Origin of the sequence: Novosphingobium sp. SG707, assembly GCF_012275515.1 — a bacterium.
Lineage (GTDB): Bacteria > Pseudomonadota > Alphaproteobacteria > Sphingomonadales > Sphingomonadaceae > Novosphingobium.
In genome coordinates this window covers 56503-113297 of record NZ_JAAZQL010000005.1, presented here as the reverse complement: position 1 = coordinate 113297, position 56795 = coordinate 56503, and the positions used below count along the sequence as shown (strand labels likewise).

General features: G+C 64.2%; 50 protein-coding genes (2 of these 50 only partly in view). 30 read left to right on the top strand and 20 right to left on the bottom strand.

Features of this window, described 5'->3' with window-relative positions; genetic code table 11:
- The 4 genes in view from FHW92_RS15680 to FHW92_RS15665 are tightly spaced (at most 21 nt apart) and all read left to right on the top strand, a layout consistent with a single transcriptional unit that may run on beyond the window.
- Positions 1–1282, top strand: the 3' portion of a protein-coding gene (locus tag FHW92_RS15680) for an efflux RND transporter permease subunit (RefSeq protein WP_282599772.1). The gene continues 1859 nt to the left of window position 1, outside the view; 1282 of the gene's 3141 nt are visible here — the last part of the coding sequence; the start codon falls outside the window, past its left edge; its stop codon occupies positions 1280–1282.
- Positions 1279–4482 carry an efflux RND transporter permease subunit gene (locus tag FHW92_RS15675; RefSeq protein WP_168604221.1) on the top strand — a complete coding sequence of 1068 codons (3204 nt, stop codon included), beginning with the start codon at positions 1279–1281 and terminating at the stop codon, positions 4480–4482. The genes FHW92_RS15680 and FHW92_RS15675 overlap by 4 nt, the downstream gene beginning before the upstream one ends.
- Positions 4433–5932: an efflux transporter outer membrane subunit gene (locus tag FHW92_RS15670; protein ID WP_246870193.1), complete on the top strand. Its 1500-nt coding sequence runs from the start codon at positions 4433–4435 to the stop codon at positions 5930–5932. Before FHW92_RS15675 ends, FHW92_RS15670 begins: the two co-directional genes overlap by 50 nt.
- A 21-nt stretch (positions 5933–5953) precedes the next feature.
- Complete coding sequence (locus FHW92_RS15665; RefSeq protein WP_168604220.1) at positions 5954–6934, top strand: polysaccharide deacetylase family protein; 981 nt, start codon at positions 5954–5956, stop codon at positions 6932–6934.
- Positions 6935–6972: 38 nt separating this feature from the next.
- On the opposite strand, the gene FHW92_RS15660 is transcribed toward FHW92_RS15665, so the two are convergent.
- Genes FHW92_RS15660 through FHW92_RS15645 form a run of 4 tightly spaced genes read right to left on the bottom strand, consistent with a single transcriptional unit; the run spans position 6973 to position 12514 of the window.
- Positions 6973–7272: a polyhydroxyalkanoic acid system family protein gene (locus FHW92_RS15660; protein ID WP_168604219.1), complete on the bottom strand. Its 300-nt coding sequence runs from the start codon at positions 7270–7272 to the stop codon at positions 6973–6975.
- Positions 7272–9062 (bottom strand): acyl-CoA dehydrogenase C-terminal domain-containing protein, encoded by a 1791-nt coding sequence (locus tag FHW92_RS15655; RefSeq protein WP_168604218.1) that lies wholly within the window; start codon positions 9060–9062, stop codon positions 7272–7274. Before FHW92_RS15655 ends, FHW92_RS15660 begins: the two co-directional genes overlap by 1 nt.
- A gap of 24 nt (positions 9063–9086) precedes the next feature.
- Positions 9087–11393 (bottom strand): 3-hydroxyacyl-CoA dehydrogenase/enoyl-CoA hydratase family protein, encoded by a 2307-nt coding sequence (locus FHW92_RS15650; protein ID WP_168604217.1) that lies wholly within the window; start codon positions 11391–11393, stop codon positions 9087–9089.
- The gene (locus FHW92_RS15645) at positions 11393–12514 is read right to left on the bottom strand and encodes a thiolase family protein (RefSeq protein ID WP_168604216.1); all 1122 of its coding nucleotides are present in this window, start codon (positions 12512–12514) and stop codon (positions 11393–11395) included. The genes FHW92_RS15650 and FHW92_RS15645 overlap by 1 nt, the downstream gene beginning before the upstream one ends.
- A 227-nt stretch (positions 12515–12741) precedes the next feature.
- On the opposite strand from FHW92_RS15645, the gene FHW92_RS15640 reads away from it, so the two are divergent.
- The 6 genes from FHW92_RS15640 (at position 12742) to FHW92_RS15615 (ending at position 17735) form a co-directional block, all read left to right on the top strand.
- Positions 12742–13146, top strand: coding sequence for a DUF2147 domain-containing protein (locus FHW92_RS15640; RefSeq protein WP_168604215.1), 405 nt, complete (start codon positions 12742–12744; stop codon positions 13144–13146).
- 31 nt (positions 13147–13177) lie between these two features.
- Positions 13178–14479 (top strand): porin, encoded by a 1302-nt coding sequence (locus FHW92_RS15635; protein WP_168604214.1) that lies wholly within the window; start codon positions 13178–13180, stop codon positions 14477–14479.
- Positions 14480–14516: 37 nt separating this feature from the next.
- Positions 14517–16187, top strand: coding sequence for a long-chain fatty acid--CoA ligase (locus FHW92_RS15630; RefSeq protein ID WP_246870192.1), 1671 nt, complete (start codon positions 14517–14519; stop codon positions 16185–16187).
- Between the two features lie 72 nt (positions 16188–16259).
- Entirely contained in the window at positions 16260–16685 is a 426-nt protein-coding gene (locus FHW92_RS15625; protein WP_172249313.1) for a MerR family transcriptional regulator, read from the top strand.
- Positions 16686–16752: 67 nt separating this feature from the next.
- Entirely contained in the window at positions 16753–17529 is a 777-nt protein-coding gene (locus tag FHW92_RS15620) for an SDR family NAD(P)-dependent oxidoreductase (protein WP_168604212.1), read from the top strand.
- Positions 17529–17735 carry a hypothetical protein gene (locus FHW92_RS15615; protein WP_168604211.1) on the top strand — a complete coding sequence of 69 codons (207 nt, stop codon included), beginning with the start codon at positions 17529–17531 and terminating at the stop codon, positions 17733–17735. The genes FHW92_RS15620 and FHW92_RS15615 overlap by 1 nt, the downstream gene beginning before the upstream one ends.
- Here the strand turns inward: FHW92_RS15615 and FHW92_RS15610 are convergent.
- A complete protein-coding gene (locus tag FHW92_RS15610; RefSeq protein WP_168604210.1) occupies positions 17732–18391 on the bottom strand; it encodes a glutathione S-transferase N-terminal domain-containing protein in 660 nt (219 codons plus the stop codon). The two genes, FHW92_RS15615 and FHW92_RS15610, sit on opposite strands and share 4 nt — an antisense overlap.
- Before the next feature lie 250 nt (positions 18392–18641).
- On the opposite strand from FHW92_RS15610, the gene FHW92_RS15605 reads away from it, so the two are divergent.
- The 3 genes from FHW92_RS15605 to FHW92_RS15595 are packed head-to-tail and all read left to right on the top strand — an operon-like array spanning position 18642 to position 21777.
- Positions 18642–19493, top strand: coding sequence for a beta-etherase (locus tag FHW92_RS15605; protein ID WP_168604209.1), 852 nt, complete (start codon positions 18642–18644; stop codon positions 19491–19493).
- Complete coding sequence (locus tag FHW92_RS15600) at positions 19490–20320, top strand: glutathione S-transferase family protein (protein ID WP_246870191.1); 831 nt, start codon at positions 19490–19492, stop codon at positions 20318–20320. The genes FHW92_RS15605 and FHW92_RS15600 overlap by 4 nt, the downstream gene beginning before the upstream one ends.
- Before the next feature lie 29 nt (positions 20321–20349).
- On the top strand, positions 20350–21777 hold the full coding sequence (locus FHW92_RS15595) for an aldehyde dehydrogenase family protein (protein ID WP_168604208.1): 1428 nt from the start codon (positions 20350–20352) through the stop codon (positions 21775–21777).
- 37 nt (positions 21778–21814) lie between these two features.
- Here FHW92_RS15595 and FHW92_RS15590 read toward each other — a convergent pair whose 3' ends face one another.
- Entirely contained in the window at positions 21815–22636 is an 822-nt protein-coding gene (locus FHW92_RS15590; protein ID WP_168604207.1) for a helix-turn-helix transcriptional regulator, read from the bottom strand.
- A gap of 187 nt (positions 22637–22823) precedes the next feature.
- On the opposite strand from FHW92_RS15590, the gene FHW92_RS15585 reads away from it, so the two are divergent.
- Positions 22824–23702, top strand: coding sequence for a 3-keto-5-aminohexanoate cleavage protein (locus tag FHW92_RS15585; RefSeq protein ID WP_168604206.1), 879 nt, complete (start codon positions 22824–22826; stop codon positions 23700–23702).
- 26 nt (positions 23703–23728) lie between these two features.
- On the top strand, positions 23729–24682 hold the full coding sequence (locus FHW92_RS15580) for an SDR family NAD(P)-dependent oxidoreductase (RefSeq protein WP_168604205.1): 954 nt from the start codon (positions 23729–23731) through the stop codon (positions 24680–24682).
- A gap of 142 nt (positions 24683–24824) precedes the next feature.
- Here the strand turns inward: FHW92_RS15580 and FHW92_RS15575 are convergent, their stop codons facing one another.
- Positions 24825–25796, bottom strand: a complete 972-nt coding sequence (locus FHW92_RS15575) for a bile acid:sodium symporter family protein (protein ID WP_168604204.1) — start codon at positions 25794–25796, stop codon at positions 24825–24827.
- Positions 25797–26058: 262 nt separating this feature from the next.
- Between FHW92_RS15575 and FHW92_RS15570 the strand changes: the two genes are divergently transcribed.
- From FHW92_RS15570 to FHW92_RS15560, 3 genes are all read left to right on the top strand, one after another.
- Positions 26059–27327 (top strand): MFS transporter, encoded by a 1269-nt coding sequence (locus FHW92_RS15570; RefSeq protein ID WP_168604409.1) that lies wholly within the window; start codon positions 26059–26061, stop codon positions 27325–27327.
- A 36-nt stretch (positions 27328–27363) separates the two neighbouring features.
- Positions 27364–28506 carry an aminotransferase class I/II-fold pyridoxal phosphate-dependent enzyme gene (locus FHW92_RS15565; RefSeq protein WP_168604203.1) on the top strand — a complete coding sequence of 381 codons (1143 nt, stop codon included), beginning with the start codon at positions 27364–27366 and terminating at the stop codon, positions 28504–28506.
- Positions 28507–28691: 185 nt separating this feature from the next.
- Positions 28692–29063 carry a c-type cytochrome gene (locus tag FHW92_RS15560; RefSeq protein WP_168604202.1) on the top strand — a complete coding sequence of 124 codons (372 nt, stop codon included), beginning with the start codon at positions 28692–28694 and terminating at the stop codon, positions 29061–29063.
- 176 nt (positions 29064–29239) lie between these two features.
- Here FHW92_RS15560 and FHW92_RS15555 read toward each other — a convergent pair whose 3' ends face one another.
- Positions 29240–30619 (bottom strand): porin, encoded by a 1380-nt coding sequence (locus tag FHW92_RS15555; protein ID WP_168604201.1) that lies wholly within the window; start codon positions 30617–30619, stop codon positions 29240–29242.
- Between the two features lie 139 nt (positions 30620–30758).
- Entirely contained in the window at positions 30759–31751 is a 993-nt protein-coding gene (locus FHW92_RS15550; protein ID WP_168604200.1) for a PQQ-dependent catabolism-associated beta-propeller protein, read from the bottom strand.
- A 159-nt stretch (positions 31752–31910) separates the two neighbouring features.
- Between FHW92_RS15550 and pedF the strand changes: the two genes are divergently transcribed.
- From pedF to FHW92_RS15530, 4 genes are all read left to right on the top strand, one after another.
- Entirely contained in the window at positions 31911–32360 is a 450-nt protein-coding gene (pedF, locus tag FHW92_RS15545) for a cytochrome c-550 PedF (RefSeq protein ID WP_168604199.1), read from the top strand.
- A 48-nt stretch (positions 32361–32408) separates the two neighbouring features.
- Positions 32409–33284 (top strand): transporter substrate-binding domain-containing protein, encoded by an 876-nt coding sequence (locus tag FHW92_RS15540; RefSeq protein ID WP_168604198.1) that lies wholly within the window; start codon positions 32409–32411, stop codon positions 33282–33284.
- Between the two features lie 157 nt (positions 33285–33441).
- Positions 33442–35187, top strand: coding sequence for a methanol/ethanol family PQQ-dependent dehydrogenase (locus tag FHW92_RS15535; protein ID WP_168604197.1), 1746 nt, complete (start codon positions 33442–33444; stop codon positions 35185–35187).
- 77 nt (positions 35188–35264) lie between these two features.
- Positions 35265–35921 carry a response regulator transcription factor gene (locus tag FHW92_RS15530; protein WP_246870190.1) on the top strand — a complete coding sequence of 219 codons (657 nt, stop codon included), beginning with the start codon at positions 35265–35267 and terminating at the stop codon, positions 35919–35921.
- 37 nt (positions 35922–35958) lie between these two features.
- Here FHW92_RS15530 and FHW92_RS15525 read toward each other — a convergent pair whose 3' ends face one another.
- Entirely contained in the window at positions 35959–38181 is a 2223-nt protein-coding gene (locus tag FHW92_RS15525) for a NahK/ErcS family hybrid sensor histidine kinase/response regulator (protein ID WP_168604196.1), read from the bottom strand.
- Between the two features lie 2 nt (positions 38182–38183).
- Positions 38184–39329 (bottom strand): FIST N-terminal domain-containing protein, encoded by a 1146-nt coding sequence (locus FHW92_RS15520; protein WP_168604195.1) that lies wholly within the window; start codon positions 39327–39329, stop codon positions 38184–38186.
- 225 nt (positions 39330–39554) lie between these two features.
- Here FHW92_RS15520 and FHW92_RS15515 point away from each other — a divergent pair, with 225 nt between their 5' ends.
- From FHW92_RS15515 to FHW92_RS15500, 4 genes are all read left to right on the top strand, one after another.
- Positions 39555–40562, top strand: coding sequence for an efflux RND transporter periplasmic adaptor subunit (locus FHW92_RS15515; RefSeq protein WP_168604194.1), 1008 nt, complete (start codon positions 39555–39557; stop codon positions 40560–40562).
- Positions 40562–41812, top strand: coding sequence for an ABC transporter permease (locus FHW92_RS15510; RefSeq protein WP_168604193.1), 1251 nt, complete (start codon positions 40562–40564; stop codon positions 41810–41812). Before FHW92_RS15515 ends, FHW92_RS15510 begins: the two co-directional genes overlap by 1 nt.
- Complete coding sequence (locus tag FHW92_RS15505; RefSeq protein WP_168604192.1) at positions 41809–42510, top strand: ABC transporter ATP-binding protein; 702 nt, start codon at positions 41809–41811, stop codon at positions 42508–42510. Before FHW92_RS15510 ends, FHW92_RS15505 begins: the two co-directional genes overlap by 4 nt.
- Positions 42511–42593: 83 nt before the next feature.
- Positions 42594–43991 carry a hypothetical protein gene (locus FHW92_RS15500; protein ID WP_168604191.1) on the top strand — a complete coding sequence of 466 codons (1398 nt, stop codon included), beginning with the start codon at positions 42594–42596 and terminating at the stop codon, positions 43989–43991.
- Here the strand turns inward: FHW92_RS15500 and FHW92_RS15495 are convergent.
- The 4 genes from FHW92_RS15495 to cysK form a co-directional block, all read right to left on the bottom strand.
- A complete protein-coding gene (locus FHW92_RS15495) occupies positions 43969–44805 on the bottom strand; it encodes a transcriptional regulator (protein ID WP_168604190.1) in 837 nt (278 codons plus the stop codon). The two genes, FHW92_RS15500 and FHW92_RS15495, sit on opposite strands and share 23 nt — an antisense overlap.
- A gap of 71 nt (positions 44806–44876) precedes the next feature.
- Positions 44877–45992, bottom strand: a complete 1116-nt coding sequence (gene ald, locus FHW92_RS15490) for an alanine dehydrogenase (protein WP_168604189.1) — start codon at positions 45990–45992, stop codon at positions 44877–44879.
- A 290-nt stretch (positions 45993–46282) separates the two neighbouring features.
- A complete protein-coding gene (locus FHW92_RS15485; RefSeq protein WP_168604188.1) occupies positions 46283–46975 on the bottom strand; it encodes a glutamine amidotransferase in 693 nt (230 codons plus the stop codon).
- Positions 46976–46982: 7 nt separating this feature from the next.
- The gene (cysK, locus tag FHW92_RS15480; protein WP_168604187.1) at positions 46983–47903 is read right to left on the bottom strand and encodes a cysteine synthase A; all 921 of its coding nucleotides are present in this window, start codon (positions 47901–47903) and stop codon (positions 46983–46985) included.
- A 216-nt stretch (positions 47904–48119) separates the two neighbouring features.
- On the opposite strand from cysK, the gene FHW92_RS15475 reads away from it, so the two are divergent.
- Positions 48120–49163, top strand: a complete 1044-nt coding sequence (locus FHW92_RS15475; protein ID WP_168604186.1) for an aldo/keto reductase — start codon at positions 48120–48122, stop codon at positions 49161–49163.
- A gap of 9 nt (positions 49164–49172) precedes the next feature.
- On the opposite strand, the gene FHW92_RS15470 is transcribed toward FHW92_RS15475, so the two are convergent.
- The 4 genes from FHW92_RS15470 to FHW92_RS15455 all read right to left on the bottom strand — a co-directional run bounded on the left by FHW92_RS15470 (position 49173) and on the right by FHW92_RS15455 (position 52174).
- Positions 49173–49883 carry a cytochrome b/b6 domain-containing protein gene (locus FHW92_RS15470; RefSeq protein WP_168604185.1) on the bottom strand — a complete coding sequence of 237 codons (711 nt, stop codon included), beginning with the start codon at positions 49881–49883 and terminating at the stop codon, positions 49173–49175.
- 72 nt (positions 49884–49955) lie between these two features.
- Entirely contained in the window at positions 49956–50408 is a 453-nt protein-coding gene (locus FHW92_RS15465) for a cytochrome c (RefSeq protein ID WP_168604184.1), read from the bottom strand.
- A 123-nt stretch (positions 50409–50531) separates the two neighbouring features.
- Positions 50532–51449, bottom strand: coding sequence for a pirin family protein (locus tag FHW92_RS15460; RefSeq protein ID WP_168604183.1), 918 nt, complete (start codon positions 51447–51449; stop codon positions 50532–50534).
- Between the two features lie 26 nt (positions 51450–51475).
- Entirely contained in the window at positions 51476–52174 is a 699-nt protein-coding gene (locus FHW92_RS15455) for a pirin family protein (protein ID WP_168604182.1), read from the bottom strand.
- Positions 52175–52288: 114 nt separating this feature from the next.
- On the opposite strand from FHW92_RS15455, the gene FHW92_RS15450 reads away from it, so the two are divergent.
- Positions 52289–53200 (top strand): LysR family transcriptional regulator, encoded by a 912-nt coding sequence (locus FHW92_RS15450; RefSeq protein ID WP_168604181.1) that lies wholly within the window; start codon positions 52289–52291, stop codon positions 53198–53200.
- A 230-nt stretch (positions 53201–53430) separates the two neighbouring features.
- On the opposite strand, the gene FHW92_RS15445 is transcribed toward FHW92_RS15450, so the two are convergent.
- Positions 53431–54828: a helix-turn-helix transcriptional regulator gene (locus FHW92_RS15445; RefSeq protein ID WP_168604180.1), complete on the bottom strand. Its 1398-nt coding sequence runs from the start codon at positions 54826–54828 to the stop codon at positions 53431–53433.
- A 180-nt stretch (positions 54829–55008) separates the two neighbouring features.
- On the opposite strand from FHW92_RS15445, the gene FHW92_RS15440 reads away from it, so the two are divergent.
- Together FHW92_RS15440 and FHW92_RS15435 are read left to right on the top strand one after the other, a co-directional pair.
- Positions 55009–56604, top strand: coding sequence for an isocitrate lyase (locus tag FHW92_RS15440; protein ID WP_168604179.1), 1596 nt, complete (start codon positions 55009–55011; stop codon positions 56602–56604).
- Between the two features lie 138 nt (positions 56605–56742).
- Positions 56743–56795, top strand: partial view of a hypothetical protein gene (locus tag FHW92_RS15435; RefSeq protein ID WP_168604178.1) — the 5' end (the start) only. The gene runs 118 nt beyond the window's last position; 53 of the gene's 171 nt are visible here — the first part of the coding sequence; its start codon is at positions 56743–56745; its stop codon lies off the right edge, out of view.

Below are 56795 nucleotides of genomic sequence, written 5' to 3'. Positions count from 1 at the left end.
GGATGGTACGAACACGACCGTCAATCAGGGGCGGATGGTCATCAACCTCAAACCCATCAATGCGCGCGAGGATCAGGAAGCGATCATGACCCGCCTGCGCGACAGCGCGGCCGGGGTGCCGGGGGTCCAGCTTTACTTCCAGCCGGTGCAGGATCTGACCATCGACACCGAAACGGGCCTGACGCCCTATCGCTTTGCGCTGCATGGTGCGGATCAGGATACGGTCAACACATGGGGGCAAAAGCTGGCGCAGGCGCTCAAATCCGAGACCTCGCTGCGCGATGCCAATGCGCCTGCTCTGGGCCAAGGGCGCAGCGTGATCGTGGACGTCAACCGCGATGCGGCGGCGCGTCTGGGCCTCTCTGTGCTCAGCGTCGACAATGCGCTCTATGATGCCTTTGGCCAGCGGATCATCTCGACCATCTATACCCAGTCGAGCCAGAACCGCGTGATCCTCTCGGCCAGCCCGCAGATGCTGTCCGATCCGCAAAGCCTTGGACAGCTCTATATCCCGCTGTCATCCGGCACGCAGGTGCCGCTGGGCACCATCGCCACGATCCGCGAAGGGATCAGCCCGCTGGTTCTGGCGCGCGAGGGACAATTCCCCTCGGCCACCATCGGTTTCGATGTGACGCCGGGCGTGTCGCTGGGCCATGCGGTGTCCTCCATCGAACAGGCGGCCAAGGATCTGGGGATGCCCTCCTCTTTGACGATGGATTTCTCCGGCTCGGCCTCGGCCTTCCGCTCGGCGCTGGCCAATGAGGCGGTGCTGGTGCTGGCCGCGATCATCACGGTCTATATCGTGCTGGGCGTGCTGTATGAAAGCTTCATCCATCCCGTCACAATCCTCTCCACCCTGCCCTCGGCGGGCGTGGGGGCGCTGATCGCGCTGGCGCTGACCTCCTACGGGCTGGGGGTGATCGGGATTATCGGCATCGTGCTGCTGATCGGCATTGTGAAGAAAAACGCGATCATGATGATCGACTTTGCCATTGCCGCCATGCGCGAGGAAGGGATGGCGGCGGATGAGGCGATCAAACGCGCCGCCCATCTGCGTTTCCGGCCGATCATGATGACCACCTTTGCCGCGCTGTTTGCCGCGATCCCGATGATCTTCGGGTCGGGCATGGGCCATGAATTGCGCCAGCCTCTGGGCCTGTCCATCGCGGGGGGCCTGATCCTGTCTCAGGTGCTGACGCTGTTCACCACGCCGGTGATCTTCCTCGCCTTTGAAAACTGGCGCGAACGGCGGCAGGCCAAGCGCGTGGAGCAGGCGGCGTGAATATTTCCGCCCCCTTTATCCGGCGGCCGGTCGGCACGATATTGCTCACCATCGGGGTGGCGCTGGCGGGCATTGCGGCGTTTTTCCAGCTTCCCGTCGCGCCCCTGCCCCGCGTCGACATCCCCACGGTGATGGTGCAGGCCAGCCTGCCCGGCGCCAGCCCCTCGACCATGGCCAGTACTGTGGCCAGCCCGCTGGAGCGCCGCCTCGGCACGATTGCGGGCGTGACGGAGATGACCTCGCGCTCCTCGCTGGGTTCGACACAGGTGGTGCTGCAATTCGACCTGAACCGCAACATTGACGGGGCGGCCCGCGATGTTCAGGCCGCGATTGCCGCCGCGCGGGCCGATCTGCCCAGCACGCTCAAAACCAACCCCACCTATCGCAAGATGAACCCGGCCGATGCGCCGATCCTGATCCTTGCCCTGACCAGCCCGACCCGCACGCCCGAACAGATCTATGATGCGGTGTCGAACATCGTGCAGCAAAAGCTGCTTCAGGTGAATGGCGTGGGCAATGTCGAGCTGGGCGGTGCGGCTTTGCCCGGTGTGCGGATCGAGATCAACCCGATGCAGTTGGCCCGCGCGGGGATCGGGCTGGAGGATGTGCGCACTGCCCTGCAATCGGCCAGCACGAACCGGCCCAGAGGTGTTCTCGAAGGGATCGACATTTCCAAGGGCGGTCTGTCCTGGCAGATTTTCTCCAATGCCGCGGCGCTAAAGGCGGCAGACTTTGCCCCCATGGTCATCGCCTGGCGCAATGGCGCGCCGGTGCGCCTGTCCGACATCGCCCGCGTGGTCGATGGGCCCGAAGAATTGCACACGATGGGCCTGTTCAACGGCAAGAAGTCGGTGCCGATCATCATCACCCGCCAGCCTGACGCCAATATCGTGCAGACGGTCGACGCGCTACGCGCGCAGGTGCCGGGGCTGCAGGCCTTGCTGCCCGCCGATATCAAGCTCAACATCGCCACCGACCGCACGATCACCATCCGCTCCTCGCTGCATGAGGTGGAGATTGCGCTGCTCGTCTCCACGCTGCTGGTGGTGATCGTGGTCAGCGTGTTTCTGCAAAGCTGGCGCGCGACCCTTATCCCGGCGGCTGCGGTGATCGTCTCGCTGCTGGGCACGCTGGGGGTGATGTATATGTCGGGCTTCCTGCTCGACAATCTGTCGCTGATGGCCCTGACCGTGGCGACCGGCTTTGTGGTCGATGACGCGATTGTGGTGGTCGAAAACATTGCCCGCCATGTCGAGGAAGGGATGCCCCCCTTTACCGCCGCCCTGCGCGGCGCGCGCGAGGTGGGCTTTACCGTGCTGTCCATTTCGCTGTCCCTTGTCGCGGTCTTTGTGCCGCTGATCTTCATGGGCGGGGTGATGGGGCGGTTGATGCGCGAATTTGCGCTGACCATGACGGCGGCGGTGGGCATCAGCCTGATTGCCAGCCTGACGGTCACGCCCATGCTGGCCAGCCGGGCGCTGGTGGCGCCGGGGGTGGAAAAGGACAATGCCCTGTTCCGCACCTCGCGCCGGTTTTTCGATGGGCTGCACGCGCGCTATGCACGGCGACTGGATTGGGCGCTGAACCATCGCGGGCCGGTGCTGCTGCTGCTGCTGGGCGCGGTGATTTTGAACGTGTTCCTGATCGTGGTCGCGCCCAAGGGACTCTTGCCGCAACAGGATACAGGCGCGATGACGGGCGGCCTGCGCGTCGATCAATCCATGTCCTTTGCCGCCACATCCGACAAGCTGACGCAGGCGGCCAATATCATCCGCGCCGATCCGGCCGTCGCCACGCTGGTGGCCTTTACCGGGGGCGGGCGTGCGGGTTCGGGCTTTATGTTCGTCAATCTGAAACCGCGCGGAGAGCGTCCGCCGATCAATGACGTTATCGCCCGCCTGCGCCCCAAACTGGCGCGGGTGCGCGGGGTCAGCGTGTTTCTCAACCCGGTGCAGGATCTGCAGGCGGGCGGGCGCCAGACCAGCGCGACCTATCAATATGTCCTCCACGCCGAAAGCGCGCAGATGCTGCGCGAAGCGGGCGAGAAACTGGTCAAGGCGCTGAAGGCCCAGCCGCAGGCGATCACCGATGTGGATATCGACCAGCAGGACGCGGGCGCCAGCGCCTTTGTCACCGTGGACCGCAACCGGGCCGCCAGCCTTGGCATCACCATGAACACCATCGACCAGACGCTTTATGACGCCTTTGGCCAGCGGCAGGTCGCCTCGATCTATCAGGGGCTGAACCAGTATCATGTGGTGATGGAGGCCGATCCGACCTATTCGGGCAAGCCCGAAGCGCTCGGCAATCTCTATCTGCCGGTGGGGGGAACCCTGTCCTCATCCACCACGGCCACCAACGCCAATGCCTCGCTGGGCAACAATGCGGCCAGGGGCAGCGCGGTGAGCGCCACCGCCACCACCCAGATCCCGCTCTCCACCGTGGCGGCATGGTCCAACGCCTCGACCGCGGCCAGCGTCAGCCATACCGATGGCGAACCCTCGGCCACGATCTCGTTCAACCTGCCGCCGGGCCTTTCGCTGGGCCAGGCCGCGCAGACCATTGCCGCCACGCAGGCCAGCCTTGCCCTGCCCGCCGGCGTCCATGGCGATTTCGGCGGCACCGCCAAGGTGTTTCAGCAGTCAACCAGCTCGATGCCGCTGCTGATCGTGGCCGCGATCGTCACGATCTATATCGTGCTGGGCATTCTGTATGAAAGCGCGATCCACCCGCTGACGGTGCTTTCCACCCTGCCCTCGGCGGGCGTGGGAGCGATCTTCGCCCTGATCGTGACGGGGGGGCAGTTCGACATTATCGCGCTGATCGGGGTCGTGCTGCTGATCGGCATTGTGAAGAAGAACGCGATCCTGATCATCGACTTTGCCATCGAATCGGAACGGTCGCGCGGGCTCTCCTCCTTTGAGGCGATCCGCGAGGCCAGCCTGCTGCGTTTCCGCCCGATCCTGATGACCACGTTGGCCGCTGCTTTGGGCGCCTTGCCGCTGGCCATCGGCTTTGGCGACGGCGCCGAATTGCGCCGCCCGCTGGGCATTGCCATCGTGGGCGGGCTGATCGTCAGCCAGATGCTGACGCTGCTGACGACGCCTGTGGTCTATCTGGCGGTGGACAAATGGCGCCGCCGCTCTCCCCATGAACATCTGCTGGCTCGCCATGGCGATGCTGAACCTCTGGAAGCCTGATATGATGAAGCGTACCTCTCTGGCTCTTGCCACCGCCCTGTCCCTTTCGGCCTGCAGCATGGCCCCCAAATACCATGTGCCCACCAGCGCTGCGCCCGCCGCCGCCTTCAAGGGCGATGCCGGATGGGCGCCCGCCATGCCCGCCGACGATGTGGCCAAGGGGCAATGGTGGAAGCTGTTTGGCGATCCGGTGCTCGATGCGCTGGAGGAAAAGGTCGAGGTGACGAACCAGAACGTCGCCTATTACCGCGCCGCCTATGCGCAGGCCGAGGCGGTGGTGCGCGCCAACCGCGCCGCGCTCTTCCCCACCATCAGCGCCAGCGCCAGCGACACGCGCAGCGGCACCTTTGCCGCCAACAGCACCGGCACCACCACAGGGTCCGGCGGCAGCGTGACCCGCACCGGCACCACCATTTCGGCCACCGGCAGCGCCAGCTGGACCCCCGACATCTGGGGCAAACTGGCCGATACCACACGCCAGTCCAAGGCGCAGGCGCAGGCATCAGCCGCCACGCTGGCCAATGCCACGCTCTCGGCGCGCGGCACATTGGCCACCAATTATTTCCAGTTGCGCGGGGTGGATGCGCAAAAGGTGATGCTGACCGATACGGTGGCCGCCTACCGCCGCTCGCTGGAGGTGACGCGCAACAAGCTTTCGGCCGGTACGATCAGCGAGGCCGATGTGCAAAGCGCGCAGGCCAGCCTGTCCAATGCCGAGGCGTCCCTGCGCGATCTGGAGCGCCAACGCGCATCCTATGAAAATGCCATCGCGGTGCTGGTTGGCGAAAATCCTTCCACCTTCCATCTGGCGCCCACGGCGTGGAACCCGGCGCTGCCATCGGTGCCGGGCGTGATGCCGGGCGACATCCTGCAACGCCGCCCCGATATCGCCAATGCCGAAAGATCGGTGGCCGCCGCCAATTCGGCCATCGGCATCCAGCGCTCGGCCTTCTTCCCCTCGATCACGCTGTCGGGTTCGGTCGGGTCCAATTCGACCACGATGACCAACCTGTTCAGCGCGGCCACCTCGCTCTGGTCTTTGGGGGCCAGCGCGGCCGAAACGCTGATCGATTTCGGCGCGCGTTCGGCCAAGGTGGCGCAGGCCCGCGCGGCCTATAATGCGGCGGTCGCCACCTATCGCCAAAGCGTGCTGAATGCTTTTCAGGAGGTGGAAACCAATCTCTCGGCCGTCTCGGCCTATCGCGCACAGGCGCCCTATTATACCACCGCCAATGCCGCCGCAGCCAAGGCCGAAACCATCATCCGCAATCAGTATCAGGCCGGCACCGTTGATTTTACCAGCGTTTCCTCCGCACAATCCACAGCCTATTCGGCGCGCGTTAATCTGATACAGAATACCGTCAATCAGCAGACCGCCACTGTGGCCCTGATACAGGCCATCGGCGGCGAATGGCGGGATGGTGTGGAGTTGCACCCTTCCGTCAAATGATGGAACGGGGGAATATTGAACATGCGTGGAGTTTGGGGCGCGGTGGCAGCACTGGCGCTGATGGTCGGCGCCGCGCCGGTTTTGGCGCAACCTTTGGCCCCGCCGCCTGCACAAATGGGCAAGGTGGCGCTGACCTTTGACGATTTGCCGGGATTGAGCCTGTTCAACGATCAGGCGTGGCTGGATTACATCAACCGCACCTTGCTGCGCGGATTGCGGCGCAATCATATGCCCGCCATCGGCTTTGTGAACGAATCCAAGCTGGACGATGCGGTGCGCGCACGCCAGATCACCAATCTGAAACTGTGGCTGGATGCGGGCAAGGATCTGGGCAACCACACGTTCAGCCATGAATCGCCCAATGATCTGGGCGCGGCGGGCTATATCGCCGACATCGCCAAGGGCGAGCCGGTGACGCGCGAATTGCTGGCCGCACGGGGCAAGAAGCTGGACTGGTTCCGCCACCCCTATCTGGAAACCGGCGCGCCCGAGGCGGTCAAGCACGCGATCAACACATGGCTGGGCCAGCATGGCTATCGTATCGCGCCGGTCACGATCGACGCCGATGACTGGATGTTTGCCGAACCCTATGAGGACGCGCTGGCCCGCCATGACGAGGCGCGGCGGCTGCGCGTGCGCAAGCAATATCTCGATTATACCGAACGCGCGATCAGTTGGTATCAAAAGGCCTCGGACGCGCTGTTCGGGCGCCAGATCGCCTTTGTCATGCTGCTCCACGATACGCGGCTCAATGCCGACAGCATCGACGAGTTGGGCGCGATCCTGAAGCGGCGGCGGCTCAAACCCGTCACGATTGAGGCGGCGATGAGCGATCCGGCCTATAAGACCCGCGATCCCTATGTCGGCAAAGACGGGATCGAGTGGATGGAGCGCTGGTCCTATGCGCTGAAAAAGGGCCTGCCGTGGGCGACTTGGCAAGATGCGCCCAAGCAGATCGAAGACGAATACAACAAGCTGGAAAACGACCAGCACAAGAATTGAGGAAAAGGCGGCGGCACCCCATGCCGCCGCCTTTCTGTTTAAGCCTTGTCGAGCATCTTGCCCGCACTGAGCTTTACAAATTCGGCCACCTGCCCCTGCATCATCTTCATCAGGGCGGGCACCTCAAGACTGCCGCTCAGCCGGTCCTCCTCGATGGTCAGCGACACCGGGATGCGCGAGCCGAGCGCGGTAATCGTCATGTTCAGCACATAATCGCCCGCCCATTCCGAGGCGAGATTGCCCCCGCCCGGAATATGCGCGGCCAGCTTGGGCAGGCCCACCTCGATGCGGCGCTTGGCCTCGGCGCGACCAAGGCTGTGGGGGATCGAGATGTCCATCAGAATTCGTCCTCGGCAAAGGCCATCAGCGCGCCCTTGCCCGCCTTGATGGCCAGGAAATGGGTGGTCGCCTGCGGCAGGATCTTTTCAAAGAAGAAGGTCGCGGTCTTGATCTTGGTTTCGTAAAACGCCTTGTCCTCGGTGCCGAAGAACAGTTGCAGGCCCGCGATCTTGGTGGCTTTGGCAAAGCAATAGGCCATGCCGACAAGGCCGAGCAGGCGCAGATAGTCGCTGGCCGCAGCCCCCGCCTCTTCGGGGTCCTTCAACCCCTTTTCGGCAATCGTCGCGGTGGAAAGCTGCAGCGCGCCAAAGGCCTTTTCCAGCCCCTCGATCATCTTCTGCATCGGGCCTTCGCCCTTGTTTTCCTCGATAAAGGCCGAGACGGGGTGAAAGAAGCTGCGCAGCAGGCGGCCCATATGCGCGCCCATCTTGCGCCCGACCAGATCGAGCGCCTGAATGCCGTTGGTGCCTTCATAGATCATGGCGATGCGCGCATCGCGCTGATACTGCTCGACCCCGCTTTCGTGGATATAACCGTGGCCACCATAGACCTGCACCGCCAGGCTGGCGCTGTCATGACCCAGATCGGTGAAGAGCGCTTTCACCACCGGCGTCATCAGCGCGACGAAATCCTCGGCCCGCTGGCGCACCTCGGGGTCGGCGGCGTGGCGTTCGGCATCCAGCCCGCGCGCCACCCATGCGCCCAGCGCCCGGCAGCCCTCATTATAGGCCCGCATGGTCAGCAGGTTTTTGCGCACATCGGGGTGGACGATGATCGGGTCCGCCGCCTTGTCCGGGTATTTCGCGCCCGAGAGGCTGCGCCCCTGCAAGCGGTCCTTGGCATACCACACCGCCGACTGATAGGCCGCCTCGCCAATGCCAAGGCCCTGAATGCCCACGCCCACGCGCTCGGCATTCATCATCGTGAACATCGCCTCAAGGCCCCGATGCGGCTCGCCCACCAGCCAGCCGATGGCATCGTCGAACTGCATCTGACAGGTGGCCGATGCCTTGATGCCCATCTTGTGCTCGATCCCGCTGGCGCGTACGCCATTGCGCGCGCCCGGATTGCCGTCGGCATCGGGCAGGAACTTGGGCACGAGGAACAGGCTGATCCCCTTCACCCCCTTGGGCGCATCGGGCAGACGCGCCAGCACCAGATGGATGATGTTGCTGGTCAGATCTTGCTCGCCCGCCGAAATGAAGATCTTCGAGCCGGTCAGCTTATAGCTGCCATCGCCCACCGGCTCGGCCTTGGTGCGCAGCAGGCCCAGATCAGTCCCGCAATGAGGCTCGGTCAGGTTCATCGTGCCCGACCATTCACCGCTGATCATCTTGGGCAGATAGGCCGCCTTCAACTCCTCGCTGGCATAGGCGTTCAGCGCCGTCACCGCGCCCGCCGTCAGGCCGGGATAGAGGCTGAAGGAGACATTGGTGGCGCAGATCATCTCCTCGACCAGCTTGCCCACCGCCTCGGGCAGGCCCTGTCCGCCATATTCGACCGGCATGACAAGGCCGCCCCAGCCGCCCTGCACGAACTGGTCATAGGCTTCCTTGAAGCCCTTGGGCGTGCGCACCACGCCATTTTCGTATTGGCAGCCCTCGCTGTCGCCCGAAAGGTTGATCGGCAGCAGCACATCCTGACAGATTTTGGCCGCTTCCTCCAAAACCGCATCGGTCAGATCCTGGGTAAACTCCTCATGGACCGAGAGCCCGCCAAAGCCGTCATCCTGATGCAACTCGTTGAGCACAAAGCGCATATCGCGCAAGGGGGCGGTATAAACCTGCATAAAACCTCTCCTGTTGTCCCGGCGTCAATTGCGCAGCGGCTTGCCGGTGGTCAGCATATGCTCCACCCGCGCCTGCGTGCGGCTATCGCGCACCAGCGTCATGAATTCGCGCAGCTCCAGCGCCAATAGCTGCTCTTCGGTCACAGTATCGACCACATCGGCGTCCCCCCCGGTCAAAACGGTAGCCAGCTTGTCGGCCACCACCTCGTCATAGGGCGTCGCAAGACCCCGCGCGCGGAAACCCTTGACCGCCAGCTCCAGCGCCGTCTTGCCGCTGGCGCCGGGCAGGCGGAATACCGGCGGCGTGGGCGGGGTGTAACCCTCCACCATCGAGAGCGCCCGCGCCTTGGCATCCGCCAGCAACCGGTCGCGGTTCATGGTGATGCCGTCGCCGGGGCGCAGATAGCCGATCTCCTTGGCATTGGCCGCCGATTTGGCGACCGTTGCGGTCGAAATCGTCTCGAACGCCTTGGCCACAGGTGGCATTGGTCCCTTGGGCGCCTTGGGGCTTTCGGCGGCGCGGACCATCAATTCGCCGCATCCGCCCCAGCCGGGGATCAGCCCCACGCCGCATTCGACAAGGCCGATATAGGTTTCGGCATGGGCCTGCACCGCATCGGCATTGAGGCAGATTTCACACCCGCCCCCCAGCGCCATGCCAAAGGGCGCGGAGACCACCGGGAAGGGGGCATATTTCAGCGCCTTATACGCCTTCTGTCCGCCCGCGACCAGTTTCTCCACCTCGCCCCATGCGGCGATGTTGATGGCAAAGATGGCAAGGCCGAGGTTCGCGCCGGCCGAGAAATTCGAGCCTTCATTATAGACCACCAGCGCCTTGTACTGCTCGGTCACCAGCGGAATCGCCCTCTCGATCAGCTTCATCACCTCGCCATCGAGCGCGTTCATCTTGCCGGTGAACTCCAGCGCCACCACGCCGTCGCCAATATCCCACAGCGCCGCCGAAGCGGTTTTCAACAACGGTTTCGAGGCCGCCTTGATATCCTCCAGCAGCAGCACGCCTTCGGGCCGGGCAATCGCGTGATATGCGCCATCCGCGCCCAGATATTGGCGCTGCCCTTCCTCGACACGATAAAACGGGCGGCCATCGGCCAGCGTCAGGATCGCGGGAACCTCGCGCCCCCCGGCCTGCAGGCGGGCGACGAAATCGGCGCCCCCGATCCGGTCGATCAGCTCAAACGGGCCATATTTCCAGTTATAGCCCAGCTTCATCGCCGTATCGATGGCCAGGATATCATCCGATGCCTCACCAATCAGCCCCGCCGCATAGGCCAGTGTCGGCCCCAGCACGGCCCAAGCATAGGCGCCCACCACGCCCGGCGCGGAAATCAGCGCGCGCAGGTCCTTCTGCGCCGCCGAAGGGATCGACACCGGCTTGGCCGCCTTGGTGTATTCCCCGGTGTTCAGGTTGATCGCTTCCTTGACCTTCCCGGCTTCCTTGTTGATCCGGTAAAAGCCCCCCTTGCCCTTGCGCCCGGTATAGCCGTCCGCAATCATTTTCAGGATCAGCGGATGGTCATGGGCAATCGCCTGATACGGGTCGTTGGCGGGCAGAGTGCTGGTCAGGCTGGCCTTGAGATAGGGCATGAGATCAATGCCCACCAGATCGACCAGACCGAAGATCCCGGTCTTGGGCACGCCCATCGGTTTGCCGCCGATGGCATCGGCATCCTCAACGCTGACGCCCAATTCAAAGGCCGCATTGATCGCCGCCTGAAGCCAGTATGTGCCCACGCGATTAGCAAGGAAACCCGGCGTGTCCTTGGCCCGCACCACACTCTTGCCCATCGCGCGGTCGGCAAAATCGGACACGCGGGCGACCAGTTCGGGATCGCTCTTGGGCCCGGCCACAACTTCGAGCAGGCGCATATAGCGCGGCGGGTTGAAGAAATGGGTGATGAGGAAATCGCGGGCGAAGGCCTCGCTGCGCCCCTCGATTAGGCGTTCGAGCGGGATTGTCGAGGTGTTCGACGACACCGCCGTTCCGGGCCGCCGCACGCTTTCCAGCTTTTCATACAGCGCGTGCTTCAGCTCGATCTTCTCGACAATCGCCTCGATCACCCAGTCGCATTCGGCAACCCGGCCCAGATCGTCGTCAATATTGCCCGCCTCGACCAGCTTCGCCGCCGCCTTGCTCATAAAGGCCGCCGGTTCGGCTTTTTTCAGCCGCTCAATCGCGCCCGCCGCAACGGAATTGCGGTCCGCAGCATCGCGCACAATATCCAGCAGCAGCACCGGCACGCCCGCATTGGCCGCCTGCGCGGCAATACCGGCGCCCATGGTTCCGGCGCCGATCACACAGAGCTTTTTCATCAGATGGCCTCCAGAACCGTAGCGATCCCCTGCCCGCCGCCGATGCATTGCGTGGCCAGCGCATAGCGGCCCCCGGTGCGCTTCAACAGGCTGGCCGCCTTGCCGACGATGCGCGCGCCGGTTGCGCCCAGCGGGTGGCCGATGGCAATCGCGCCGCCATCGATGTTGACCTTGGAAACGTCCAGACCCAGCTCGCCGATGCAGGCAAGGCTCTGACTGGCAAAGGCTTCGTTGAGTTCGATCACATCAAGATCGCCCACCGAAATCCCCGCGCGGGCCAGCGCCTTGCGGCTGGATTCGACCGGGCCCATGCCCATGATTTCGGGCGCGCATCCGCTGATCGCCACCGACTTGATCCGCGCCAGCATCGGCAGGCCATTGGCCACGGCAAATTCCTCGCTGCACACCAGCACGGCGGCGGCGCCATCGGTCAGCGGGCTGGCGGTGCCCGCCGTCACGCTGCCGGTTGCGCTGAACGCAGGCTTCAGGGCCGCCAGAGCCTCGGCCGTGGTGCCGGGGCGCGGGGTGCCATCGGCATCGACGCCGCCCACGGGCACGATTTCATCGGAGAGCAGGCCCGCCGCGATGGCCTCGCCCGCCTTGCGCTGGCTTTCGACGGCAAAGGCTTCCTGCGCCTCGCGGCTGATGCCGAATTTGGCCGCCACGTTTTCAGCCGTATCGCCCATGCCCAGATAGGCCGCGCTCTTTTTCGCCAGCGCCGGATTGGGCATCGGATTAAAGCCCATCATCGGCACGCGGCTCATCGATTCAACGCCTGCGGCAATGAACACTTCGCCGGCACCTAGCTGGATCTGGCCCGCAGCATAATGGATCGCGCTCATCGAGGAGCCGCAGAAACGGTTGACCGTCATGCCCCCAACCGAAAGCGGCAAATCGGCAATCAGGCCGATCAGGCGGGCAATGTTGAAGCCCTGCTCACCCTCGGGAAAGGCGCAGCCGACAATCAGATCCTCAAGCGCGGCGGCATCCACCCCGGTCCGTGCGATCAATCCGCGCACCACATCGGCGGCCAGATCATCAGGACGCACACGGGCCAGAGCACCCCTGCCCGCCAGATGGAAAGGAGAACGGGCATAGCCCGCGATCACCACATTACGCATCGCACATCCTCTTTTTGTCGAATTATTTGGCCGGGACTGTAGCACGGGAATCGCGCCCCGCACCCTTCTGCACTAATGGTGCCGAACTTTCCCTATACGTCAACCAATTTTTGAGGCATACACTGATTCGCCGCAAGGACCAGAGTGCAGCAAAGCACCTAAGCGCCTGCGGTTCCGCGCAATTGGGGTTTTCCCCAATGCGCCGATCAGGAGAAGGAGCCGAAAGGATGATTGCCCTGTTAGGGATATTGGCGGCCGCCGCCGTGCCATCCGCCCAGGATGCGCTGGGCCGGTGGCAGACCGAAACGAAGCATGGCGTGGTGGAAATTGCCGCCTGCGGGCCATCGATCTGCGGGCGACTGGTGGAATCCGATGCGCTGCGCACCAATCCGCAATTGCGCGACACCAAGAACAAGGATGCCGCCCAGCGCGACCGGATGCTCAAGGGCCTGACGATCCTTCAGGGGTTTCATGCCAAGGGCGGCGAATGGGCGGGCGGCACGATCTATAATGGCGATGACGGCGGCACCTATCAGGCCACGCTGACCATGATCGACCATGACACGCTCAAGGTAAAGGGTTGCATCGTCTGGCCTTTGTGCAAGAGCCAGACCTGGAAGCGCTTGCGCTGACCGCAACAATCCCATGAAGGGGAGGCAAAATATGACTTCGGTTCGCAAATTTTCACGTGCCGCCAAGGTTTCCGCGCTGCTGCTGGGTCTGATCCCGGCGCAGGCGATGGCCAGCGGTTTCTATATCGTCGAACAAAGCCCCAAGGCCACGGGCCGCGCCTATTCGGGCGAAGTGGCCGATACCGGCCCTGAATCCCTGTGGTGGAACCCGGCCGCGATTGCCGGGCAAAAGGGCCTCGCCATCCATGCCGGGGCCAGCGCGATCCTGCCCGCGGCCAAGATGAACAACGCCAACACGATCATCGTGCGCCCCGGACAGGCGCCCGCGCCCGTGGGCGGCGATCAGGTGAGCAGCAACCCCATTGAAAACGGCGTCGTGCCCACCGGTGCGATCTCCTATGGCCTGACCGACAAGGTGGCGCTGGGCCTGGCCATCACCGCGCCGTATAATTTCACCACCGATTACGCCACGACGAGCTGGGCGCGCTATTCGGCGCTGCGCACCTCACTGCTGACCATCGACATCCAGCCCGGCATCGCCATCGAAGTGCTGCCCGGCTTGCGTATCGGGGCGGCGGCCAATATCGAATATGCCAAGGCCGAACTGGGCAATGCCCTGCCCAACCTCTCGCCGCTGCTGGCCGACGGGTCGCAGAAACTGTCGGGCAACGGCTGGGACATGGGCTGGTCGGCCGGTTTCCAGCTTCAGCGCGGCCCGGTAAGTATCGCCGCCAGCTATAAGTCCTCGATCAAGCACACGCTCAACGGGTCGGTGACGGTCGCGGGCCTGCTGGGGCCGCTGGCGGCCAACAATGGCACGGTCAACACCTCGGCCAGTTTCAGCACGCCGTGGCAGGCGATCTTCGGCGTCCGTTACGCCGTGACCCCGGCCATCACGCTGAACGCGCAGGCCACCGCCAGCGGATGGTCCAAGTTTGACGCAATCCGTCTGGCCGCGCCGTATAATACCGCCATCCCCGAAAATTACCGCGACAGCTGGAGCTATGCGGTGGGCGTGGATGTGGCCGTTTCGCCGCGCTGGACGCTGCGCAGCGGCGTGGCGCGCGATCTGACCCCGGTGCGTAACACCGAGCGCGATGCGCGTGTGCCCGACACCAACCGCTGGGTCTTTGCCATGGGGGCCACGCATCAGATGTCGAAGCGTTTCGCCGTCGATGTCGGCGTCAATTATCTGACGCTGGACAGCGGGCCGATCAACCGCACCACGGCGGCCTATGTCGGCACCGCCGCGCAAACGCCGATCCTGATGAACGGCACGGTCAATTCGGCGCATGTGTTCATCTTCGCGCTGGGCGGCCGATTTACCCTCTGACGCATAAATAACGATAAAATAACGGAAAGGGCGAGCGATGATTGCAACGGATGATGCCAAGACCTTTGGGCAGGAAGGGTGGATGCCGCAGGAGCGGCTGATCACCGATCTGCTGGACAAGGCGGTCGAGCATCATGCCGAAAGAATCGCGCTCGACTTTCTGGGCCGCACATGGACCTATGGCGAGGTTGGGCGTCTGGCCGACCGGGCGGCGCGCGGGCTTTACGCGCTGGGCCTGCGCAAGGGGGATCGCTTTGCGCTGTGCCTGCCCAACACGCCTTATTTTGTGGTGATGTATTTTGCCGCGCTCAAAATCGGGGCGGTGATCGTCAATCTGAACCCGATGTATACCCCGCGTGAGATGGATCACCTGATCCGCGATTCCGGCGCGCGGATGATCGCGGTGCCCGATGTGGCCAGCATCTATGCCAAGGTGCGCGAGGTCGGCCCGGCGGCGGGCATTGAAAAGATCGTGATGTGTCCGCTCGCCCCCATCCTGCCCACGCTGCAGTCCTTGGGCTGGCGGGTGCTGAAACGGCGCGAACATGCGCGCTATTCCGAGGACGATCTGCATATCGGCTTCTTCCGCCTGATCGAGCGCAAGGGCGATTTGCCCGCCATCGAGCGTCATCCCCATGATCTGGCCGTGCTGCAATATACCGGCGGCACCACCGGCACGCCCAAGGGCGCGATGCTCAGCCATGCCAATCTGACCGCCAATTCGGCGCAAATGCTGGCCCATCTGGGCCATGCGATGAGCGAGCAAGAGCGCGTGCTGGGCGTGCTTCCGATGTTCCATGTCTTTGCGCTGACCACGGTGCTGAACTTTTCCATCGAGATCGCGGCGGAAATCGTGCTGCTGGCCCGGTTTGACCTCAAACAGATGCTGGGCACGATCAAGCGGACGCGGCCCACGATCATCTTTGGCGTGCCCACGATCTGGGTGGCGATGAACAATGAGGTGGCGCCGGGCGAGGCGCCCGATCTGTCGCATCTGTCGGCCTGCGTTTCGGGCGGGGCGCCGCTGCCGCTGGATGTGCGCCAGGCGTTTGAAAAGCTGACGGGCGCGATCATCACCGAGGGCTATGGCCTGTCGGAGGCTTCGCCCATCATCACCTGCAACCCGATCAACGGACGGATCAAGGACAACAGCTGCGGCCCGGCCTTTCCCGCCACGGTGATCGAGATCCGCAACCCGGAAAGTGGCGAAATCCTGTCCATGGGCGAGCGCGGCGAGGTCTGCGCGCGCGGGCCTCAAGTGATGAAGGGTTATTGGAACCGGCCTGAGGACACCGAAAAAACCTTTGTCGATGGCGCGCTGCGCACCGGCGACATCGGCTATCTGGATGACGAAGGCTATCTGTTCCTCGTTGACCGGATGAAGGATGTGATCCTGTGCGGAGGCTTCAATGTCTATCCCCGCGTGATTGAGGATGCCGCCTATCACCACCCGGCGGTGGAGGAAGCCATCGCCATCGGCATCCCCGACGCCTATCGCGGACAAAGCCCCAAGCTGTTCATCAAGCTGCACGCCGGGATGACGGCCACGCCGCAGGAATTACTGGCCTTCCTTGGCGACTATCTCAACAAGATCGAGATCCCCAAGGAGATCGAGATCCGCGACCATCTGCCGCGCACGCTGGTGGGCAAATTGTCGAAAAAGGAACTGGTGGAGGAGGAGCGCCGCAAACGCGAGGGTCAGCCCTGATATCCTTTGGCCTTCTGGCCCCTTGCGAAAAGCGCAACATTTTGGTCGAATAGGCCGATGGGGGATAGTGAGATGGACGCGAAACTGGAGGAGACCGGGCTGGAGGACACTGGCAAAAACCGCGACCTGATGGGGATTCAGGAGGTCGCCGGGATGCTGGGCGTCACCCACCGCACCTTGCGCTTTTACGAGGACAAGGGCCTGATCGAGCCGCGACGGGTGGGCAACACGCGCATCTATGCAAGGCGCGAGGTGGCGCGGATGCAATTGATCCTGCGCGGCAAAAGGCTGGGCTTCACCATCCGCGAGATCAGCGAGTTCCTTGACCTTTATGATGCCGACCCGGAGCATGTCGAGCAATCCAAGCTGCTGCTGCGCCGCATCCGCGAAAGGCTGAAACTGTTGGCGCGGCAAAGGGCGGCGATTGATGAAACCGTGGGCGAGCTGAAAAAGCTGGAAGCTGAAACGCTGGCCGAGATCGCGGCGGCGGGCGGGTAAAGGCTTGCCGGGGGCGGATCGCGCCCCTATCTCCTGCGCCTATATTGCAACGCAGCAGGAGCCGACCATGAGTGACACCGCCAATTGGGCCGAAAACCACATCGCCTTGGTGACGGGGGCTACCTCGGGCTTTGGCCGGGCGGTGGCGCTGCGGTTGCTGGCGGGCGGGGCGCGGGTGATCGCCACCGGGCGCCGCCGCGAGCGGCTGAATGAACTGGCCGCGCAGGCGAATACCGACCGCCTGCTGACCATCGAGCTGGACGTAACGGAAAAGGACTGCGGTGAGAAACTGCTGGCCGCCCTGCCCGAGAATTTTGCCGGGATCGACATCCTGTTCAACAATGCCGGTCTCGCGCTGGGTCTGGGGCCGGCGCATACCGCCGATCTGGACGAATGGGAAACCATGATCGAAACCAATGTGACGGGCGTTGTGCGCATTGCCCATGCGGTGCTGCCCGGCATGGTGGCGCGCGGGCGCGGCCATGTCATCAATGTGGCCAGCATTGCAGCCACCTATCCCTATCCGGGCGGCAATGTCTATGGCGGCACCAAGGCCTTTGTGCGCCAGTTCTCACTGGGCCTGCGCGCCGATCTGCTGGGCACGCCGGTCAAGGTCACCTCGCTGGAGCCGGGCGCCTGCGAGACAGAGTTCTCACAGGTCCGCTTTGGCGGCGACAAGGACAAGGCCGCCGCCGTCTATCAGGGCATGAAGCCGCTCTCGGCCGATGATGTGGCCCAGACGGTCGAGGCGGTATTGCGCCTGCCCGAACATTTGAACGTCAATTCGATCGAGATCATGCCCGTGGCGCAGGCCTTTTCGCCGCTGGCCATGGCGCGCAAGTAATGCGCACCACCTATCAGGATGCCTCGGTCCGCCTCTATCATCTGGATGGCGGACCGGAAGGCGGGGCGGCCACCACCCTGTTCTACGGCCCGCTGAGCGAAGCCATGCGCATCGCCGAACAGCAAAGCGCCGAGGTACAGGAAGGCCTGTTCATCGCCACCGACAATGACGTGGTGGCCTTCCTGGACCTGTTCGAGGGCTATTAGGCCAGAATAGATTTACCCTGCGTGGTGGTCTTGGCCGCCATTTCCTCAGGCGTCGGCGGGGTCGGGATCAGCAGTCCGCGCTGAACCGCAGGCCGCGCGCCGATATCGCCCATCCAGCGCGCGATATTGGGCAGGCCATCCAGCGTCACCCCGGCCCAGTCATGCCCGCGCACCCATGGGAAGCAGGCGATGTCGGCGATCGAATAGTCGCCCGCCAGATAATCACACCCCTCCAACGCCGCATCCAGCACGCCCAGCAGGCGGCGGCTTTCGCGCGTATAGCGATCAATCACCGAGGGCAGCTTTTCCGGGAAATAGCGGTTGAACACCGTCGCCTGCCCCATCATCGGGCCGAGGCCGGAAACCTGCCACATCACCCATTGGATCGCTCGGCTGCGCCCCTGCACGTCGGCGGGGATGAAACGGCCGAATTTCTCGGCCAGATAGAGCAGGATCGCGCCCGATTCGAACACGGCGAAACCATCGTCGACCAGCGCGGGGATCTTGCCATTGGGGTTGATCGCCAGAAATTCCGGCGTCTTCTGCTCCTGATTGGTCAGCGAAATCGGGGTGACCTTATAGGGTACGCCCAGCTCCTCAAGCAGGATCGTGACTTTCCAGCCATTGGGCGTTTCGGAGGTAAAGAGTTCGAGCATCGCGGCATCCCTTATCCTTTGCTGCGCGCAACAAACACGCCCCCGCCCCCGCAACAAGGCCAGCGCCCCCGCTATCATTGGCGATGACAGTTTCGCAGGGGACAGTTTCGCCGAACGGGATCGTCCGCGCCGCCATCCTGTTACTCTTGCTGATAGTATTCGTTTCCCCCTTGGCAGCGCCCAAACCTTGCCCCAAATTGACAGTAAGACATACAAACACACCCCAAAAACAAATCAGCGGGAGCGGTCCATGGCCAAGGATAACAAGATCACCTTTTTCGATCTGACCCACGAAAGCGGGTGCACCACCAGCCCCTTCGTCTGGGCCACCAAATATGCTGTCAAACACAAAGGCTTTGACCTCGATGTGGTGCCGGGCGGGTTCACCGGCATTCTGGATCGCACCGGCGGGCGGTCCGAACGCCTGCCGGTGATCTGCGATGACGGCGAATATGTGCTCGATAGCTGGCTGATCGCCGAATATCTGGATGCCAAATATCCCGACCGGCCCACGCTGATCGGCGATCCTTCGGTCAAGGTGCTGACCCAGTTCCTCGAAACCTGGTTGTGGAAGACGGTGGTCGGCCCGTGGGCGCGCTGCTTTGCCGTGCAATATCGCGACCGCTGCTTCCCGCATGACATCCAGTATATCACCGAATCGCGCCTGCGCATGTGGGGCAAGCCGATGGAAGAGCTGATCGTGGGGCGCGAGGATGTGTTCCCCAAGGTGCTGCCCGAACTGGAGCTGCTGCGCGGTATTCTGCGCGAACACAAATGGCTGGGCGGCGAAACGCCCAATTATGCCGATTATCGCGCGCTGGCGGTGTTCCTCTGGGCGGCCAGCGTGGCCGACACCCCGCCGATGACCGAGGATGACCCGCTGCGCGACTGGATCGACCGCGGTTTCGACCTTTATGGCGGTCTGGGCCGCATTCCGGGCATGAGCCCGCTGTTCGGCCTGAAAATGCGCGAGGGCGATCCCGAGCCCTTCGCCAAGGGGCCTTCGCTGGTGGCGGGTCTTGTCAAGCGCAACACCGGCCCGGCCAGCACGGCGGCCGAAACCGCCCATATCACCGGAAAAGGCGAGAAAGCGCCCGCATGATGCATACTTCTGGCGAGCAGGAGCCGCCCGGCGGGACCTTGCGGATGTATCACATTCCGGGCTGCCCCTTTTCCGAAAGGGTGGAGATCCTGCTGTCACTGAAAGGGCTGGCCGAAAGGCTGGCCCATCATGACATCGACATTTCGCGCCCCCGCCCGGAATGGCTGCTGCGCAAAACGCGGGGCACCACCGCCCTGCCCGCGCTGGAGCTGGAAAATGGCGCGGTGCTCAAGGAGAGCATGGTCATCCTGCGCTATTTCGACGACCGGTTTCCCGGCGTCCGCATCGCGCGGTCCGACCCCTATGAACATGCCGTGGAGCAGATGCTGTGCGCCACCGACGGGGCATTCACCGGGGCGGGATACCGGATGATCCTGAACCGCGATCCTGCGCAGAGGGACGCCTTGAAGGCCGAGGTCGACGCGCAATATGCAAGGCTCGATGCTTTCCTGCGCGATTATGCGCCGGATGGGGATTACCTGTTCGACCGCTTCGGCTGGGCTGAGGTCGCCTTTGCCCCCATGTTCAAGCGCCTGTGGTTCCTTGAATATTACGAGGACTATGCGGTGCCGCAGAACCTCACGCGCGTGTTGCGCTGGCGCGAGGCCTGCCTGTCGCATCCCGCCGTGGCGGAAATCCACAGCCACCGCGAACTGATGACGCTCTATTACGATTATGCCCAGGGCGGCGGCAATGGCCGCATTCCCGAAGGGCGCAAAGTCTCCAGCTTCACCCTCGATCCGCCATGGGACACCCGCCCCATGCCTCCCCGCGACAAATGGGGCCACGCTGCCGGCGATGCCGAGCTTGGCCTGATCACTACCTGACGCTCCCCGGCTGACAGAAGGACAATTCCATGAAGAACTATCCGCAGAATTTCATCGACGGCCAGTGGGTCGACAGCATCGGCGGCACGCCCCACACCGTCATCAACCCGGCCACCGAAGGCGCGGCCAGCCAGATCACGCTGGGCACCGCCGCTGACGTGGATGCCGCCGTGGCCGCCGCGCGCCGCGCGTTCGAGAGCTTCAGCCAGACCACCAAGGAAGAGCGCATCGCCCTGCTGGGCGCGATCATCGAGGCCTATAAGGCGCGAATCGGCGATATTGCCGAGGCGATCAGCACCGAAATGGGTTGCCCGATCAGCACCTCCTCGACCGCTCAGGCCGGGTCGGGCCTTGGCCATCTGGCCAATGCGCTGGCCGCCTTGCAGGCCTATGATTTTGAGGAAAAGATTGGCGACAACAAGGTCGTGCGCGAGCCGATCGGGGTGGTGGGCCTCATCACCCCGTGGAACTGGCCGATGAACCAGATCGTCGCCAAGGTGGCCCCGGCGCTGGCGGCGGGCTGCACCATCGTGCTCAAGCCCAGCGAGGAAGCCCCCACCTGCGCCGCCGTCTTTGCCGAAGTGTTGGCTGCAGCGGGCGTACCCGCGGGCGTGTTCAATCTGGTGCAGGGCGACGGGCCGGGCGTGGGCGCGGCGATGGCCGCCCATCCCGATATCGACATGATCAGCTTTACCGGATCGACCCGCGCCGGGATCATGGTGGCCAAGGCGGCCGCCGATACGGTCAAGCGCGTGACGCAGGAACTGGGGGGCAAATCGCCCAACATCATCCTGCCCGGCACGCCGCTCGACAAGGCGCTGCCCGGCGGCTGCGGCGGCGTGCTGCTCAATTCGGGGCAGAGCTGCGTCGCGCCCACGCGCATGCTGGTTCATGTCTCGCAGCATGATGAGGCGGCCAAGCTGGCGGGCGAAATCTTTGGCGGCAAGCCGGTGGGCGATCCTCTGGCCGAGGGCGGCCATATCGGCCCGGTGGTGAACAAGGCCCAGTTCGACAAGATCCAGGGCCTGATTGCCAAGGGCATCGAGGAAGGCGCCACGCTGGTCACCGGCGGGCTTGGTCTGCCCGAGGGCGTGGACAAGGGCTATTTCGTCAAGCCCACCGTGTTTGCCAATGTCACCAATGACATGGCGATTGCGCGCGAGGAAATCTTCGGCCCGGTGCTGGTCATCCTGCCGTACAAGGATCTGGATGAGGCGGTCGCCATCGCCAATGACACGCCCTATGGCCTTGGCGCCTATATTGCGGGCGATCCGGCCGTGGCCAAGACCATCGTGAGCAAGATCCGCGCCGGGTCGGTCTATGTGAACGCGGGCGGCTTGGCGATGGACATGCCCTTTGGCGGATACAAGCAATCGGGCAATGGCCGCGAATTCGGCAAATTCGGCCTCGAGGAATATCTGGAGGTCAAGTCGGTGATCGGCGCGCTTCCGGCGTAATGGAAATGGGGGTGCGGTGCGCCGCACCCCTTCTTTTTCAAGCCATCTCGGCGGCCAGTCGGCGCAATTTCTCCGCGCTGGCCGGATCGGCGGGGGCGAACAGGATCAGGCGCTGGCCCGGCACTTCCTCGATCGCATAGGACGTGTGGTGAAAGGCGATCTCGCCCACATCGGGCAGCGTGGCGCTGTTCACATCCTCGAAATGGCTGCGGATTTCGGCGGCTTCCCAATATTCGCGGAACAGGTCGGAGGATTGCTGCATCTCGGCGATCAGCGTCTCGAACACCTGGGGCTGGGCGGTGCGGCTGTAATCCCACTTGAAGCGCGCGACCAGACGGCGCGCCATTTCGCGATAGCGCTCCGGGTCGGCGCGATAGCGTTCATTGAGCATCAGGATGCGGAACAGGTTGCGCTCCTCACGCGGCAAAGGCGCGTAATCACGGAAAAGCTGCGTCACCAGCGCGTTCCAGCCCACCACGGTCCAATCCTCGACAATCACCAGCGCGGGAATCGACAGACTGTCCATCAATTGCTGGGTGGATGGGCGCACCGCCTCGTCGGCCCGGCCCGTCAGCGGCGGCGGACGATGCTGGGCCAGCGCAAAGAGGAACTCGCGCTCCTGTGGCTCCAGACGCAGCGCCTTGCCCAAACGCTCGATCATCGCAGCGGAAAGCTGCACCTCGCGCCCCTGCTCGAACCATGTGTACCATGTGACGCTCATGCCCGCGAGCGTGGCCACTTCCTCGCGGCGCAACCCCCGCGTGCGGCGACGCTCACCGGCGGGCAGACCCACGTCGGTGGGGGCCAAGCGCCCGCGCGCGGCTTTCAGAAAGCGGGTAAGTTCCTCTCTTTGCGCCATATCCTTGCCTCTTGCCCGTATTTCTTTCGGCGCCCCTTACACTATATAGGACATCGCGAAAGCCTGTTCTGCCTGTTACTCTCAATAATGGCACAGACACAGGCCTGTTCAACACCTGCCAGACGGGCATAGGTCATGAATCAGAACATTTCCCCCCCAAAAGTTCCCATAGAGGAGAGGACTTTCAATGGCCGATAAGGTCTTTATCACCTGCGCCGTCACCGGTTCGCCATGGCCGCTGCCCAAGCATCCCAATTTCCCCTTCCGCCCCGAGCATGTGGCGCAGGAAGCGCTGGACGCCGCCGCCGCCGGGGCCTCGATCATCCACCTGCACGTGCGCGACCGCGAAACCGGCCATCCCAGCACCGAGCTGGAGGATTACCGCGAGGTGGTCGGCCTGATCCGCGCGAAGAACAGCGAAGTGATCCTCAACGTCACCACCGGGCCGGGCTGCACATGGATGCAGAGCGAGGAAGACCCCAGCCTGCCCGGCCCCGGCACGCTGATGTTCACCGCCGAAAAGCGGCTGGAGCATATCCTCGATCTGAAACCGGATATGTGCACGCTCGACATCTGCACGATGAACCTGTGGGGCGGGGCGGCGATCAATCTGAAGCCGATGGTCACGCGCCTTGGCCATATGATTCAGGACGCGGGCGTTCTGCCGGAAATCGAGTGCTTCGAGGCGGGCGATTTCGTCTATGCCGAGGATCTGATCGCCGAGGGCGCGCTGCCCGCCCATTCGCCCTATACCTTTGTGCTGGGCACCAAATATGGCCTGCCCGCCACACCCGAAGCCATGCAATATTCCAAGAACCAGTTGCCGCGCGGCGCGACCTTCACCGGCTTTGGCATTCAGCGCCATTCCTTCCCCATGGCGGCGCAATCGGTGCTCCTGGGCGGCCATGTGCGCACCGGGTTTGAGGACAGCACCTATCTGCGCAAGGGCAAGCAGGCCGCAGGCAATGCCGATATGGTCAATTGGGCGGTCGAGCTGATCGACCATTTGGGCGCGGATCTGGCAACGCCCGGCGAGGCGCGCAAGATGCTGGGCTTGAAGAACTAAATCATACAAATATCAAGGAGAGGATCATGGCTTACACTCCCCCCGCCGCGCCGCAGAACACCACCCCGATGGCCGATGTGCGCGGGCGCACCGCCTTTATCACCGGCGGCGCCAATGGCATCGGCCTTGGCATTGCCCGCGCGCTGGTTCGGGCCGGCGCCAATGTGGTGATCGCCGACATCCGCGAAAGCGCGCTGGCCGAGGCCAAGGCTTCGCTGGGCGCTGACGATCAGGTGGAAACCGTCCAGCTCGACGTGACCGACCGCGCCGGTTTCGCCGCCGCCGCCGACAAGGCCGAGGCGCGTTTCGGCAAGATCCACATCCTGGTCGGCAATGCCGGGATCGGCGTGATGGGCCCGATCATGGATGCGCGCTATGACGATTGGGACTGGGGCATGGGGGTGAACCTTGGCGGGGTCATCAATGGCCTCGTCACCATCCTGCCGCGCATCAAGGCCCATGGCGAGGGCGGGCAGGTCGTCACCACGTCGTCACAGAGCGGGCTGATCCCGATCTCCTATTCGGCGATCTATTCGGCGGCCAAGGCGGCGATCATCGGCATCACCGAGGCGGCGCGCGGCGAGTTGGCGGCAATCAACATCGGCATTTCGGCCTTCTGCCCCGGCCCGGTGCAATCGAACATCGCCCATTCCGGCGAGCTGCGCCCCGAGGACAAGAAGCAGGACACCGGCTATCTGAAGCGCGAGGAAGAGCTGGAAGCCCGCCCTGTCTCGCCGCTGTGGATGAGCCAGGACGAGGTGGGCGAGCGCGTGCTGGCGGGCATCCGCCGCAACGATCTCTATATCCTGACCCACCCGGAATTCGGCCCCGGCATGCAGCGCCGCTTTGATGCGATCATGGCCAGCGTGCCCGATGAGGAAGTGAACGAGGCCCGCGCCAAGGAGATCTTCTTCCTGCTCGACAATCCGATTTTCGCCGAACAATCAGCACGCTGCGCCAAGCAGCCTGCGGACGCGTAATGCTGTTGGCGTGACACATCCGTGTCACGCCACGGCACCGGCCCTCTCCCCCGGCCCTACCACCCATTGAGTGTACCCTGTGGGTGGTAGGGCCGGGGGAGAGGGCCGGTGCCGCCTGAAATTCGCCTCTTTCGGCGAATTTTCAAACAGACTCTTGCTTCTCGTCCTGCGCCAATGCGCGCGCGATCACTGCGCAAGCCATCAACTGGATCTGGTGAAACAGCATCAGCGGCAGGATCACCACCCCCACCTGCGCCGCCGGGAACAGGACGCCCGCAATCGGCACACCGCTGGCCAGCGACTTCTTCGAGCCGCAGAACAGCAGCACGATGCGGTCCGCCCGCTCAAACCCCAGCATCGCGCCCAGCCCCCATGTGGCGGCCAGCACCACCGCCAGCAGCATGGCGCTGAGGCCGGCGATCAGCCCCAGTTCCCACAGCGGCAGATGGGTCCACAGGCCCTCGACCACGGCGGCGGAAAAGGCGGTATAGACCACCAGCAGGATCGAGCCGCGATCCACATAGCCGATCATCGCCTTGTGCCGAGAAACGAACTTGCCGATCACCGGGCGCAGCCCATGGCCCAGCGCAAAGGGCAGCAGCAGTTGCAGCACGATTTTTTCAATCGAGCCCCACGACATGCTGGCCCCCGACCCGCCCATCAGCAGGCTGGCCAACAGCGGCGTGATGAAAATGCCCGCCAGATTGGAGAAGGAGGCCGAACAGACCGCCGCGGCCACATTGCCCCGCGCGATCGAGGTAAAGGCAATCGAGCTTTGCACCGTCGAGGGCAGGAGCGTCAGGAACAGCATGCCCGAAGCGACCAGCGCGGGCAGCCCCGGAATCGCGGCCAGCCCCAGCCCCAGCAGAGGAAAGAGCGCAAAGGTCGTGCCCATCGTGGCCAGATGCAGCCGCCAATGGCCCGCGCCCGCCACAATCGCCTCGCGCGAGAGTTTGGCGCCGTGCAGAAAGAACAGCAGCACAATGGCCGCATCCGCCGCATGGTCGAACAAGTTCGCCCCCATGCCCCGCGCAGGCAGCACCGAAGCAAAGGCCACTGTGGAGAGCAGCGCCAGAATATAAGGGTCGAACGCGGATTTGAGACGGTCAAGCATGTCTCCTGCCTAGAGATTACCGCCCGCAAGGGCAAGATGGCGCTCCTGCCGCAGGATTGCGGCTTGCACGCGGGATCGCGCTGTCATATCGCTATGACGCATAACCAATTAAGCGCGACGATTCCCTTGCGGGATCGCCCGACAACGGGCATCAACAGTCTAACCCGCGTTAATAAAGGCGGTATCGAGAGGATGGAGAAAGACTTTGGCATCTGCGCCCCTAAACCCTGTTGATCCGCGCCGGCTGCTGGCCGACAGCCCGATGGGCTGGCGCCAGATCGTGGGCATTACCCTGTGCGCGCTGCTCAATGCACTGGACGGGTTCGATGTGCTCTCGATCAGCTTTGCCTCGCCCGGCATCGCGGCCGAATGGCATGTCGATCGCAAGGTGCTCGGCTATGTCCTGTCGATGGAAATCTTTGGCATGGCGGCGGGCTCGATCCTGCTGGGCCGGTTGACCGATCGGCTGGGGCGCATTCCCACGATGGTCATCTGTCTGGTCATCATGGCCTCGGGCATGATCGCCGCGCCCATGGCCTGGGATGTCACCTCGCTGGCGGTGATCCGTCTGTTCACCGGGCTGGGCATCGGGGGCATGCTGGCCGCGACCAATGCGGTGGCCGCCGAATATGCCAACACCCGCTGGCGCAGCGCGGGCGTGGCGCTGATGGCGGCGGGCTATCCGCTGGGCGCGGTGGTGGGCGGCACGATCGCCAGCAAGATGCTAGTGACGGGCAATTGGCGCGATGTGTTCTATCTGGGCGCGGGGCTGGCGCTGATCCTGCTGCCGCTGGTGCCGCTGCTGATGCCCGAACCCATCAACGCGATCCTGCACCGCCGCCCGGCGCGCGCGCTGGAAAAGCTCAACAAGTCGCTGCGGGCCTTTGGTCATGCGCCGGTCGATGCCCTGCCGCCGGTGGACACCTCCATTCCCAAGGCGCGCGTGGCCGATCTGTTCGGGCCGGAATTGCGCGCGGTCAGCCTGCTGCTGCTGCTCTCCTATTTCTCCCATATCCTGACCTTCTACTTCGTGCTGAAATGGGTGCCCAAGATTGTGGTCGACATGGGCTTTCCGGCCTCGGCGGCGGGCGGCGTGCTGGTGTGGGCCAATGTCGGCGGGTTGATCGGGGCCATTCTGTTTTCGCTCTCGGCGCTGCGGCTGCCGCTGCGTCCAACGCTGATGGTGATGATGGTGGCCTCGACGGTGCTGGTGGCGGTGTTTGGGCAATCTCCGGCGGATCTTAACCGCCTGTCGCTGGCGGCGGCGGCGGTGTCTTTCTGCACCAACAGCGTGATCGTGGGCTTCTATGCGCTGATCGCCCAGAGCTTTCCCACTCCCCTGCGCGGCACGGGCACGGGCTTTGTGATCGGCGTGGGGCGTCTGGGCGCGGCCACGGGGCCGATTGTCGCGGGCTATCTGTTCGAGGCCAAGCTGGGGCTGCCGGTGGTGGCGCTGGCCATGTCGGGCGGTTCGCTGGTGGCGGCGGCGGCCTTGCTGGTCATGCCGCATCGCGAAAACGCCACCCACTGATTTTCAACCCCGATCGATCCTGCTAGGGGCGGCATCATGACCGCCCCTATCGAACCGTTCCGCGCCATGGCCATCGGCCAACTGGCCCACAAGCTGGCCGCGCAAGGGCGCAGCGTGATCCATATGGAATATGGCCAGCCATCGACCAGCGCGCCCGCCGCCGCGCTGGCCAAGGCGCATCAGGTGCTGGACACCGAGGCGCAGGGCTATTGGGAAAGCGCCCCCCTGAAGGAGCGCATCGCCCGCCATTATGCCGAAACGCAGGGCGTGACCATCCGCCCCGATCAGGTGATCCTGACCTGCGGCGCCTCGCCCGCCCTGCTGCTGGCCCTGTCCAGCGCCTTTGCGCCGGGCGCGCGGATTGTCTGCGCCCGGCCCGGCTATGTCGCCTATCGCAACACTTTGCGCGCGCTGCATATGGAGCCGCTGGAAATCCCCTGCGGCGCGGCGGAGCGCTATCAGATCACGGCGGCGGCCTTGGAAGCCATCCACCCCGCCCCCGACGGCGTCATCATCGCCAGCCCCGCCAACCCCACCGGCACGATCATCGCGCCTGATGAACTGGCCGCCATCGCGGCGGTCTGTGCGCGGCGCGGCATCCGCATCATCTCCGACGAGATCTATCACGGCCTGTCCTATACCGGCCCTTGCGTTTCGGCGCTGGTTCATGCTCCCGATGCCCTTATCGTCAACAGCTTCTCGAAATATTTCTCGATGCCGGGCTGGCGTCTGGGCTGGCTGGTGGCGCCCGACGATCTGGTCGACGCCGCCTATGCGCGGATGAGCAATCTGATGCTGACGCCCCCGGTCTTGGCGCAACATGCGGGCCTGATCGCCTTTGATTGCGACGAGGAACTGCAGGGCCATATCGCCACCTATGCCGCCAATCGCGAGGCAATGCTGGCCGCTCTCCCCGCACTCGGTCTGGCCCGGATCGCGCCGCCCGATGGGGCGTTCTACATCTGGGCGGATATTGGCCATCTGACCAATGACTCGATGGAATTCTGCACCCGCCTTTTGCAGGAAACCGGGGTGGCCTGCGCGCCGGGGGTGGATTTCGATCCGGTCGATGGGCACCGCTTCATGCGCTTCAGCTTCGCCGTCTCAACCCCGCTGGTGAACGAGGCCATCGAACGCATGATACCCTGGTTTGCGCGACAGGGCACCTTGTCTGCTTGAAAATCGCCTCCGCGATTTTTCCCGGCACCAGCCCTATCCCCCGGCCCTAGCCACCCATAAAGTATGCCCTGTAGGGCAGCACGGCCGGGAGAGAGGACTTGCGCCGCGATTCCGGCCCAAAGTGCAATTCACCCGCCCCGCCCCATCGTGGCATGGCTTGGCATCCCCCCAAGAATGAGGATGCCATGATGAAGTCCATTTCCATGATTGCGGCGCTGGGCGGTATCGCGCTGCCTGCCACCACGGCCTTTGCGGCCCCTGCGCCCACGCCTGCCACTTTCACATCGCGCTGTGCGGTATGCCACAATGCGGACAAGGGCGGCGCGGACAAGGTCGGCCCCGACCTGTTCGGCGTCTATGGCCGCAAGGCCGCCACGGGCAAGCACAATTACACCGAAGCGCTCAAGAAGGCGAACCTCAAGTGGGATGACGCCAATCTGGACAAGTGGATCGCAGGCCCCATGCAGATGGTGCCCGGCACCGCCATGGCCTTCCCCGGCATCAAGGACGCGGCCAAGCGCGCCGAACTGATCGCCTGGCTCAAGACGTTGAAATAAGCCTGCGGGATAAGCCCGAAAGGGTCGCAAGAGGGCGGGAAGGCTTGCGCTTTCCCGCCCTTCTTCGTGCCTGCCCTTTTCACGCCCCCCCCTTTTCACGCCCAAATGCTGCGCACAAAAAAGGGCGCGCGAGCCTTCCCTCGCGCGCCCGATCTTCCTTGGGAGTGATGCTTCCTTTAGAAGAAGAGAATGCCGCCCAGAGCCACCGCATCGCTGGTGGCCGAGTTGCCGTTATGCGCCTTGGCGTTCGAGTTGATATATTCGCCGATCAGCGTCACCCAGCTGTTCAGACCATAGCGCAGTTGCCCCACAGCGCTGCTGTTCACGCGCACCAGCGTCGGGTTGGCCGCTCGGTCGGCGGCGTCGGTGTAGTTGAGATAGCTGGCGCCATAGCTGCCCGCGAGGGTGAACTTGCCCTGCGTCAGCGCGGCCTGCACGTAATAGCCTTCGCTGCTGCGCGGCTTGCCCGCAGCATCGGTGTCGAACAGGTTCAGCACCGTCGTGCCCAGACCCTTGGCGGTGTAATAGGTGCCCACCAGCGTGACAGGACCATAGGTCGTGCGTGCGCCCACATCGAGGCCCTGCCCGGTATAGCTGCCGCCGGCCACGAACTTATGCTCCTGCGTGATGCCCGAGGCCCAGAGGTGGAGCTTGACCGCATCGAAGGCGCCGTCATAGGTCACCTTGCCCTGGAAACCGGGGCTGGAATTGTTCTGCGCGCCCGCCGTCAGCGAATTGAGCGGCTGGAACACGCCCACCGAGGCCTGCAGACCGCCCATGCTGGGGGTCGTATAGGTCATCTGGGGCTGGAAATCGGTGTAGATATAGCCGGTGCCGATGCGACCCAGCGTGGTGTTGGCGGGCGCCGCATTGCCCCCGGTCGGGCCGGAGGAAAGCAGCGTGATGTCATTGAGGATCGCTTCGGAACCGAACAGGCCGATAGCGCGGCCGATCTTCAGTTCACCAAAACCCTTGCGGCCAATGGTCAGATAGGTCTCGCGAAAGTCGATGCCCGCAGTCGCCAGAGCGGTCGGCTGACCGCCGTTGTTGGCCCCCAGCGCACCCCATGCCGCGCTGTTGATACCCGGATACATGCCGAAATGCGCGCCCACATCCCAACCGTTCTGGGTCGTGGTGGCGTCCACCTTCAGGAAGCCGGGGAGCAGACCGTTGCGCACCGCGCTGGTGTTGCCGCCCACGCTGGCGATGCCGCCGGTGACGGCCGTGTTGGCGCCGGGCTTGGCCGCATTGTCATAGACATAGAAGCCGTTGACCGAGCCGGAAAACTTGATCGTGGCCGGACCAACCTGCAGGCCGATGCCGCTGTCGGTGGCGCGCACGAATTTCGTGGTGTCCCCCGCCACCACCGGAGCTGCCGCAGGCGCCGCCGCCTCGGCCGCATCCTCTTTTGCCAGTTCGGCATATTCCGCGTCCGAGAGGATGCCCTTGTCATGCAGACGCTTGAGCAATGCCTGCGAATTGCCGGCATAGGCCGGGGCCGAAACACCCATCATGGCCACGGCACTCGCGGTGCCGAGCAGAACTTTCCAGAGCATGATACTCTCCCTTGTCGATCCACTTTATCTGCTGTGGTGATGGGAGAATGGGCTGCGAAAGGACCTTCTTGAAATTGGACTTTCGGGTCTGATACTTTGGGAGAACGGGCTTATTCCTAGGTATCAGACCCATTCGGCATCAGGGCGCAATCGCCACGCCCCATGGCCCCGCGCCCGCCGGAATCGTGGCGATGACGGTGCGGGTGCCCAAATCCACCACGCTGACATCGTCGCTGATGCCATTGGCGACGACGGCCCGCGCGCCATCGGGCGTGATCGCCAGATGCCACGGCCGCTGGCCCACTTTCACATAGGCCTCGACCGCATGGCTGGCGACATCGACGATGGCGATATGGTTGGCCCGGCCCAGCGCGACAATCGCCTTGCGCCCATCGGGGGTGAACCGGATGCCGCAGGGCATGACGCGAATCGGCTGAACGCCGGGCGGGGCGAAAGGGATGGTCGCGGTGATCGCGCGGGTGGCCGGATCGGCGATCTGAACCACGCCGCCCATTTCCGCCGCGATCCACAATTGGCGCCCATCGGCGGTAAATTCGACATGGCGCGGGCGGGCCGCCGTCTCGGTCGCGTCCACCACCTGATGACTGGCCGCGTCAATCCACGAGATCAGCTTGCCATCCTCGCTGGTGACGACAATCACCTTGCCGTCGGGGCTTTGGGTGATGCCCTCGGGCTCCTTGCCAACCGGCACCTGCCACGCCACGGCGCGGGTGGAAAGGTCGATGGCGGTCATCGCCGCATCATCCTCATTACTGACAAACAACAGTTTTCCATCGCGTGAGGGGTAGAATTGCTCAGGGTCCTGACCCGATGGCAGATGGGCCACCAAGGCGCCGCTGGCCCGGTCGCGCAGCTCAACCGAATTATCCAGCCCGCTCGCCACCAGCACCTGCGCGCCGTCGCGCGTCAGGGCAATGCCGCGCGGGCGCTGGCCCACTTTCCATGTCGCCACCGCCTTGCCCGTGGCCAGATCGATCACGCTGACCGAGTTGCCGCGCTCGTTCGAAACATAGGCGGTTTCGGCCGATGCCGGGCTGGGGATCAGCGTATTACCCAAAAGGGCAATAAGCAGGGCGGGAATCGCGTATTTCTGCGCAGTTTGCTTTGTCATGATGGCAGCATATCCCCCCGTATCAGCCCATGAATAGCACCAAGGTCCAATACAGACCTGATCAAGGGGGTCATAAGCTCCCGTCACGGAAATCAAAAGACGCGGGCCCGGCACATCGGCACCGCCTTGTGGTGAGAAAGAAGAGAGGAAGATCTGATCATGTCCGGATTTTTCAAGCGCGTCACGCGCGCCCAGACGATGCTTGCCGCTGCTACTCTGCTGGCCGCCACCAGCGTCGGCACGCGCCTTGCCGCCCATGGCGACGTTACGCCCCAGCCGGTCGACACCAGCGCATTGCCCGATATCGGCGACAAGTGGGTGACGCACAACCCCTATCGCGGCAATGCCAAGGCCGCCGAAATCGGCAAGTCGGCCTTTGGCCAGAACTGCGCGCGCTGCCATGGTCTGGATGCGATTTCGGGCGGGATCGCGCCGGATCTGCGCTACCTTGAACTGGGCGATTCGGGCGACGAATGGTTCGTTCAGCGTTTCCAGCATGGGTCGAGCCGCGATGGCAAAGTGTACATGCCCCCCTTTGGCGAAGCGCTGGGCCAGAAGGCCGGTTGGGCGATCCGCAGCTGGCTGGAAACCCGCCACACCGATGACTGATCTTTTGACGATTGATATTAAAAAATAAAAACGGGAAGAGGGCGGCATATGGGCAAGCAGGCATCCGGCATTGGGCGCAGGGCGTTTCTGGCGGGAGGGCTTGCCGCTCTGGCCGCTCCCCTGCCGCTATCGGCGGCGCCTTTGGCCAAGGTGCGCGAATTGGGCGTGCTGCGGGTGGCGGTGTACAAGCACAACCGCCCTTGGTCCTGGGCAGAACCGGACAACAGCACCAACCTGCGCGGGATCGATGTCGATCTGGCCGGGGCGATTGCCAGGACGCTGGGGGTAAAGCTCGATATTGAGGAGTTTACCGCAGGCGACGATATGGCCACCGACCTGCGCAATGCGGTGTGGCGCGGGGGCCTGCTGGGCTTCAAACCGGCCGATATCATGATGCATGTGCCGTTCGACCGGCAATTGATGGTCGAAAACGACCAATGCGCGATTCTGGCCCCCTATTACCGCGAAAGTTTTGCCGCCGCCTGCGGGCCGGAGCAGAATGATTGCGATGTGCCCGCGCCGCAATATCGCGGACGGCGTATGGCGGCCGCCGTCGCCACCATTCCCGACATTTATCTCCTCTCCAGCTTTGGCGGCACGCTGCGATCGAGCGTCACCCATTTCAACACCGGCCATGACGCGGTGCTGGCGCTGGGCACGGGGCAGGCCGATGTGGCCGTGGCGACGAAGGCCGAGGTCGAGGCTGCGATCTTCGACATGAAAAACCCCGCTATCAAACCGCGCAAACGCGCATTGGAAGCGATGATGTCGCCGGGATGGGACATCGGCATGGCGGTCAAGGAAAACAGCCGCTCGCTGGGCGATACGGTCGAGGGGATCATCGGCAAAATGAGCGCCGATGGCCAGATGAAGGCGATTTTCGGTGCCTATGGCGTCGAATGGCGCCCCGCGCTTTCGGCCTGATACATAAGAGGGATCGCAAAGGATTTCTGAGCTTGGCCTAAGGTCCAATTGCTGCGCAGCAGGGGGCCGATAGGCTGAACACCACGGGGGAGAAGCGCGCGACGGGCGCGGCAGCCAAGACCCGAAAACCGACATTAATGACAACAGGAGAGTCGAGATGAAGGGCAGAATTTCGCGCTATGTCGCGTCCTTTGCAGCATTGGGGATTGCCGCGGCCACGCCGGTGATGGCCGCAGGCCCCACCAGCCAGGACCTGCTGAACGATGCCGCCACGCCGGGCGACGTGCTGACCTATGGCATGGGACCCCAGGCCCAGCGCTTCAGCACGCTGGCCAAGGTCAATGTCGACAACGTCAAGAACATGGTCCCCGCCTTTGCCGCCTCGCTGGGCGGCGAAAAGCAGCGCGGGCAGGAAGCCCAGCCGCTGGTCTATGACGGCACGATCTATGTAACCGGTTCCTATTCGCGCGTTTTCGCGTTTGATGCGCGCACGGGCGAAAAGAAGTGGGAATATTCGGCCCGCCTGCCCGACGGCATCATGCCCTGCTGCGACGTGGTTAACCGCGGCGCGGCGATCCATGGCGACAAGATCATCTTCGCCACGCTCGACGCTCACCTGATCGCGCTCAACCGCCACACCGGCAAGGTGATCTGGAACAAGACCACCTCCGATTATCAGGCGGGCTATTCGGCCACCGCCGCGCCGCTGATCGTCAAGGACATGGTCATCACCGGCAATTCGGGCGGTGAATTCGGCATCATCGGTGAAGTGCAGGCCCGCAACGTCGACACCGGCGAGCTGATCTGGACCCGCCCCACCATCGAGGGCAACATGGGCACGCTCAAGGGCCAGCCCAACGGCATGACCGGCAAGCTGAATGCCAGCTGGCCCGGCGACATGTACAAGACCGGCGGCGGCGCGACCTGGCTGGGCGGCACCTATGACCCCGACACCAACCTGATCTTTTTCGGCACCGGCAATCCGGGTCCGTGGAACAGCCACCTGCGCCCCGGCGACAATCTCTACACGTCCTCGACGCTGGCGATTGATCCCGACACGGGCGTCATCAAGTGGCACTATCAGACCACCCCGCATGACGGCTGGGACTTTGACGGTGTGAACGAATTCATCCCCTTTGACGCCACGATCAACGGCAAGGCGATGAAGCTGGGCGCCAAGGCCGACCGCAACGGCTATTTCTATGTGCTCGACCGCACCAACGGCAAGCTGGTCAATGCCAGCAAGTTCGTGATGCAGACCACCTGGGCCGATGGCATCAACTTGAAGACCGGCCGCCCCAACTATACCGCCGATGGCCGCCCCGGCGCGCCCAGCGGCACCGAAAAGGGCAAGGTGGTGTTCTCCTCGCCGTCCTTCCTTGGCGGCAAGAACTGGATGCCGATGGCCTATTCGAAGGACACCGGCCTGTTCTATGTGCCCAGCAACGACTGGGGCATGGACATCTGGAACGAACCCATCGCCTATAAGAAGGGTTCGGCCTATCTGGGCGCGGGCTTCACCATCAAGCCGATTGCCGAAGACCACATCGGCGCCCTGCGCGCGATGGATCCCAAGACCGGCAAGATCGTGTGGGAATACAAGAACAAGGCTCCGCTGTGGGGCGGCGTTCTGACCACGGCGGGCAACCTGGTGTTCACCGGCACGCCTGAAGGCTACCTCAAGGCCTTCAACGCCAAGACGGGTGAGGAACTGTGGAAGTTCAACACGGGGTCTGGCGTGGTCGGTTCGCCCATCACCTGGGAACAGGATGGCGAACAATATGTGGCCGTGATGTCGGGCTGGGGCGGCGCGGTGCCGCTGTGGGGCGGCGAGGTCGCCAAGACCTTCAAGGAAATCAGCCAGGGCGGTTCGCTCTGGGTGTTCAAGCTGCCCAAGGGCTGATGAGAGGTGCGGCGCGGGGGGTAAAATTCCCGCGCCGCTCATCTTTGGAATTGACGCCGATGTACCATCAGAGAGATATGCTGATTAGTATGGCAACGCCCGACAGCATCCTGATCGTTGATGACCACGCGCTGGTGCGCGATGGCATGCGGACCCTCCTTGAAGGATGCTTTGCCCAGTGCAGCATTCTGGAGGCGGCCAATTATGCCGAGGCGCGTGAGGCGCTGGCGGGCCATGCCGATGTCGATCTGGTGCTGCTCGATCTCAATATTCCCGATGCCAAGCGCTTTTCCGCCCTGCAAGGGCTGCGCGAGGAACATCCCGCCGTACCGGTGGTGATGGTGTCGGGCACGCTGGATGGTTCGGCGGTGCGCGAGGCACTTTCTGCGGGGGCCGCCGGGTTCATCCCCAAGAGCCTGAAGCGCGACCAGATCGTCGAGGCGCTGCGCCAGGTGCTGGCGGGCGAGATCTACGTCCCCGATTTCGACTTTGCCGAGGAAGCCAGCACCGGCGAGGAAGTCGCCATCCGCCAGCGTATCGCCACGCTGACGCCGCAGCAGAAGGTTGTGCTGGGCCTGCTCGTCTCGGGCCGACTGAACAAGCAGATCGCCTATGAACTCGACGTTTCGATGACGACGGTGAAGGCGCATGTCTCGGCCATCCTGCAAAAGCTGAATGTGTTCAGCCGCACGCAGGCGGTAATTCTGGCCAATCGGGTCAATTTTCCGGGCTGATCGCTCAGGGGCCGCCGAAAGCTTCGGTTCGCCCCCGTTACGCCCCATTCCCCAACATATTGCGCATCAATGCCCGCAATTGCGCAGGCTTGACCGGCTTGTTCAGCATCGGCACCCGCGCCTGCGCCAGCGTGGCTTTCACCTCGTCGCTGCGGTCGGCGGTGATGACCAGAGCTGGAACCTCGCGCCCTGCCGCCTTGCGCAAGATCGCAATCGCCTCGTCCCCGCGCAAGGCGTCATCGAGGTGGTAGTCGGCGATGATCATGTCGATCCCCTGCGCGATGGCCTCGGCGGCTTCCTCATCCAGCGGGCCGGTGGCGGTGGCCACATGATGGCCCCAATTGCGCAGCAGGGCCGCCATGCCCGCCAGAATCGCCGGATCATTGTCGATCACCAGCAGGCTCTGCGTACCGGTCACGCCGGGGCGCACCGGGCGTGAGGCATCGCCGCCCTTGTCGCTGCGCGCCTCAGCCAGGGGAACCAGCACGGAAAAGGCGCTGCCCTCCCCCGGCGTCGATTCCACATCGAGGCGATGGCCCAGCATCGTGGACGCACGCCGTACGATGGCCAGCCCCAGCCCCTTGCCGGGAATGCGCTGGGTCGATTCCAGACGGCGGAATTCCTCGAAAATCGCTTCCTGATGCTCGGGCGCGATGCCGGGGCCGGTGTCGCGCACGGTGATGCGCACCCCGCCATCCTCGGCGGTAATCTTGATGCTGACACAGCCCTGCGCGGTGTATCGGATCGCGTTGGACAGGAAATTCTGCAAAATACGGCGCAGCAGGCGGATGTCCGAACGCACCCAGACATCGGTGACCGGAATGTCGAGCGAGAGCCCCTCGGCCCGCGCCACGGCGGCAAATTCGATGCGCAGCGCGGCCAGCATCGGCTCCAGTTCAATCGCGCTCCACGCAGGCGTGATCGCCCCGGCATCCAGACGCGAGATCTCGAACAGAGCCTCCAGCAGATCCTCGACCGAATCGAGCGCCACCCCGGTCTGGCGCACCAGCGCGCGGCTGGGCGCGGCAAGGCGCCTTTCGGCCAGCGCCGAGACGAACAGTCGCGCCGCGTTCAAAGGTTGCAGCAGATCGTGGCTGGCCGCGGCCAGAAAGCGGGTCTTGTCGCGATTGGCATGTTCGGCCGCCGTCTTGGCCGCGCGCAATTGCCCTTCCACCTCGCGGCGCTCGGCAATCTCGGCCTGCAGCGCGGTGGTGCGCTCGGCAACGCGGCGCTCCAGCATCTCGGCCGCCTCGCGCAGGGCATTGCGGTCCTGTACTCGCTCGGTAATGTCGTCAAAGCTGAAGGCCATGCCGCCGCCCGGCGTCAGGGGCGTCGAACGGATGATGAAATGCCGCCCGCCCAGGATGCACGGCCCCTCCATCTGCTCGCCCGTCTCGCGCCATTCCAGCACCGATGTGCTGTCCATTCCCAGCCGGTCGCGGCAATAGGAGAGCAGGCCCGCATGGGTTTCCAATCGCTTGCTGCCCCGCGCATCGAGCCCCAGCAGCCGCACCATGCCCTGATTGCGCACCAACAGGCGGCGATCCAGCCCATAGTGGCACACGCCCTCGGACAAAGTATCGAGCGTGGCCTGAAGCACGAGGTTGCGCTCGGCCAGTTCGCGGGCGCGTTCGCGGGCATCCTCGGCCTTCACCTCGGTCACATCGGTATAGATGCCGACGCGCCCGCCCTCCGATGTCTTCAGCTCGTTGATCTGAACCCAGCGCCCATCGGCCAGCGCCTGAATATGCACCCGGTCGGCCTTGGCATGTTGCGAGAGGCGGTCGGCCAGCCAGCGTTCGCGCGAGACCAGCGAGCCGACCGGCAGGCCGCATTGCGCCGCCATTTCGGCAATCTCGCCAAACGTCACCGAGGACAGGTCGCGCCCGCGCAGCGCCGGCCAGAAGCCCAGATAGGCCTCATTATGCAGCAGCAACCGGTCATCGGCATCGAACAGCGCAAAGCCGTCGGGCAGCGATTCGATCGCATCGCGCAGCCGCACCCGCGCCGCATCGGCATCGCGGTGGGCCTCGGCCATTTCGGCATTGGCCTCGTTCAAGCGCGAAAGCGCCTGCTCCAGCGCGGCGGTGCGGTCGCGCACCATGGCCTCCAGCGCAATCGCGGCCTCGAACATCGAGAAAGCCCCGCCCTGCACATCGCTCGACCGCTCCACCCGGTCGATCAGCGCCTCGTTGATCTTTTCAAGCTGGCGGATGCGTTCCACCAATGCCCCGGCATCTGGCCGGTCCGCCTCGGCCATCCTCACGCGCCGATCGCCAGACCGCTCAGCGTCTGGTTATTATGGGCGGCGCGGAATTGCTCACCATAAGTGTTGAAGCCCACGACATGGCGCGCGGCATAAAGCTGCGACACTTCGCGCGTGATCTGGCGATTGTCGGCGTCCACCCGGTTCAGCACGCAATCGAAACCGATCACATGGTCTATCTCGCCCACGCGGGTTTCCACCTCGGAAAACAGGCGTTCGAGATGGGCGAGCCGGTCCACCCGCTCGCCCACGCGCAGCACGATGCCATTGTCGATGGCGCAATAAAAGGTGAGGCTGCCGTCGGGATTGGCGCTCTGCACCGCGCGGATGTGATATTCGCCCCCGGCGCGCACCATGGGCGGATTGGCGGCAAAGAAAGCCGCATCGATCTCGCCGCCCACCAATCCGGCGATCCGCGCATATTCCTGCGCGGCCGGGCGGGCGTTGATCTCATGCACCACGCGCGCCTGCGCATCGGCGGAGGTGACGACCATCCGCTCCTCACGCGGGCGATAGTGGTGCGAGCAAAAGGCATGCAGGGGCCGCGTGCTGGACAGCATCGCCACCACGGCGGCATCCTTGACGAATCGCCCGTCGACCAGCACGCCGGTTTCCCGAAACACCATGCCGTCGCCCGACGATCCGCCCACCATCACCGTCTCGCCCAGCGCGTCCTGAACGGTCATGGTCACCAGTTCCTCGCGGTGGGACAAGCCATCGACCAGAAAGATCGCCGCATGGTGCAATTGTTCGCCCAGCCGCCGCGCCGAGGCCGCCGCCTGCGCCGCCAGTTCGCGCACCGCGCGCCGTCCCTCGGCCACATCAAAACCGTCCAGATCGTCGAAATGCAGCACGCTCATGGCAAAGCCGTCGGCGGGAAAGCCGATGAAAACCAGACTGTCCTCGTCATAGCCGCGCTGGGTCAGTTCGCCCGCGCTGGTGCAGCCGATCAGGGGGAAATCGCCCAACCGTCGGGCCAGTTCACCCGCCAGCTCATCGCGGTCATAGCGGTGCGAGCAGAACAGCAGGCCGCCCGCCAGCGCCATCCCGCCGATCGCGCGCACCACCTCGTCCACGGCGGTCACCGGGTCGCTTGCATGAGATGATACCACAGCCAAAGCCGAACGCGCCATGTGCGCCATTACCCTCTCCAACCCCCGGATGCCTGTTGCCGACATTCTCGGTTGCCTCACCTTAGCCGGACTCCCCCTCAGGGCCAAGGGGGAGCGATGCGCTCGATATAGGACTTAAGGATAATAAGGATAAGATTCCGCCGGGCGGAGGAGCGCGAAATTGACACTTGGCAAAGACGCAGGCACCCCTGATGCGCAAAAGGCCCCGCACAAGGCCGACAGGAGGCAGAACGGGTGGTAAAGGCGCGTTACGTCATAGGCTTGGGGCTGGTGCTGGCGGCGGGCGCGGCGGGTGTCTGGGCCTGGCGCGACCGGCCGTTGAGCGTGCAGGTGGCGCAGGCCCAGCTCGGCCCGGCCTCACAGCAGGTTTATGCCACCGGCTATGTCGAGGCTCAGCAGCCCGTTTCCGTCTCCTCGCGCATCACCGCCCCTGTGGCACGGGTGCTGGTGGATGAAGGCGTGGCGGTGAAACGCGGTCAGGCGCTGGTGCTGCTTGCCGATGATGAACAGCATGGCCTGCTCGATCAGGCCCGCGCCCAGCAGCGCGCCGCCGAGGTGATCGAGCGGCGCAATCTTGCCCTGTTCCGCGACGGGTGGGTGACGGCGGCCGCGCGCGACAATGCCACCACCGCCGCCGACGCCGCCCGCGCGGCCAGCGCGACCGCCCGCGCGCGGCTCGACCAACTGGTGGTGCGCGCCAATTCGGACGGCATCGTGACCAAGCGCGACGTCTATCCCGGCGATCTGGCGACACCGACCAAGGTCTTGTTTCAACTGGGCGATCCATCGCGCATCCGCATCACCGCCACGGTGGACGAGCGCGACATCACCCGCGTGGCCGTGGGACAAAAGGCGTTGATGTCCTCCGACGCGCTGCTTGGTGCGATCCCGGCGCATGTCTCCGAGGTGACACCCGGCGGCGATCCCACGGTGCGCGCCTTTCGCGTGCGCCTGTTGCCCGATACGGACGCGCCGCTGCCGATGGGGCTGACGCTGGAGGTCAATATCATCACCAGCGAGCGCAAGGCGGCGGTGCTGGTGCCGGCATCCGCGCTGGCGGGCGATGGGCGGCATGTCTGGGTGGTGGCGCAGGGCCGCGCGGCGTCGCGCACGATCACCAAGGGCGCCGACGGCACCAGCAAGGTCGAGATCACCAGCGGATTGCGCAGCGGTGAAACGGTCATCCTCAACCCGCCCGCTGATCTGGCGGAGGGGCAGCGCCTGCGTCCGGCACAGCCCTGATGCTGGCGCGCTTTTCCCTGCTGGTCCATATTGCCTCGCGCCATCTGATCGTGCGGCGGCGGCAAACGCTGGTGGCCACCAGCGGGGTCGCGGTGGGGGTGGGGTTCTTTCTGGCCGTGTCCGCGCTGATGGTGGGCAGCCAGAATGATTTCGTGCGGCAATTGATTGATGTCGCGCCCCACATCATCATCTCCGACGAATTGCGCAGCCCTCCGCCCCAGCCGGGAATCGCGGCCTATCCCGGCGGCGCGGTCCAGCTTCACGGCTATCGCATCCGCAACGAGGTGCGCGGATTGAAGGACTGGCAGCGGATTCTGGCCAGCGTCAATGCCATCCCCGGCGCGATCGGTTCGCCCAGCCTGTCGGGCGCGGTCACGCTGCGGCTGGGCGGGCGGGACGAGCCGCTGGCCATTGTCGGCATCGAGCCGGGGCTGGAGGCCAGGGTCAGTTCGATCAGCGACAAATTGCGCGCCGGGCATCTGGACGATCTGGAGCGGGTGCAGGGCGGGGTTATCCTCGGCGAGGAGCTGGCGCAAAGGCTGGGGCGGGGCATGGGCGATATCGTGCCCGCCACCGCCGCCAACGGCACCACACGGTCGCTGCGCATCGTTGCGCTGGTCAAAAAGGGCAACAGCCAGCTTGGCTCCTCCTCAGGCTACATGCTGCTGCGCGAGGCGCAGAGCCTGCTGGGGCGGCCCTTCATCATCAACCGGATCGGGGTAAAACTGGCCGATCCCTATGCCGCCGAGACAGTCGCGGCGGGGCTGGAGGCGCGCTATCGCTATAAGGCGCAGAGCTGGCAGGAGCGCAGCGCCGATTTCCTGTCCTTGCTGCTGACGCGCAATGTCATCATGTACACGGTGGTTTCGGCCATCCTGCTGGTGGCCAGTTTCGGCATCTACACCGCCGTATCGAACAGCGTGGCCGACAAGCGGCGCGACATTGCCATCCTGCGCTCGATGGGCTTTTCGCAGGGCGATCTGCAGATGGTCTTTGTGCTGGAGGGTATGGCGCTGGCGGTGATCGGCATTTTGCTGGGCTGGGCGCTGGGCTTTGGCCTGATGACCATTCTGGGCAGCCTTGAATTTCCCATCGGGGGCGAGATCCAGCACATGCCGCTCGACCGCTCGCCGCGCCAATATGCGATTGCGGCGGCGGCCTCGCTGGCGGCGGGCGTGCTGGCGGCGTGGCTGCCCGCACGCAAGGCCTCGCGGGTCGATCCGGTCGATATTCTGCGGGGGGCGGTATGACCGAACCGGTGTTGGTGGCGCGCCATCTGCGGCGCGAGCTGGACGGCGATCCGCCGCCCGTGCTGGTGGCGGACGCGGATCTGGCGGTGATGCCGGGGCGCTTTACCGCGATTGTCGGGCCGTCGGGCTGCGGCAAATCCTCGCTGCTCTATCTGCTGGGCCTGATCGACCGGCCAACGGGGGGGCAATTGCTGTTTGACGGGCGCGATCTGGCGCAAATGTCGGGCGATGAGCGCGCGGCGATCCGGCTCGAACATTTCGGCTTCGTGTTTCAGTTCCATTTCCTGCTGCCCGAATTTACCGCGCTGGAAAATGTCATGCTTCCGCTGCGCCGCCTCGGCCGCCTCTCGGCGCGCGAGGTTGAGGCGCGGGCGACCAGCCTGCTGGCTGATGTGGGCCTCGCGGAAAAGGGGTGGAAATTGCCCGAAAAACTTTCGGGCGGCGAAAGACAGCGCGTGGCCATCGCCCGCGCCCTGGCCAACAATCCGCGCCTTGTGCTGGGCGATGAACCCACCGGCAATCTCGACAGCGTCAATTCCGCCCGCGTGGTCGAACTGTTCCGCGCGCTGGCCCATGAACAGGGGCGCGCGGTGGTCTGCGTGACGCATGACATGGGAATCGCCGATCTGGCCGACATTCGCGTCTCCATGCTGGACGGGCGCGTGATCGAGGTGAGGGAACAAAACCCGCCCTCGTGAAATATGGAAGAAATATCCGGGCAAACGGCCCGGCCTACCGCCCTGAAAAGCCCTGCCCCACAGGCTTGCTCAGGAGATGCCCCATGCCGCGCTGGTTGCGCCACCTCTATGGTCGGATGGAAATTGCGATCCTTGACCATGGCCTGTACCGGCCCGGTCGGCTGTTGCTGGTCATGGTCGGCATTCTGGCGGTGCGCGGGCTGGGCGATGATATCTTTGCCGCCTTCAGCGGCGACCGGGATTCGATGTTCTTTCCCGCCAATGACCGCTATGCCGATTTCATCAAGGTGGCGCTGTCCTACAGCCATATTTTCACCGAAACGCTGGCCAGCAAGGCCTATCTCAACCACTGGCCCTATATTTTCCGGCTCTATCTGCTGGACAATCCCTATGACCTGTCGGCGCATAACCTGTCCTTGCCCGACGATCAGGCCGATGTGACCAACCTCCACCTGCCGCCCTTTGCCAGTGTGCTTTATCTTTCCTGCGCCCATCTGATCGCGGCCACCAATCCGCTGGTGGCAATGGCGGTGTTCTGGGGGCCCTATCTGATCGGAGGATGGGGCGTGGCGCGGATGGCGCGGGCGCATTTCGGGGTGTCGCGCCAATGCGGCTGGTTCATCCTGTTTGCCGCGCTGGCCTGCTATCCCGTGCTGTGGATGCTCTCGCGCGGCAATCTGGCGGGGGGCTATTCGGGCCTGCTCACGCTGGGCTGGCTGGCCACGGCCGTGTCGGGGCGAGGCCGCTGGGCGGGCTGGGTGATGCTGGCGCTCTCGGTCAATCTGCGGCCCGAACCGGCGCTGCTGGTGATGATCGAGCTGCTCGGCTCGGGCTCGCTCCGGGCACGGTTCTGCCGCATGGCGATTCCGGGCGCGATGAGCGTGGCGCTGGCCGCCATCGCCTTTCCCATCGCCCATGCGCTTTATCCGCTCTATACGCTGGACAATGTGCGGCGGGGTCTGCGGATCTATCATTACCGCTATATTGTCTCGGACATGGGCGATGAATGGAACGCCTCGCTGTTTCTGTGGGCGAAGGGCGTGCTGATGCTGATGGATGTGCGCCCGCGCTATAACGAAACACTGGCGCAGGCGCTGGAATTATGCGGCAGCGCGGCGCTCTTGCTGACGGTCTGGGGCGCATGGAAGCGGCGGATCGCCCTGCCGGTGCTGGTGTTTCTGCTCACGGCGCTGCCCGCGATGTTCGTGCCGGTCTATTCCTATTACCACATCGTGGCCTTTGTCGCGGTGCTCGCGCTGCTGGTGGCCGATCTTGAGCGCAATCCCCCTCGCCGCGGCGACCGGCGCCTGCCGCTGCTGATCGTCACGGTGCTGGTGATGTCGCCGCTGGGCGGGGCCTATTCCAACGGGCTGCTCGACAGCCTGCTGATGCTGGGGGGTACGCTTTATGGGCTGGCGCCGCTGGCGCGCGATGCGTTCCGGGCCTTGGGGGCCTCGCCTATTTCAGCCCCAGTTTCCTGATCGCGCGCCAGCCCAGCGCCTTGGCCTTGTTCTGCTCGGGCCAGCGGCCGGGGCGGCGCGGGTTCAGCCCCATGCCGCGCAGCACGCCGTTGAAGGCATGGGCGGCGGCCTCGTCATAAGACCATTGCGAGCGCCAGGTGATCGAGAGCGAGACGGAGACCTCCGGCCCGTTCTTCACGAAATGCGGCGCCATCACAGGGACCATCAGACCCTGACCCGGCGCCAGCGCGAAATCGCGGCCGCCGGGCAAAAGGTCATCGCTCCATTTCAATTCGCGCCCGCCGCCGGTGTGATAAACCTCATGCACGCGCGCGGGACTATAGGCTTCCTCGGCAGCGGGGAACTGGGTCATGACCTTGCTGCCCCGGATCTGCATCAGGATATTGTGTTCCGGGTCAAAGTGATAGGGCGTGACCGCATCGGGCGATGAGACAAAGACGAAGCCCTGCGGGTGATAGACCTTGCCGGTCTTGGGGAGAATCGCCCCTTCCAGCTCGCCGATCACATCGAGCAGCAGCGCGCGATAGGCGTCATCCTCCTCCAGATGCTTGATCGCCACCCAGCAGCCCGCGCTGTCGATCCGGCGCACCGCATCAGCGGCGCTGATCGAGGGCACGGGGGGCTTGCCGGTGATGCCGATGGGCTGTTTGGCATAGGCATATTCAACATTCCCGGCCGGCAGCCGCTCGATCAGCCGGGCCAGCGATTCCAGCTCCATCAAGGGATGGTCGCAAAGATTATGCTCCATCACATGCGGCACTTCGGGATAATTGGCGGCAAAAGTTTCGAAGGCACGCGGCGGCAAAAAAGACATCGGCCATGATTCCCCTGAATTTGCGCCCCGGTTTAGGCGCAGAATGCCAAGGAATGGCTAACGTCCGCGCCTCACCCCAGCGCGGCCTCGGGCGCCATGACGGCATAGCCCAGCGCCTCGGCCACGGCGGCATAGGTGATATGCCCATCCCACACGTTCAGTCCATGGCGCAGATGGGGATCGCGGCGCAGCGCCTCGCGCCAGCCCAGATTGGCCATCGCCAGCGTATGAGGCAGGGTCGCGTTGTTCAGCGCATAGGTGCTGGTGCGCGCCACGGCGCCGGGCATATTGGCCACCGCATAATGGACGATGCCATCGACGATATAGGTCGGGTCGGCATGGGTGGTGGCATGGCTGGTTTCAAAACAGCCGCCCTGATCGATGGCCACATCGACCAGCACCGCGCCCGGCTGCATGGTGGAGAGCATCGCGCGCGTCACCAGCTTGGGCGCCGCCGCGCCGGGGATCAGCACCGCCCCGATCACCAGATCCGCCCCTGCCACGGCCGCCGCCAGATTGGCGCGGCTGGAATACAGCGTTTTGGCCCGCGCACCGAAATGGGTAGAGAGCCGTTCGAGCACCGAGGGACTGCGGTCAAGGACCGTCACATCGGCGCAAAGGCCCACCGCCATTTCCGCCGCGTTGAACCCCACCACGCCGCCGCCGAGCACCACCACCCGCGCGGGCGCCACCCCCGGCACGCCGCCCAGCAAAACCCCGCGCCCACCATGCGCCTTTTCCAGCGCCGTGGCCCCGGCCTGGATCGCCATCCGCCCCGCCACCTGCGACATGGGCTTGAGCAAGGGCAGGCCGCCCTGCGCGTCCGTCACGGTTTCATAGGCGATGCAGACCGCGCGCGATTGGACAAGATCGGCCGTCTGCGCCGGATCGGGGGCCAGATGGAGATAGGTGAAGAGCACCTGCCCCTCGCGCAGCATGGCCCGCTCGACCGCCTGCGGCTCCTTGACCTTGACCACCATATCGGCGCGGGAAAATATTTCGGCAGCGGTGGGGACAATTTGCGCGCCGGACGCCGCGTAATCGGCATCACCGGCGCCAATACCAAGGCCCGCGCCCACCTCGACCAGCACTGTGTGGCCATGGGCGGTCAGCTCGTAAACGCTCTCCGGGGTCAGGCCAACACGGTATTCGTGGTTCTTGATCTCTTTGACAGTGCCGACAATCATGGGAGGGACTCCTTGATGGTTCGGTTTAGATGGGGAGGAGAAGGGGAAATGCGAGGGTCTAGACCCTCGCGCTCCCGATACTGTCTGCGTTGCGCGAGGGGTTCGGCGGAAGGGTGTCGGACGCGATGGCTGAATTGTTAAAGCCTGCGGCGCCTTTAGCGCAGCCTTCCCGCGCCGCAGGCTTTAAAAACCACCCAACGCCACCAACCTGCCCCCACCCCATTAAAGGGATTTCAAAGGGCCCCCGCCCTTTGCCCGCCGGAGGCATAAAACCATAAAACCCACAAACCTTACCCCACCCCCGCCAACCACTCCGCAATCATCGCCCGCCCGGCTGCCACGGCCTTAGGCCCCAGCTCGGCATGGGCCGCGCGCAGGTCCGCCTCGGTCCCGCCCGCCTCGACCACGCTTTCGGGCCATTGCGCGATCCAAGCGTCAAAGCGCGGGTCCATGCCCATTTCGGCGTGGAATTGCAGAGCGAGAATGTTGCGCCCGCGACGAAAGGCCTGATGGTCATAGACATGGCTGGCGGCCAGCAGTTCGACGCCTTCGGGGCGAGTGAAGGTATCGCCGTGCCAGTGCAGCACCGGAACGCCTTCGATATGGCGCAGCGGGCTGTCCTTGGCGTGGACGTGGACGGGGTGGAAGCCCACTTCCTTGCGCGGGCCGGGATAGACCTCGGCCCCCAGCGCCGCCGCCATCATCTGCGCGCCAAAGCATACGCCCAGCGTTGGCCGATCCGCCTCCAGCCGCATGGCAAGGCGGCGCATCTGACAGCGGATCCACGGGTGCTGTTCCTGTTCATAGACGCCCATCGGGCCGCCCATCATGATCAGCAGGTCCGGCTCACGCAGGTCCAGCGAGGAGAAGGCGGGATCGGCCACATCGATGCGATCCACTTCATATCCCGCCGCCTCGATCGGGGCGCGATAGCCCGCCACGCCCTCATAGGGGACGTGGCGGATGATAAGGGCTTTCTTCATCTTGGCCTTAGGGTTCGGGCAGGAAATCCGGCACCGAGAGATAGCGCTCGCCGGTGTCATAGTTGAAGCCGAGGACGCGGCTGCCCGCGGGCAGTTCCTTCAGCTTCTGCGCGATGGCGGCCAGCGTGGCGCCGCTGGAAATGCCCACCAGAATGCCTTCCTCGCGGGCCGAGCGGCGCGCCCATTCCTTGGCATCGGCCGGGTCGACCTGAATCACGCCATCGATGCTGGCCGTGTGCAGGTTGGCCGGGATAAAGCCGGCGCCAATGCCCTGAATCGGGTGGGGCGCAGGCTGTCCGCCGCTGATGACGGGCGAGAGGGTAGGCTCTACGGCATAGGCTTTGAGGCCCGGCCACACAGGCTTGAGCGCCTCGGCAACGCCCGTCAGGTGGCCGCCGGTGCCGACGCCGGTGATGACCGCATCAATCGGCGTATCGGCGAAATCGGCCAGGATTTCCTGCGCGGTGGTGCGGGCGTGAACGGCGGGGTTGGCGCCATTTTCAAACTGCTGCGGGATCCATGCGCCGGGGATTTCGGCGGCCAGTTCCTTGGCGCGCTCGATCGCGCCCTTCATGCCCTTTTCGCGCGGGGTCAGATCGAACGAGGCGCCATAGGCCAGCATCAGGCGGCGGCGCTCGATGCTCATGCTTTCGGGCATGACGAGGATCAGCTTGTAGCCCTTGACCGCCGCGACCAGCGCAAGGCCGATGCCGGTGTTGCCGCTGGTGGGCTCGATGATCGTGCCGCCGGGCGAAAGGGTGCCATCGGCCTCGGCCGCCTCGATCATGGCCAGCGCGATGCGGTCCTTGATCGAACCGCCGGGGTTGCCGCGCTCGCTCTTTACCCAGACCTCGTGATCGGGAAACAGGCGCGAAAGGCGCACATGGGGCGTTCCGCCAATGGTTGCGAGAATCGAATCGGCCTTCATCGGTCTTGCCTTTCCTCTTGTTGGCGCCGCTCCGCCGCGCCGGATCTTCTGGCGCTCAAGCCATGGACCGGTTCTGATTAATCCTCAATGACAACTAATCCAGTAGAGTTTTCTTGTCGGCGCACAAATCCCGCTTTATCCCTCTGGATGAACCGGGATTTGCTTCCTATCTTGGGGCTTCCTATCTCCTTCCCCCCAATCAGGAATCATCCCCGCATGGATTATCGCCCGCTTGGCACCACTGGCCTTTCGGTCAGCGCCGTCTGCCTTGGCACCATGACCTTCGGTTCGCAGAATACGCAGGCCGAGGCCCATGAGCAGATCGAGGTCGCGCTGGATCACGGCATCAATTTCATCGACACCGCCGAAATGTATCCCGTCACCCCGGTCAGCCCCGAAACCTTTGGCCGGACCGAGGAGATGATCGGCGCATGGATCGCCCAATCGGGCCGCCGCGACAAAATCGTGCTGGCCAGCAAAGTGTCCGGCCCGGCGCGCCATTTCCCGCTGCGCGGCGGCAACAACAGCCTTGACCGGCGCAATATCGAACTGGCCATCGACGACAGCCTGCGGCGGCTTCAGACCGATTATCTCGATCTCTATCAACTGCACTGGCCCGACCGGGGCGTGCCGATGTTTGGCGGGCGCGGGCTGCAATCGCTGAATGACCGCGCCGATGCCGCGCCGTTGGAGGAAAGCATTTCGGCGCTGAAGGATCTGGTCAAGGCAGGCAAGATCCGCGCCTTTGGCGTGTCGAACGAGACGCCATGGGGCGTGTCCGAGGCGCTGCGCCTGCACCGCGACAAGGGCCTGCCGCGCGTGGCTTCGATCCAGAATGGGTATAACCTTCTGAACCGTGTGTTCGAAATGGGCCTGTCGGAATTTGCCCTGCGCGAAGGGGTGGGCCTGCTGGCCTACTCGCCGCTGGCCGCCGGGCATCTGTCGGGCAAATATCTGGGCGGCGTGGTGCCCAAGGGTTCGCGCGTCGATGTGGCCAAGCAGTTCACCCGCTATTTCACCGTCAACCAGCAGCAGGCAGCCGCGCGCTATATTGCCGTGGCGCAGGCTTTCGGCCTGTCACCCGAGCAACTGGCGCTGGGCTTTGTTTACAGCCGTCCGTTTGTCACCAGCTCGATCATCGGGGCCACCAGCGTCGAACAGCTCAAGATCGACATCGCCGCCAGCCTCACCCCCATCCCGGAGGAAGCGCTGACGGCGATCAACGAGGTGTACAACCTGTACCCGGATCCGTGCCCTTAATTCAGGGCCTTAATAGGAAATATCGTAAGCCGGGGGCGGCGGAGGCACGAAATGGCCGCCATGATAGACCCACCAGGTCAAGCCCCCGGCCAGCACCAGCGCCAGCGCCAAACGCCACAGCGGCGCGCCCTTGGGCTGGGCCACGGGTTCTTCATAGGTCTTCTTGCCCGTCACCATCGGAGGCACCAGCCGCTCCTTCTTGGCCACGGCGTAATAGATGATCGCACCCAAATGGACGACCACCATCAGCACGATCAGGTTGAACCCGACCTCGTGCAATTCGGTCAGCGTTTCGGCCAGATCGGACCCCACCCAGTAATTGAGCGGCCCCGAATAGGTGGCATCGGTGTCGGTGGCGAACAGGCCCAGCGTGACCTGCGCCGCCATCAACCCCAGCAGGCCCAGCACCGAAAGCGCGCCCAGCGGATTATGGCCGATCACCGGGCCGCCATCGGCCCCACGCCCGCTGCGCAGATAGGCCCGGATCGCGCCCGGCCCCTTCACGAAACTGGTGAAACGCGTAGGTTCGCTGCCCAAAAAGCCCCAGAGGATGCGAAAGCCCACGATGAACACCAGCGCCAGCCCCAACTTGATATGCAGGTCCATCTTGCCGGTTTTATACGTGGCCCACATCGCGGGCACGAGCAGCACCACGCTCCAGTGAAACAGGCGCACCGGCAGATCCCATAGCCGGATGGTGCGCGACTTGTTCTGATCCATATCGGACCCCCCAATCAAAAAGAGCGCCCGACTTTGGCCGGGCGCTCCAGAATTTCAATACAAAAGGACCGATCAGTCCTTGTTCTTGAACTTTTCGTGGCAACCCTTGCAGGTGCCGCCCAGCGCGCCCATCGCCTTGCCGGCCGCGGCCAGATCGCCCGAGTCAGCGGCGATCTTGAAACCCTTGGCGGCGGCCGAGAAATCAGCAGCGGCCTTCTTGAAGCCGGCCTGATCGCTCCAGATTTCGGCCTTGGCGGCGGTCTTCACGCCCGCTTCCGCGCCGGTGCCCTTGGGGAACCAGGTGCCCAGCTTGTCGGCATAACCGGCAACGGTGGCGGCGCTGGCCTTGATGACGGCGGCATCGGGGTTGCCCGACTTGAACGAGTCGCCCGCGCCCTTCATCGCCTTGCCCATTTCCTTGAGCGACTTCTGGCGCGCCTCGATCGTCTGGGCGGGCGATGCCGCCTGAGCCGCCACAGCCACGCCCAGCGCGAGCGCACCAATCATCATCGAAATCTTGCGCATAAATTCTCCCGATCTCTTTCGGGCACAGCGCAAGAGCCGCCCCCGACCAGCCTTAGGGGTCGCTTTTGGCCATGGTAAAGTCAAGTCTTCGAATGTCGTCAAATGTATTGAAACTGGCGATCCTCACTTGAGCTTCACGCCGGGCACATCCTCGGGCAGGGGGATGAACTCATCATCGCCGGGCACCGGGCCAAAGCGGCCCTCGCGCCAGTCCTGCTTGGCCTGTTCGATGCGGTCGGCGCGGCTGGAGACGAAGTTCCAGTAAACATAGCGTTTTTCGGCAAAAGGCTCGCCCCCGATCAGGAAAATGCGGGCGCCGTTCGCGCTGGAGATCACCACCTCGGCGCCAGGCTTGAAGATGATGAGCTGGCTGGTGGCAAAAACGCCCTCCTGCCCCTCGACGACAACCTCGCCGTTCACGACATAGGCGGCGCGCTCGACATGATCAGCGGCAAGGCGATAGCGTCCGCCCGGCGAGAGGACCAGATCGCCGCACAGCACATCGGAATAGGTTTTGACCGGCGAGACCAGCCCATCGATCTGCCCGGCAATCACCGAGAGATGGAAACCCTTGTCGCCATCGCGCGGCATGCCGCCCGCGCCATAGTGGAAGAATTCCGGCGCGGTTTCCTCATATTGCGTGGGCAGCGCCAGCCAGGTCTGGAGGCCGAACAGCCCGCCCTGCTGACCGCGCAGCCCTTCCGGGGTGCGCTCGGAATGGACGATACCCTGCCCCGCCGTCATCCAATTGACCGCGCCCGGCTCGATCACCTGCTCGCTGCCCAGCGAGTCCTTGTGCATGATCGCCCCGTCCAGCAGATAGGTCAGCGTGGCAAGGCCGATATGCGGATGGGGGCGCACGTCCAATGCCTGACCGGGGGTAAAGGCCACCGGCCCCATCTGATCCAGAAAGATGAAAGGCCCCACCATCCGCCGCCCCGCATTGGGCAAGGCGCGGCGGACATTGAACCCATCGCCCAGATCGCGCAGGGGGGGCACGATCATCATCTCGACAGGGCTGTTGACGGCAAAATCAGTCATGGGACATCTCCTTCTTTCCGGGCGCTTTATGCGGTTTCGACCAGCACGATTTCGGCATCATCCAGGGCGGTGATACGCAGATTTTCCTCATCGGCAATGGCCACACCATCGCGCGGCTGGGCGGCGATGCCATTGACCTCGATCCGGCCCGTGGCCGAGACCAGATAACCCTTGCGCTGTGCGCCCAGCGGGTAGTCCACGCTCTCGCCCGCGCGGATCGTCGCGCCCAGAACGCGCCCTTCGGTGCGGATCGGCAAGGCATCGGCATCATCGCCATAACCGCTGGCCAACACGACCATCTGCCCGGCGCGTTCGCCGCGCGGGAATTGCTTGGCGCCCCAGCTTGGCGCGCCGCCGCGCGTGGTGGGCTGGATCCAGATCTGGAACAGCGTGGTCACCTCGTCCTCAAGGTTGTATTCGGCGTGCGTAATGCCTTCGCCCGCGCTCATCACCTGAACGTCGCCCGCCGCGGTGCGGCCGGTGTTGCCCAGGCTGTCCTTATGCGTGATCGCCCCGGTGCGGACATAGGTGATGATTTCCATGTCGCGATGCGGGTGGGGCGGAAAGCCCGACTTGGGGGCGATCGTGTCATCGTTCCACACGCGCAGAGGGCCCCACTGCATACGGGCGGGGTTGTAATAATCGGCAAAGGAAAAGTGGTGATTGGCGTCTAGCCAGCCATGATTGGCATGGCCAAGGCCGGCAAAGGGGCGAAGTTCGATCATCGGCTTTCTCCAGTGCGCCGCTGTATGGATACGCGGCTGCTGGGGCCAAGATAGGGATTGCGCCGCGCAAAGAAATGGCAATGATGGAAAAGCATCGGTGAAAGGATTTTACCAATGAGCTTGCCCGATCTTGAGGCATGGGCGATCTTTGCCAAGGTGGTCGAGCATGGATCGTTTGCCGGGGCGGCCCAAGCCTTGGGCCTGTCCAAACCCACCGTGTCCAAGGCGATGACCCGGCTGGAAATGCGGCTTGGCGTGCCGCTGCTGCATCGCACCTCGCGCCGTCTTGCGCTGACCGAGAGCGGCAAGGGCGTGCTGGACCGCGCGCGCCGCATCCTGTCCGATGGCGAAGCGGCCGAGGCCGAAGCCAGCGCGCAAGGGCTCACCCCGCGCGGCACGGTGCGCCTCGCCGTGCCGATGAGCTTTGGCCTGCGCCATGTCGCGCCGATCCTGCCCGAATTCATGGCGGCCTACCCGCAGGTTCACGTCGATCTCGACCTGTCCGACGCGCTGGTCGATGTGGTGGGAGGCGGGCATGATGTGGTGCTGCGCATCGCGGGGCTGGAGGACAGTTCGCTGCGCGCGCGCCGCCTGTGCAAGGTGCGCCGACCGCTGGTGGCCAGCCCCGGTTTTTTGGCGGAACACGGCGCGCCGGGCCATCCGCGCGATCTGGCCGCCCTGCCCGCGCTGCTCTACTCCAACCTTGCCGCGCCGGGAGTCTGGCGGTTCTCCCATGCCAGTCAGGGCGATTATATCGTCACCGTCGAAGGGTGCCTGTCCGCCAACAATGCCGATGCCCTCACCCCGGCGCTACTGGCTGGCAAAGGCATGGCGCTCCAGCCCGACTTCATGGTCTGGGAACATCTGGCCAGCGGGGCGCTGGTCGAAATTCTGCCAGAGTGGCGCATTCCCGATATCGCGCTCCATCTGGTGACGCCGCCCGGCGCGCTGCGGCCTGCCCGGGTGGTGGCGCTGATCGAGTTTCTGGCGGCGAGGCTGGCGGGGGCGGAGTGGGCCAGGGATTGAGGGAGTTTTAGATGCGAGGGTCTAGACCCTCGCGCTCCCGTTACTGTCTGCGTTGCGCCATGGGTTCGACGCCCGGTGTCGGACGCATCGTTTGAATTTTAAAGCCTGCGGCGCCTTTAACGCAGGCTCTCCGCGCCGCAGGCTTTAAAAACCTCCCACCCTCTCAAACCCACCCCCATTTATGGGATTGCAAAGGGACGAGTCCCTTTGCCCGCCGGAGGCATAAATCCCTAACTCTCCGCCAACCCAAACGGCGCCGCCCCCCGCCGATAATCCTCGGCCATCACCTCACGCCCGATCGGCGGCAAGGCCCGCGCCGCACAATCCGGGCGATGACACAAACGACACGACACCCCGATAGGCGCGGCCTCCACCCGGCGCGGATCGGCCCCTTCGGCATAGATCAGGCGAGGCGCATGCTCGGCGGCGCAGGCAAGGGCAACGGCGCGCAGGATCCGGGGCTGGCGGTATCCGCCGCCGCCCGATTCGACGGTGCGGGCGATGGAGAAGAAGCGCTGCCCATCGGGCAGTTCGAGCCATTGCGTGTGGACGCGGCCCGGCGCGGCGAAGGCATCGTGGACGTTCCAGAGCGGGCATCCACCACCATGCGAGGCAAAGGGGAAACCCGCGCCGTCGAGCCGTTTCGAGATATTCCCCGCCGCATCGAGGCGCAGGAAGAAGAAGGGCACCTTTTCCGCATTGGGCTTGTGCAGCGTGGTCATGCGGTGGGCGGTCTGTTCAAAGCTGGTGCCGAACAGGCGGGCGACGGCCTCGATATCATAGCGCCGCTCCTCGACCGCGCGAGCGAAGGCGTCATAGGGCATCAGAATGGCCGCCGCGACATAGCCCGCCAACGCGCGGCGGACGAGGTTCGATGTGGTCTGGCTGGCGAACCCGCCCTCGCGGGTCAGGGCGTTGATGTCGCCCCGGCATTCCTGATAGGCCACCTGCAGCGCCGCCTGAAACCGCGCAGTATTGGCCGAGAGCGTATCGACCAGCAGCAATTGCTGATTGTGCCGGTCAAAGCGGCGGATCGCGCCCATCATCACATGGTCGGGCAGGCTGCGGGTGCGGATGCCGTGGCGCTGGGCAAGGTACGCTTTGGGATCGCCCGCTTCGGCCACGAGGGCGGCGATGCCCTCGGCGCGCGCGTCGAGCGAGGGGAACCAGTTGCGGCGGGAGGAGATAAAGCGCCGAGCCTCGGCCACGGGGTCGGGCGTCTGGCTGCCCCCGCCCGCCGAGAGGTCGGCCAGCGCGGCCTGTTCGCGCGTATAAGCGCCGTGGAGCCGCAGCAAAGCCTCTGAAATGCCGGGGAAAGAGGTGGCCAGATCGGCAACCTCCAGCGCGGGCAGGTCAATATCGGCAAAAATCGGATCGCGCAGGACGTCCTGCAACCGGCGGCCGTAATCGGCGCCCTCATCCCCGCCCAGATCGTCGAGATCAAGTCGATAGGCACGTGCGAGTCGCAGCACGAGATCGGCGGTAAAGGGCCGCTGGTTGCGTTCGAGCAGGGCGACATAGGAGGGCGAGATTTCAAGATCGGCCGCCATCGCCTGCTGCGTCAGCCCCAGTTCGCGGCGCAGGCGTTTGAGGCGCGGCCCCATATACAAGGGTTTCGGTCCGGACATGGCGGCATCCTCTCATGGCTGTCTTGTCATGTCTATACAACTTTACAGACAAAAGATGTAAAGTTTTACAGCCGCACTTCGCCGTGAATTTTCTTCGGCCCGGCCCCGGCATAAACAGGCTTCAACAACGCAGATGCCCGGCAATTGATGGGCGCGTTACACCCAGCGGGAGTTGAAGCCATGACGTACCAGTCCACCATCGCCGAAGCCAACACGGCCATTGGTCCTAACACCGACACATGGAACGGCATCGACGCGGCCAATGTGGCCCGCATGCGCCTGCAGAACCGTTTCCGCACCGGCCTTGATATTGCGCGCTATACCGCCAAGATCATGCGTCAGGACATGGCCGCCTATGACGCCGACCCTGCCAATTACACCCAGTCGCTGGGCTGCTGGCACGGCTTCATCGGTCAGCAGAAGCTCATTTCGATCAAGAAGCATTTCGGCAGCACCAAGGGCCGCTACCTCTATCTTTCGGGCTGGATGGTTGCGGCGCTGCGCAGCGAATTCGGGCCGCTGCCCGATCAGTCGATGCATGAAAAGACCAGCGTGTCGGATCTGATCGAGGAACTTTACACCTTCCTGCGTCAGGCCGACGCCCGCGAGCTGGGCGGTCTGTTCCGCGAACTCGACGCGGCGAAAGCGGCCGGCGATGCGGTCAATACCCATCGTCTCCTGCACAAGATCGACGAGTTCCAGACGCATATCGTGCCGATCATCGCCGACATTGACGCCGGTTTCGGCAATGCCGAAGCCACCTATCTGCTGGCCAAGAAGTTCATCGAGGCGGGCGCCTGCTGCATCCAGATCGAAAATCAGGTTTCGGATGAAAAGCAGTGCGGCCACCAGGACGGCAAGGTCACCGTTCCGCACGAAGACTTCCTCGCGAAGATCCGCGCGGTGCGTTACGCCTTCCTCGAACTGGGCGTTGACGATGGTGTGATCGTGGCCCGCACGGACTCGCTGGGCGCGGGGCTGACCAAGCAGATTGCCTATGTCCGCGAAAAGGGCGACATCGGCGATCAGTACAACAGCTTCCTCGACTGCGATGAAGTGACCGCCGATCAGATCACCCACGGCGACGTGCTGATCACCCGCGACGGCAAGCTGATGCGTCCCAAGCGCCTGCCCTCCAACCTGTTCCAGTTCCGCACTGGCACCGGGGAAGACCGCTGCGTTCTCGACTGCATCACCTCGCTTCAGAACGGCGCGGACCTGCTGTGGATCGAAACCGAAAAGCCGCATATCGGCCAGATCGGCGGCATGGTCAGCCGTATCCGCGAGGTGATCCCGAATGCCAAGCTGGTGTATAACAACAGCCCCTCGTTCAACTGGACGCTGAACTTCCGCCAGCAGGTGTTCGACGCCTGGGTCGAAGCGGGCAAGGATGTGTCGGCCTATGACCGCGCCCGTTTGATGAGCGTCGATTATGACGCCACCGAACTGGCCATCGAAGCCGACGAACGCATCCGCACCTTCCAGCGGGATGCGGCGGCTCAGGCGGGGATTTTCCACCACCTGATCACCCTGCCCACCTATCACACGGCGGCGCTCAGCACCGACAATCTGGCGAAGGAATACTTCGGCGAGGCCGGTATGCTGGGTTACGTCAAGAGCGTGCAGCGTCAGGAAATCCGTCAGGGCATCGCCTGCGTCAAGCACCAGAACATGTCGGGCAGCGACATTGGCGACGATCACAAGGAATATTTCTCGGGCGAAGCCGCGCTCAAGGCCGGTGGTGTCCACAACACGATGAACCAGTTCGCGGCATAAAGTCGCAGGGGAACCAGTTCGCGGCATAAAGCCGCAGGGGAACCAGTTCGCGGCGTAAAACTCCGCAGGGGCGGCCTCAGTAGGCCGGGGCCGCCCTACTTTTTGATTACCAACCCTTCTTGCATGAGGAGAAAGACGATGACGACCCAAGTTCGCGAACCCGCCCGCGCCCGCGCCGTCCTCTCGACCGA

What these genes read in the sequence shown, in the direction of transcription:
- FHW92_RS15670 (WP_246870193.1), top strand. Translation starts at nt 4,433, where the DNA reads ATGAACATCTGCTGGCTCGCCATGGCGATGCTGAACCTCTGGAAGCCT.
- FHW92_RS15665 (WP_168604220.1), top strand. Translation starts at nt 5,954, where the DNA reads ATGCGTGGAGTTTGGGGCGCGGTGGCAGCACTGGCGCTGATGGTCGGC.
- FHW92_RS15660 (WP_168604219.1), bottom strand. Translation starts at nt 7,272, where the DNA reads ATGGACATCTCGATCCCCCACAGCCTTGGTCGCGCCGAGGCCAAGCGC.
- FHW92_RS15655 (WP_168604218.1), bottom strand. Translation starts at nt 9,062, where the DNA reads ATGCAGGTTTATACCGCCCCCTTGCGCGATATGCGCTTTGTGCTCAAC.
- FHW92_RS15650 (WP_168604217.1), bottom strand. Translation starts at nt 11,393, where the DNA reads ATGAAAAAGCTCTGTGTGATCGGCGCCGGAACCATGGGCGCCGGTATT.
- FHW92_RS15645 (WP_168604216.1), bottom strand. Translation starts at nt 12,514, where the DNA reads ATGCGTAATGTGGTGATCGCGGGCTATGCCCGTTCTCCTTTCCATCTG.
- FHW92_RS15640 (WP_168604215.1), top strand. Translation starts at nt 12,742, where the DNA reads ATGATTGCCCTGTTAGGGATATTGGCGGCCGCCGCCGTGCCATCCGCC.
- FHW92_RS15635 (WP_168604214.1), top strand. Translation starts at nt 13,178, where the DNA reads ATGACTTCGGTTCGCAAATTTTCACGTGCCGCCAAGGTTTCCGCGCTG.
- FHW92_RS15630 (WP_246870192.1), top strand. Translation starts at nt 14,517, where the DNA reads ATGATTGCAACGGATGATGCCAAGACCTTTGGGCAGGAAGGGTGGATG.
- FHW92_RS15625 (WP_172249313.1), top strand. Translation starts at nt 16,260, where the DNA reads ATGGACGCGAAACTGGAGGAGACCGGGCTGGAGGACACTGGCAAAAAC.
- FHW92_RS15620 (WP_168604212.1), top strand. Translation starts at nt 16,753, where the DNA reads ATGAGTGACACCGCCAATTGGGCCGAAAACCACATCGCCTTGGTGACG.
- FHW92_RS15615 (WP_168604211.1), top strand. Translation starts at nt 17,529, where the DNA reads ATGCGCACCACCTATCAGGATGCCTCGGTCCGCCTCTATCATCTGGAT.
- FHW92_RS15610 (WP_168604210.1), bottom strand. Translation starts at nt 18,391, where the DNA reads ATGCTCGAACTCTTTACCTCCGAAACGCCCAATGGCTGGAAAGTCACG.
- FHW92_RS15605 (WP_168604209.1), top strand. Translation starts at nt 18,642, where the DNA reads ATGGCCAAGGATAACAAGATCACCTTTTTCGATCTGACCCACGAAAGC.
- FHW92_RS15600 (WP_246870191.1), top strand. Translation starts at nt 19,490, where the DNA reads ATGATGCATACTTCTGGCGAGCAGGAGCCGCCCGGCGGGACCTTGCGG.
- FHW92_RS15595 (WP_168604208.1), top strand. Translation starts at nt 20,350, where the DNA reads ATGAAGAACTATCCGCAGAATTTCATCGACGGCCAGTGGGTCGACAGC.
- FHW92_RS15590 (WP_168604207.1), bottom strand. Translation starts at nt 22,636, where the DNA reads ATGGCGCAAAGAGAGGAACTTACCCGCTTTCTGAAAGCCGCGCGCGGG.
- FHW92_RS15585 (WP_168604206.1), top strand. Translation starts at nt 22,824, where the DNA reads ATGGCCGATAAGGTCTTTATCACCTGCGCCGTCACCGGTTCGCCATGG.
- FHW92_RS15580 (WP_168604205.1), top strand. Translation starts at nt 23,729, where the DNA reads ATGGCTTACACTCCCCCCGCCGCGCCGCAGAACACCACCCCGATGGCC.
- FHW92_RS15575 (WP_168604204.1), bottom strand. Translation starts at nt 25,796, where the DNA reads ATGCTTGACCGTCTCAAATCCGCGTTCGACCCTTATATTCTGGCGCTG.
- FHW92_RS15570 (WP_168604409.1), top strand. Translation starts at nt 26,059, where the DNA reads ATGGGCTGGCGCCAGATCGTGGGCATTACCCTGTGCGCGCTGCTCAAT.
- FHW92_RS15565 (WP_168604203.1), top strand. Translation starts at nt 27,364, where the DNA reads ATGACCGCCCCTATCGAACCGTTCCGCGCCATGGCCATCGGCCAACTG.
- FHW92_RS15560 (WP_168604202.1), top strand. Translation starts at nt 28,692, where the DNA reads ATGATGAAGTCCATTTCCATGATTGCGGCGCTGGGCGGTATCGCGCTG.
- FHW92_RS15555 (WP_168604201.1), bottom strand. Translation starts at nt 30,619, where the DNA reads ATGCTCTGGAAAGTTCTGCTCGGCACCGCGAGTGCCGTGGCCATGATG.
- FHW92_RS15550 (WP_168604200.1), bottom strand. Translation starts at nt 31,751, where the DNA reads ATGACAAAGCAAACTGCGCAGAAATACGCGATTCCCGCCCTGCTTATT.
- pedF (WP_168604199.1), top strand. Translation starts at nt 31,911, where the DNA reads ATGTCCGGATTTTTCAAGCGCGTCACGCGCGCCCAGACGATGCTTGCC.
- FHW92_RS15540 (WP_168604198.1), top strand. Translation starts at nt 32,409, where the DNA reads ATGGGCAAGCAGGCATCCGGCATTGGGCGCAGGGCGTTTCTGGCGGGA.
- FHW92_RS15535 (WP_168604197.1), top strand. Translation starts at nt 33,442, where the DNA reads ATGAAGGGCAGAATTTCGCGCTATGTCGCGTCCTTTGCAGCATTGGGG.
- FHW92_RS15530 (WP_246870190.1), top strand. Translation starts at nt 35,265, where the DNA reads ATGCTGATTAGTATGGCAACGCCCGACAGCATCCTGATCGTTGATGAC.
- FHW92_RS15525 (WP_168604196.1), bottom strand. Translation starts at nt 38,181, where the DNA reads ATGGCCGAGGCGGACCGGCCAGATGCCGGGGCATTGGTGGAACGCATC.
- FHW92_RS15520 (WP_168604195.1), bottom strand. Translation starts at nt 39,329, where the DNA reads ATGGCGCACATGGCGCGTTCGGCTTTGGCTGTGGTATCATCTCATGCA.
- FHW92_RS15510 (WP_168604193.1), top strand. Translation starts at nt 40,562, where the DNA reads ATGCTGGCGCGCTTTTCCCTGCTGGTCCATATTGCCTCGCGCCATCTG.
- FHW92_RS15505 (WP_168604192.1), top strand. Translation starts at nt 41,809, where the DNA reads ATGACCGAACCGGTGTTGGTGGCGCGCCATCTGCGGCGCGAGCTGGAC.
- FHW92_RS15500 (WP_168604191.1), top strand. Translation starts at nt 42,594, where the DNA reads ATGCCGCGCTGGTTGCGCCACCTCTATGGTCGGATGGAAATTGCGATC.
- FHW92_RS15495 (WP_168604190.1), bottom strand. Translation starts at nt 44,805, where the DNA reads ATGTCTTTTTTGCCGCCGCGTGCCTTCGAAACTTTTGCCGCCAATTAT.
- ald (WP_168604189.1), bottom strand. Translation starts at nt 45,992, where the DNA reads ATGATTGTCGGCACTGTCAAAGAGATCAAGAACCACGAATACCGTGTT.
- FHW92_RS15485 (WP_168604188.1), bottom strand. Translation starts at nt 46,975, where the DNA reads ATGAAGAAAGCCCTTATCATCCGCCACGTCCCCTATGAGGGCGTGGCG.
- cysK (WP_168604187.1), bottom strand. Translation starts at nt 47,903, where the DNA reads ATGAAGGCCGATTCGATTCTCGCAACCATTGGCGGAACGCCCCATGTG.
- FHW92_RS15475 (WP_168604186.1), top strand. Translation starts at nt 48,120, where the DNA reads ATGGATTATCGCCCGCTTGGCACCACTGGCCTTTCGGTCAGCGCCGTC.
- FHW92_RS15470 (WP_168604185.1), bottom strand. Translation starts at nt 49,883, where the DNA reads ATGGATCAGAACAAGTCGCGCACCATCCGGCTATGGGATCTGCCGGTG.
- FHW92_RS15465 (WP_168604184.1), bottom strand. Translation starts at nt 50,408, where the DNA reads ATGCGCAAGATTTCGATGATGATTGGTGCGCTCGCGCTGGGCGTGGCT.
- FHW92_RS15460 (WP_168604183.1), bottom strand. Translation starts at nt 51,449, where the DNA reads ATGACTGATTTTGCCGTCAACAGCCCTGTCGAGATGATGATCGTGCCC.
- FHW92_RS15455 (WP_168604182.1), bottom strand. Translation starts at nt 52,174, where the DNA reads ATGATCGAACTTCGCCCCTTTGCCGGCCTTGGCCATGCCAATCATGGC.
- FHW92_RS15450 (WP_168604181.1), top strand. Translation starts at nt 52,289, where the DNA reads ATGAGCTTGCCCGATCTTGAGGCATGGGCGATCTTTGCCAAGGTGGTC.
- FHW92_RS15445 (WP_168604180.1), bottom strand. Translation starts at nt 54,828, where the DNA reads ATGTCCGGACCGAAACCCTTGTATATGGGGCCGCGCCTCAAACGCCTG.
- FHW92_RS15440 (WP_168604179.1), top strand. Translation starts at nt 55,009, where the DNA reads ATGACGTACCAGTCCACCATCGCCGAAGCCAACACGGCCATTGGTCCT.